General features: G+C 72.3%; 45 protein-coding genes (1 of these 45 running past the window's edge). 30 read left to right on the top strand and 15 right to left on the bottom strand.

Features of this window, described 5'->3' with window-relative positions:
* Together ACIQOU_RS05145 and ACIQOU_RS05140 are read left to right on the top strand one after the other, a co-directional pair.
* Nucleotides 1–1,029, top strand: the 3' portion of a protein-coding gene (locus ACIQOU_RS05145; RefSeq protein WP_401533973.1) for a sensor histidine kinase. It extends 423 nt beyond the left edge of the window; 1,029 of the gene's 1,452 nt are visible here — the last part of the coding sequence; its start codon lies beyond the left edge, outside the window; the stop codon is at nucleotides 1,027–1,029.
* Between the two features lie 400 nt (nucleotides 1,030–1,429).
* Nucleotides 1,430–4,555, top strand: coding sequence for a beta-N-acetylglucosaminidase domain-containing protein (locus ACIQOU_RS05140; protein ID WP_401533971.1), 3,126 nt, complete (start codon nucleotides 1,430–1,432; stop codon nucleotides 4,553–4,555).
* 3 nt (nucleotides 4,556–4,558) lie between these two features.
* On the opposite strand, the gene ACIQOU_RS05135 is transcribed toward ACIQOU_RS05140, so the two are convergent.
* Nucleotides 4,559–5,323, bottom strand: a complete 765-nt coding sequence (locus tag ACIQOU_RS05135) for a sugar isomerase domain-containing protein (RefSeq protein ID WP_401533969.1) — start codon at nucleotides 5,321–5,323, stop codon at nucleotides 4,559–4,561.
* A gap of 172 nt (nucleotides 5,324–5,495) precedes the next feature.
* On the opposite strand from ACIQOU_RS05135, the gene ACIQOU_RS05130 reads away from it, so the two are divergent.
* From ACIQOU_RS05130 to ACIQOU_RS05105, 6 genes are all read left to right on the top strand, one after another.
* Complete coding sequence (locus tag ACIQOU_RS05130; protein ID WP_401533967.1) at nucleotides 5,496–6,380, top strand: MurR/RpiR family transcriptional regulator; 885 nt, start codon at nucleotides 5,496–5,498, stop codon at nucleotides 6,378–6,380.
* A 131-nt stretch (nucleotides 6,381–6,511) separates the two neighbouring features.
* Nucleotides 6,512–10,738, top strand: coding sequence for an NEW3 domain-containing protein (locus ACIQOU_RS05125; RefSeq protein ID WP_401533965.1), 4,227 nt, complete (start codon nucleotides 6,512–6,514; stop codon nucleotides 10,736–10,738).
* Nucleotides 10,735–11,466, top strand: coding sequence for a peptidyl-prolyl cis-trans isomerase (locus tag ACIQOU_RS05120; RefSeq protein WP_401533963.1), 732 nt, complete (start codon nucleotides 10,735–10,737; stop codon nucleotides 11,464–11,466). The genes ACIQOU_RS05125 and ACIQOU_RS05120 overlap by 4 nt, the downstream gene beginning before the upstream one ends.
* Nucleotides 11,467–11,630: 164 nt before the next feature.
* The gene (locus ACIQOU_RS05115; protein ID WP_401533961.1) at nucleotides 11,631–13,001 is read left to right on the top strand and encodes an extracellular solute-binding protein; all 1,371 of its coding nucleotides are present in this window, start codon (nucleotides 11,631–11,633) and stop codon (nucleotides 12,999–13,001) included.
* Nucleotides 13,002–13,003: 2 nt separating this feature from the next.
* The gene (locus ACIQOU_RS05110) at nucleotides 13,004–14,038 is read left to right on the top strand and encodes a carbohydrate ABC transporter permease (protein ID WP_401533960.1); all 1,035 of its coding nucleotides are present in this window, start codon (nucleotides 13,004–13,006) and stop codon (nucleotides 14,036–14,038) included.
* Nucleotides 14,035–14,916 (top strand): carbohydrate ABC transporter permease, encoded by an 882-nt coding sequence (locus ACIQOU_RS05105; RefSeq protein WP_401533958.1) that lies wholly within the window; start codon nucleotides 14,035–14,037, stop codon nucleotides 14,914–14,916. The genes ACIQOU_RS05110 and ACIQOU_RS05105 overlap by 4 nt, the downstream gene beginning before the upstream one ends.
* On the opposite strand, the gene ACIQOU_RS05100 is transcribed toward ACIQOU_RS05105, so the two are convergent.
* Together ACIQOU_RS05100 and ACIQOU_RS05095 are read right to left on the bottom strand one after the other, a co-directional pair.
* On the bottom strand, nucleotides 14,880–17,084 hold the full coding sequence (locus ACIQOU_RS05100) for a glycoside hydrolase family 3 N-terminal domain-containing protein (protein WP_401534664.1): 2,205 nt from the start codon (nucleotides 17,082–17,084) through the stop codon (nucleotides 14,880–14,882). The genes ACIQOU_RS05105 and ACIQOU_RS05100 overlap by 37 nt on opposite strands.
* A 62-nt stretch (nucleotides 17,085–17,146) precedes the next feature.
* Nucleotides 17,147–18,553, bottom strand: coding sequence for a BadF/BadG/BcrA/BcrD ATPase family protein (locus tag ACIQOU_RS05095; protein ID WP_401533957.1), 1,407 nt, complete (start codon nucleotides 18,551–18,553; stop codon nucleotides 17,147–17,149).
* 15 nt (nucleotides 18,554–18,568) lie between these two features.
* On the opposite strand from ACIQOU_RS05095, the gene ACIQOU_RS05090 reads away from it, so the two are divergent.
* On the top strand, nucleotides 18,569–19,849 hold the full coding sequence (locus ACIQOU_RS05090) for a glycosyl hydrolase (RefSeq protein ID WP_401533955.1): 1,281 nt from the start codon (nucleotides 18,569–18,571) through the stop codon (nucleotides 19,847–19,849).
* Between the two features lie 56 nt (nucleotides 19,850–19,905).
* Here ACIQOU_RS05090 and nagZ read toward each other — a convergent pair whose 3' ends face one another.
* A complete protein-coding gene (gene nagZ, locus ACIQOU_RS05085) occupies nucleotides 19,906–21,378 on the bottom strand; it encodes a beta-N-acetylhexosaminidase (RefSeq protein ID WP_401534662.1) in 1,473 nt (490 codons plus the stop codon).
* Between the two features lie 322 nt (nucleotides 21,379–21,700).
* Between nagZ and ACIQOU_RS05080 the strand changes: the two genes are divergently transcribed.
* Nucleotides 21,701–22,801 (top strand): YbhN family protein, encoded by a 1,101-nt coding sequence (locus tag ACIQOU_RS05080; RefSeq protein WP_401533954.1) that lies wholly within the window; start codon nucleotides 21,701–21,703, stop codon nucleotides 22,799–22,801.
* 2 nt (nucleotides 22,802–22,803) lie between these two features.
* Here the strand turns inward: ACIQOU_RS05080 and msrB are convergent, their stop codons facing one another.
* The 4 genes from msrB to ACIQOU_RS05060 all read right to left on the bottom strand — a co-directional run bounded on the left by msrB (nucleotide 22,804) and on the right by ACIQOU_RS05060 (nucleotide 26,443).
* The gene (msrB, locus tag ACIQOU_RS05075; RefSeq protein WP_401533953.1) at nucleotides 22,804–23,211 is read right to left on the bottom strand and encodes a peptide-methionine (R)-S-oxide reductase MsrB; all 408 of its coding nucleotides are present in this window, start codon (nucleotides 23,209–23,211) and stop codon (nucleotides 22,804–22,806) included.
* A 14-nt stretch (nucleotides 23,212–23,225) separates the two neighbouring features.
* Nucleotides 23,226–24,620 (bottom strand): UDP-N-acetylmuramate--L-alanine ligase, encoded by a 1,395-nt coding sequence (gene murC / locus ACIQOU_RS05070; RefSeq protein WP_401533952.1) that lies wholly within the window; start codon nucleotides 24,618–24,620, stop codon nucleotides 23,226–23,228.
* 405 nt (nucleotides 24,621–25,025) lie between these two features.
* Nucleotides 25,026–25,496 (bottom strand): indole-3-glycerol phosphate synthase, encoded by a 471-nt coding sequence (locus ACIQOU_RS05065; protein ID WP_401533951.1) that lies wholly within the window; start codon nucleotides 25,494–25,496, stop codon nucleotides 25,026–25,028.
* A gap of 146 nt (nucleotides 25,497–25,642) precedes the next feature.
* Nucleotides 25,643–26,443, bottom strand: coding sequence for a pyrimidine reductase family protein (locus ACIQOU_RS05060; RefSeq protein WP_401533950.1), 801 nt, complete (start codon nucleotides 26,441–26,443; stop codon nucleotides 25,643–25,645).
* Between the two features lie 172 nt (nucleotides 26,444–26,615).
* On the opposite strand from ACIQOU_RS05060, the gene zapE reads away from it, so the two are divergent.
* The 12 genes from zapE to ACIQOU_RS05000 all read left to right on the top strand — a co-directional run bounded on the left by zapE (nucleotide 26,616) and on the right by ACIQOU_RS05000 (nucleotide 39,794).
* Nucleotides 26,616–27,728 carry a cell division protein ZapE gene (gene zapE / locus ACIQOU_RS05055; RefSeq protein ID WP_401533949.1) on the top strand — a complete coding sequence of 371 codons (1,113 nt, stop codon included), beginning with the start codon at nucleotides 26,616–26,618 and terminating at the stop codon, nucleotides 27,726–27,728.
* Between the two features lie 633 nt (nucleotides 27,729–28,361).
* The gene (locus tag ACIQOU_RS05050) at nucleotides 28,362–28,940 is read left to right on the top strand and encodes a carbonic anhydrase (RefSeq protein WP_401533948.1); all 579 of its coding nucleotides are present in this window, start codon (nucleotides 28,362–28,364) and stop codon (nucleotides 28,938–28,940) included.
* Nucleotides 28,941–28,948: 8 nt separating this feature from the next.
* Entirely contained in the window at nucleotides 28,949–30,433 is a 1,485-nt protein-coding gene (locus ACIQOU_RS05045; RefSeq protein ID WP_401533947.1) for a SulP family inorganic anion transporter, read from the top strand.
* A gap of 125 nt (nucleotides 30,434–30,558) precedes the next feature.
* Nucleotides 30,559–31,419, top strand: coding sequence for a slipin family protein (locus ACIQOU_RS05040; RefSeq protein ID WP_401533946.1), 861 nt, complete (start codon nucleotides 30,559–30,561; stop codon nucleotides 31,417–31,419).
* A 102-nt stretch (nucleotides 31,420–31,521) separates the two neighbouring features.
* The gene (locus tag ACIQOU_RS05035) at nucleotides 31,522–32,889 is read left to right on the top strand and encodes an alkaline phosphatase PhoX (protein WP_401533945.1); all 1,368 of its coding nucleotides are present in this window, start codon (nucleotides 31,522–31,524) and stop codon (nucleotides 32,887–32,889) included.
* 245 nt (nucleotides 32,890–33,134) lie between these two features.
* Nucleotides 33,135–33,965, top strand: a complete 831-nt coding sequence (locus tag ACIQOU_RS05030; RefSeq protein ID WP_401533944.1) for a polysaccharide deacetylase family protein — start codon at nucleotides 33,135–33,137, stop codon at nucleotides 33,963–33,965.
* Nucleotides 33,966–33,984: 19 nt separating this feature from the next.
* A complete protein-coding gene (locus ACIQOU_RS05025; RefSeq protein WP_401533943.1) occupies nucleotides 33,985–34,143 on the top strand; it encodes a hypothetical protein in 159 nt (52 codons plus the stop codon).
* A gap of 34 nt (nucleotides 34,144–34,177) precedes the next feature.
* Complete coding sequence (locus ACIQOU_RS05020) at nucleotides 34,178–34,894, top strand: aminoacyl-tRNA hydrolase (RefSeq protein ID WP_401533942.1); 717 nt, start codon at nucleotides 34,178–34,180, stop codon at nucleotides 34,892–34,894.
* A 202-nt stretch (nucleotides 34,895–35,096) separates the two neighbouring features.
* A complete protein-coding gene (locus ACIQOU_RS05015) occupies nucleotides 35,097–36,383 on the top strand; it encodes a DUF692 domain-containing protein (RefSeq protein WP_401534660.1) in 1,287 nt (428 codons plus the stop codon).
* Nucleotides 36,384–36,485: 102 nt separating this feature from the next.
* Nucleotides 36,486–37,220, top strand: a complete 735-nt coding sequence (locus ACIQOU_RS05010) for a DUF4142 domain-containing protein (protein ID WP_401533941.1) — start codon at nucleotides 36,486–36,488, stop codon at nucleotides 37,218–37,220.
* Nucleotides 37,221–37,312: 92 nt separating this feature from the next.
* A complete protein-coding gene (locus tag ACIQOU_RS05005) occupies nucleotides 37,313–38,113 on the top strand; it encodes a TIGR04222 domain-containing membrane protein (RefSeq protein ID WP_401533939.1) in 801 nt (266 codons plus the stop codon).
* Nucleotides 38,114–38,210: 97 nt separating this feature from the next.
* Nucleotides 38,211–39,794, top strand: coding sequence for an alpha/beta hydrolase (locus ACIQOU_RS05000; RefSeq protein WP_401533938.1), 1,584 nt, complete (start codon nucleotides 38,211–38,213; stop codon nucleotides 39,792–39,794).
* 56 nt (nucleotides 39,795–39,850) lie between these two features.
* Here the strand turns inward: ACIQOU_RS05000 and hemQ are convergent, their stop codons facing one another.
* Both hemQ and hemG read right to left on the bottom strand, forming a co-directional pair.
* A complete protein-coding gene (hemQ, locus tag ACIQOU_RS04995; RefSeq protein WP_401533937.1) occupies nucleotides 39,851–40,582 on the bottom strand; it encodes a hydrogen peroxide-dependent heme synthase in 732 nt (243 codons plus the stop codon).
* A gap of 4 nt (nucleotides 40,583–40,586) precedes the next feature.
* Entirely contained in the window at nucleotides 40,587–42,047 is a 1,461-nt protein-coding gene (hemG, locus tag ACIQOU_RS04990) for a protoporphyrinogen oxidase (RefSeq protein WP_401533936.1), read from the bottom strand.
* A gap of 174 nt (nucleotides 42,048–42,221) precedes the next feature.
* Here hemG and ACIQOU_RS04985 point away from each other — a divergent pair, with 174 nt between their 5' ends.
* A complete protein-coding gene (locus ACIQOU_RS04985; protein ID WP_401533934.1) occupies nucleotides 42,222–42,968 on the top strand; it encodes a DUF4349 domain-containing protein in 747 nt (248 codons plus the stop codon).
* A gap of 401 nt (nucleotides 42,969–43,369) precedes the next feature.
* The gene (locus ACIQOU_RS04980; protein WP_401533933.1) at nucleotides 43,370–44,755 is read left to right on the top strand and encodes an FAD-dependent oxidoreductase; all 1,386 of its coding nucleotides are present in this window, start codon (nucleotides 43,370–43,372) and stop codon (nucleotides 44,753–44,755) included.
* Between the two features lie 11 nt (nucleotides 44,756–44,766).
* On the opposite strand, the gene ACIQOU_RS04975 is transcribed toward ACIQOU_RS04980, so the two are convergent.
* Nucleotides 44,767–45,090 carry a hypothetical protein gene (locus ACIQOU_RS04975; RefSeq protein ID WP_401533932.1) on the bottom strand — a complete coding sequence of 108 codons (324 nt, stop codon included), beginning with the start codon at nucleotides 45,088–45,090 and terminating at the stop codon, nucleotides 44,767–44,769.
* A 125-nt stretch (nucleotides 45,091–45,215) separates the two neighbouring features.
* Between ACIQOU_RS04975 and ACIQOU_RS04970 the strand changes: the two genes are divergently transcribed.
* Complete coding sequence (locus ACIQOU_RS04970; RefSeq protein ID WP_401533931.1) at nucleotides 45,216–46,043, top strand: rhomboid family intramembrane serine protease; 828 nt, start codon at nucleotides 45,216–45,218, stop codon at nucleotides 46,041–46,043.
* A 10-nt stretch (nucleotides 46,044–46,053) separates the two neighbouring features.
* Here the strand turns inward: ACIQOU_RS04970 and hemE are convergent, their stop codons facing one another.
* The gene (gene hemE / locus ACIQOU_RS04965; RefSeq protein ID WP_401533930.1) at nucleotides 46,054–47,124 is read right to left on the bottom strand and encodes a uroporphyrinogen decarboxylase; all 1,071 of its coding nucleotides are present in this window, start codon (nucleotides 47,122–47,124) and stop codon (nucleotides 46,054–46,056) included.
* A 125-nt stretch (nucleotides 47,125–47,249) separates the two neighbouring features.
* Here hemE and ACIQOU_RS04960 point away from each other — a divergent pair, with 125 nt between their 5' ends.
* From ACIQOU_RS04960 to ACIQOU_RS04950, 3 genes are all read left to right on the top strand, one after another.
* Nucleotides 47,250–47,918 carry a DUF3000 domain-containing protein gene (locus ACIQOU_RS04960; protein WP_401533928.1) on the top strand — a complete coding sequence of 223 codons (669 nt, stop codon included), beginning with the start codon at nucleotides 47,250–47,252 and terminating at the stop codon, nucleotides 47,916–47,918.
* Nucleotides 47,919–48,127: 209 nt separating this feature from the next.
* Nucleotides 48,128–48,787 carry a LuxR C-terminal-related transcriptional regulator gene (locus ACIQOU_RS04955; RefSeq protein WP_401533926.1) on the top strand — a complete coding sequence of 220 codons (660 nt, stop codon included), beginning with the start codon at nucleotides 48,128–48,130 and terminating at the stop codon, nucleotides 48,785–48,787.
* Between the two features lie 167 nt (nucleotides 48,788–48,954).
* Entirely contained in the window at nucleotides 48,955–50,265 is a 1,311-nt protein-coding gene (locus ACIQOU_RS04950; protein WP_401533925.1) for a ribonuclease D, read from the top strand.
* Between the two features lie 371 nt (nucleotides 50,266–50,636).
* Here the strand turns inward: ACIQOU_RS04950 and ACIQOU_RS04945 are convergent, their stop codons facing one another.
* Genes ACIQOU_RS04945 through ACIQOU_RS04935 form a run of 3 tightly spaced genes read right to left on the bottom strand, consistent with a single transcriptional unit; the run spans nucleotide 50,637 to nucleotide 53,706 of the window.
* Nucleotides 50,637–51,467, bottom strand: a complete 831-nt coding sequence (locus tag ACIQOU_RS04945; RefSeq protein WP_401533924.1) for a carbohydrate ABC transporter permease — start codon at nucleotides 51,465–51,467, stop codon at nucleotides 50,637–50,639.
* Nucleotides 51,464–52,393, bottom strand: coding sequence for a carbohydrate ABC transporter permease (locus tag ACIQOU_RS04940; RefSeq protein WP_401533922.1), 930 nt, complete (start codon nucleotides 52,391–52,393; stop codon nucleotides 51,464–51,466). The genes ACIQOU_RS04945 and ACIQOU_RS04940 overlap by 4 nt, the downstream gene beginning before the upstream one ends.
* Nucleotides 52,390–53,706 (bottom strand): ABC transporter substrate-binding protein, encoded by a 1,317-nt coding sequence (locus ACIQOU_RS04935; RefSeq protein WP_401533921.1) that lies wholly within the window; start codon nucleotides 53,704–53,706, stop codon nucleotides 52,390–52,392. The genes ACIQOU_RS04940 and ACIQOU_RS04935 overlap by 4 nt, the downstream gene beginning before the upstream one ends.
* A gap of 151 nt (nucleotides 53,707–53,857) precedes the next feature.
* Here ACIQOU_RS04935 and ACIQOU_RS04930 point away from each other — a divergent pair, with 151 nt between their 5' ends.
* Nucleotides 53,858–56,230 (top strand): glycoside hydrolase family 2 protein, encoded by a 2,373-nt coding sequence (locus ACIQOU_RS04930; protein WP_401533920.1) that lies wholly within the window; start codon nucleotides 53,858–53,860, stop codon nucleotides 56,228–56,230.
* The gene (locus ACIQOU_RS04925) at nucleotides 56,227–57,258 is read left to right on the top strand and encodes a LacI family DNA-binding transcriptional regulator (protein WP_401533919.1); all 1,032 of its coding nucleotides are present in this window, start codon (nucleotides 56,227–56,229) and stop codon (nucleotides 57,256–57,258) included. Before ACIQOU_RS04930 ends, ACIQOU_RS04925 begins: the two co-directional genes overlap by 4 nt.
* The last annotated feature ends 413 nt before the right edge of the window (nucleotides 57,259–57,671 follow it).

Raw genomic sequence — 57,671 nt, 5'->3', positions numbered from 1 at the left:
CCGGGCGTGGTGCTGGTCAGCGGGGCGCCGCTGGCGGACATCGACGCGACGATGCGGCGGCTGATCACCGTGCAGCTGGTGGCGTTCGGGCTCGCGCTGCTGGCGCTGGTGGTGTTCGGGCGGCGGATGCTGCGGCGGGGCCTGACGCCGCTGAGCGACATGGCGCACACCGCGCACGGCATCACCTCGCACGACCTGACCGAGTCGGCGGCCCGGCTGCCGCTGCGCGCGGACGGCCGGGACGGCGGGCAGGAGGTCGACGAGCTGCGTACCGCGTTCAACACGATGCTGGAGCACATCGACGCCTCGCTCGCGGTCCGCGCGGAGGCCGAACAGCGGCTGCGCCGGTTCGTCGCGGACGCCTCGCACGAGCTGCGCACCCCGCTGATGTCGGTACGGGGGTACGCGGACCTGTTCCAGTACGCCGCCGCCAACGCGCCCGAGGAACGGGACAAGCATCTGGCCCGGCTGCGTCAGGAGGCGGCCCGGATGGGGGTCCTCCTCGACGACCTGCTGCTCCTCGCCCGCCTCGACGCGGCGGAGGTGGAGGCGCCGATGCGCCTCGCGGACACGGACCTGGTGGCCCTGGCCGAGGAGGCGGGGGACGCGTTCCGGGCGAGCCATCCGGACCGCCCCCTGACGAGGACCAGCACCCCGGCGGCCCTGCACCTCCGGGTCGACCCGCACCGGGTCCGCCAGATCCTGGACAACCTCCTCACCAACGCGGCCGTCCACACCCCACCGGGCACCCCGGTCACCCTCACCGTCACGGCCACGCCCGACACCGCCACCGTCCAGGTGACCGACGCGGGCCCGGGCATCCCGCCGGCCGACCAGGAACGCGTCTTCGACCGCTTCTACCGCGTGGACAAGGCCCGCACCAGGGACCGGGGCGGCAGCGGCCTGGGCCTCTCGGTGGCCACAGCCCTGGCAACAGCCCACGCGGGCACCATCACCCTCACCACAACCCCCACCACCACAACCTTCACCCTGACCCTCCCCTTGACCCACCCCACACGGCTGCTCTAGCAACCAACGGACTCGGCAACGCCCTTAAGGGAACGCGGGGTTGCTACCCATCGACGGCTCGGCAACGCCGCTAAGGGGCGCGGGACCGTATCCATATGCGGCTCCGCCGCGCGGGCGCGCCCAACTGGCCGAGCCATGCAACCGACGGCTCGGCAACGCCGCTAAGGGGCGCGGGACCGTATCCATATGCGGCTCCGCCGCGCGGGCGCGCCCAACTGGCCGAGCCATGCAACCGATGGCTCGGCAACGCCGCTAAGGGGCGCGGGGAACTGCGCGACCAGCCCCCACGGCGCCGCACCCGACAAACAACCTCGCAGCCCCCCACCCCCCCTGTACAGAACCGGAGGTTTCATTCACCATTCCCTAAAACTACCGGTGGCTCACTGAGCCAAGGAGAGACATGCCCCCACCCGAACCCCGCATCACCGCACTGGCCACCGCCGCCCTCCTCCTCACCACCGCCTTCACACCCCTCACCACCCCCACCCCCACCGCGGCGACCCCCACCCCGCCCCTCCCCCAGATCTGGCCAACTCCCCACCAGATCAAGGCATCCAGGAACCCCACCCGCATCCAGATCCCCCACCACGTGGTGGAAGTACTGGGCGCGCACACCGACCCCGCCGCCCGCCGCGCGACGGAGTCCACCCTCAGACAGGCCGGCGCGACCCACATCACCACGGTGACGTCGACGGACCGCACCCGCACGCCCCCACCCCCGGCGGGCCTCACCGTCTACCTGGGCGGCCCCACCGAAAACCCCGCCACCGCCCCCGTGTTGAGCCGCCTGGGCGTCACCTCCCCCGCAGGCCTGCCCTCGGGCGGCTACGCCCTGGCGACCGGCACGCCAGGCGGCCACGCCGTACTGGCCCTGTCCGGCACGGACAAGACCGGCACCTTCTACGCCGCCCAGACCCTGCGTCAACTCCTCGCCGGCCAGCGCGGCTTGCCCGAGGTCACCGTGCGGGACTGGCCGTCGGCCACCGCGCGGGGCGTGATCGAGGGCTTCTACGGCACCCCGTGGACCCACGCGGAACGCCTGCGCCAACTGGACTTCTACGGCCGCACCAAGCAGAACGTGTACGTGTACTCCCCGAAGGACGACGACTATCTGCGCGCCCGCTGGCGGGACGAGTACCCGACGGCCGAGCTGAACTCGCTGCGCGAACTGGTCGACCGTGCGGACAGCAACCACGTGCGCTTCACCTACGCCCTCTCCCCCGGCCTGTCGGTCTGCTACTCGTCCGCGTCCGAAGTCGCCGCGCTGACGAAGAAGTTCGACTCGCTGTACGCGATCGGCGTGCGCTCGTTCGCGATCCCGCTGGACGACATCAGCTACACCAAGTGGAACTGCGCCGCCGACGCGAGCGCGTTCGGCACCGGCGGCGGCGCGGCGGGCACCGCACAGGCCGCGTTCCTGAACCGCGTCTGGCAGGAGTTCTCGGCGACGCACTCCGGGCTCCAGCCGCTGGAGATGGTCCCGACCGAGTACTCCGACCTCGCCGACTCCCCGTACAAGACGGCGTTGCGGGAACGGCTCGACCCGTCCGTGGTGGTCGAGTGGACCGGCGTCGGGGTGATCGCCCCGACCATCACCGCCGCCCAAGTGGCCCAGGCCCGCACGGTGTTCGGGCATCCGATCCTGGTCTGGGACAACTACCCGGTGAACGACTACGCCACCAGCCGTCTCCTGCTCGGCCCCTACACCGGCCGGGAACCCGGCGTCGCGACAGCCGCGACCGGTGTGACCGCCAACCCGATGATCCAGGCCGAGGCGAGCAGGCTCGCGCTGTTCACGTCCGCCGCCTATCTGTGGAACCCGGACGCCTACGACCCGCGTGCCGCGTTCCTCGCCTCGGTGCGCGACCTCGCGGGCCCCGGCACCGGCGCGGCGAAGTGGCTGCGGATCTTCGCCGAGAACAACTACTCCTCGCAGCTGGACGCGACCGAGTCCCCGACGCTCACCCGGCTGATCGCGAACTTCCGTACCGCGTACGCGAAGAACAAGGGGCTGGAGCGGGCCGCCGCCGCGCTCACGGCGTACTTCACCGATATGGCCGCCACCCCGGCCGAGTTGCGGGCCCGGCTCGCCAACCCCGGCTTCCTGAAGGAGACGTCGGCCTGGCTGGACAAGCTGGGCCGGTACGGCAGCGCGGGGCGGACCGCCGTCGCGCTTCTGCTCGCGGACAAGAAGGGCGACACGGACGCCGTCAGCACGTACTGGAACCGGCTGCGGGACGAGCGCAAGGGCCTCGACGCGATTCCGCAGCAGGTGTCGCCCGGCGTCCTCGACGCGTTCCTCTACCGGGCGGTCCTCGACACCGCCCCCGACCCGGGCGCCGACGCCACCTTCACCCCGGCCCAACTCACCCTGAAACCAGGCGCGTCGGAGAAGGTGACGCTCACCCTGTCGGACCGGCGTTCCACCGCCGCGCGCACCCTGTCCTGGAAGCTCACCGCCCCCGACGGCGTCACCGTGACGCCCGCCGAGGGCAGCGTCACGGTCCCGGCCGGGGGCAGCGCGACGGCGACCGTGGAGGTCACCGGCACGGCCACCGGCGTCCACGCGCCGGTGCTGTCCGGCACCGGGGTCCTCACCCGCGCGCTGCCGGTCCGGGTCACCGACGGCACCGGCACCGAGCGCGCGCTGACCGCCGACTTCAGTGCGGCGGCGGTGAGTTCGGTCGACCTCGCCTCCGGGAAGCGGACCGACATCGCCGTCGGCGCCAACCCGGGCGAGGTGGTCGTCAGCGCCGACGGCCGCACCGCGTACGTGGCGAACCAGGGCGCGAACACGGTCAGCGTGATCGACGTGGCGCACGGCACGGTGACCGCCACGGTCGCCGTCGGCACGGTGCCCTCCGGGCTCGCGCTCACGCCGGACGGCCGCACCCTGTGGGTCGCCGCCTACACCGACGGCACCGTCCAGCCCGTCGACACCTCAACCCTCAAGGCCGGTAAGGCGGTTGAGGTCGGTTCGGGTCCGGAGAACATGGCGATCACGCCGGACGGCACGACCCTCTACGTGGCGAACATCCACGACGGCACGGTGTCGCCGGTGGACCTCGCGACCGGGAAGGCCGGGGCCGCGATCGCGGTCGGCCCGAACCCGTTCAACGTCGTGGCCGCACCGGACGGGAAGACGGTGTACGTCTCCGACTCCGGTGGTTCCACGGTCACTCCGATCGACACGGCGACGGCGTCCGTCGAACCGACGCTGCTGGTGGCCGGGCAAGCCTACGGGCTCGCGCTGTCGCCGGACGGCCGCACGCTGTGGGTCACCGCGAGCAACGGGGACAAGGCGACCCCGGTCGACACGGTCACCGGGGCGTCCGGGACGCCGGTGACGGTGGGGAAGTCGGCGTTCGATGTCGCCCTGGACTGGGACGGCGCCACCGCCTACGTCACCACCGCCGACTCCAACTCCCTGGTGCCGGTGGACACGTCGACCGGGAAGGCCAGGTCGGCGCTGGCGACCGGCGCGTATCCGCTGGCGGTCGCGCTGACGCCGGTCCCCGTGGGCTGACCGTCAGCTGGCGGTGCGCCGGATGCGTCCGGCGTACCGCCGCTCCAGCTCCAGGTTGCCTTCGAAGCCGCCGGGCACGTTGGCGGAGACGTAGACGGGCGGCCGGTCGCCGGAGGCGAGGAGCTGCCGGGACGCCTCGGCCACCGTCATCTGCACCAGGAGGACGCCGGTGAGCGTGGACAGGGCGGCGACCGCCCCGCCGTCGGGGAGCGGGAGGAGGGCGTCGCCGGTCGGCGCGCGGTTGTCGAGGACGACGTCGGCGAGGTCGGCGAGCTTCTTGCCGCTGGCGTGTCCGGCCGGCACCGAGCGGGTGTGGGCGAGGGAGGTGACGGCGAGCAGCCGGTGCCCCTGCTCCTTGACCTTGAGGGCCATCTCGACGACGACGCTGTTGACGCCGGAGTTGGAGATGACGACGAACAGGTCCTGCGGGCGGGGCTCGGCGAGGGTGTAGATCCGCTCGGCGATCCCGGGCCTGCGCTCCAGGAGCGGGTCGTCGAGGACGCTCGGGGCGTCGGCGCCGTAGAGGACGACGTCGGCGATGCTGAGGCGGTTGGTGGGGACCAACCCGCCCGCGCGGCCCGCGAGTTCGAGGACGATCGCCTGGGAGTGCCCGGTGCCGAACGCGTGGATCACGCCGTCCGTGCGCACGCACTCGGCGATCAACTCGGCGGCGCGCGCCACCTCGTCGCCCGCGGACTCGGTGATGTCCTTCAGGACGGCCAGACTTGCGCGCGCGTAGCCTTCGGCGCTCACAGACTCGACGGTCACGCGACACTCCCCACTGGTGGATTGAACCCACGTTTGTAATAGCCACTCGATGAATCAATAAATCACACGGCTCGGAGTGCGAGCAATGGACGGCGGCGGGTCCGTGCCCTCTCTGGGCGGTTGGTCCTGGTATTCAATCCACGCATGAAACGGTGGCTGCTACATTCTTCTCATGCCCTCCACGGACGTCACCACACTGATCCGCACCGAACTGCCCCGGCTGGCCGGCTCGCTCAAGAAGGTCGGTGAGCTGATCCTGGAGGACCCGGCCGCCGTCACCCACTGCTCGGCCGCCGAGCTGGGCCGCCGCACCGGTACCTCGCAGGCGACGGTGACCCGTTTCTGCCGTGCGATCGGCCTCGACTCCTATCAGCATCTGCTGATCGAGCTGGCCCAGGAGCGGGGTCGCGGCGAGGCCTCCGACTGGGGTTCCGCGGAGATCGGGCCGGACATCACGCCGGACGACGATCTGGAGCGGGTCGTGCAGGTGGTGGGCACCGCGGATCTGCGCGCCATCCAGCAGACCATCGACCGGATCGACCTGGACGCGATCGAGCGCACGGCGCAGGCCGTGGTCCGGGCCCGCCGGATCGACGTGTACGGCGTCGGCGGCAGCGGTGCGGTGGCGCAGGAGACGGAGACCCGGCTGTTCCGGATCGGCTGCTCGGTGCGCGGCTGGACCGAGGTACACGCGGCGGCGACCTCGGCGGCGCTGCTCACCCCGGCGGACGTGGCCATCGGCATCTCGCACTCGGGGTCGACCCGGGAGACCCTGGAGCCGTTCGAGATGGCCAAGGAGCGCGGCGCCACCACCGTCGCCCTGACCACCGACCCGCGCTCGCCGCTGGCCCGCGCCGCCGACATCCGGCTGGTGTCATCGACGTCGGAGACCAGTTTCCGCACCGGCAGCATCGGCGGCCGGCACTCCGTCCTGATGCTCATCGACTGCCTGTACGTGCGGGTCGCGCAACTCTCCTACCAGCGGGCGAGCGCCTCGCTCGCGCTGACCGACCACATCACCCCGCAGCACGCCGTGAAGGGCCGTCGCGCGAGGTGAACCCGGGGGCGACCCGGCGGCTCGGGTGGCTCACTTTGCATGGATGAACCACCCACGAAACGTGAAGATGGTTGTTTGAACCATCCCGGCGGTGCCAGGATGGGGCCCCGCCGAGCACTCGTAGGAGCCCCATGCGCGTCACCTCTGCCGAGTCGACCGAGCTGTTCACCGGGACCGTCGAGGCCCCGCAGCAGGTCGTGGCCGCCGAGATCGGGCACGAACCCGGCCGTCAGGTCCGGCTGACCGCCACCGGCCGGGGCGTGCACGGGACCGCCGTCGCCACCGTCGGCGAGGACGGCACGGTCGCCGCCGAGATACCCGTGACCTGCACGCTCACCCCCGGCGAGACCGTCGACGTGACCGTGAGCGCCGAGGACGGCGACGCGGCCGCCGCGCTCACCGTGCCGTTCACGGCGGCCGAGCCCGGCTGGACCATGTTCATGGTCAGCCACTTCCACTACGACCCCGTCTGGTGGAACACGCAGGCCGCCTACACCGAGACCTGGGACGTCGCCGACGATCCGGCCGGCACCGGACTGCCCGCCCGCACCTTCGACTCGCGCGGCCAGTCCGGGATGAGCCTGGTGCGCGCCCACTGCGACCTGGCCCGGCGCGACCCCGCGTACACCTTCGTGCTCGCCGAGGTCGACTATCTGAAGCCGTACTGGGACTCCTTCCCCGAAGAGCGGGCGTTCCTGCGGGAGTTGATGCGCACCGGCCGCGTCGAGATCATGGGCGGCACCTACAACGAACCCAACACCAACCTCACCGGCGCCGAGGCGACCATCCGCAACGCCGTGTACGGGGACGGGTTCCAGCGGGCCGTGATGGGCGGATCACCGGAAACGGCCTGGCAGTTGGACGCGTTCGGGCACGACCCGCAGTTCCCCGGGCTGATGGCGGACGCCGGGATCAGCTCCAGTTCGTGGGCGCGCGGGCCGTTCCACCAGTGGGGGCCGACGCTCTCGGTGTTCGGTGAGGAGCCGCGCGACCCCCGACGCATGCAGTTCCCGGCCGAGTTCGACTGGATCGCCCCCTCCGGGCGGGGCCTGCTGACCGCGTACATGGTCAACCACTACGGCGCCGGCTTCGTCATCGACAACGCGCGCGCCCTGCCCGAGGCGGAGGCCGCCGCGTTCAAGCTGTTCCGGGGCCTGAAGAAGATGGCGCTCACCCGCAATGTGCTGCTGCCGGTCGGCGGTGACTACGCGCCGCCGTGCCGCTGGGTGATGGACATCCACCGGGACTGGAACGCCCGTTACGTCTGGCCGCGCTTCATCAGCGGTGTGCCGAGGGACTTCTTCGCCGCCGTACGCGCCGAGTTGGCGGCCGAGGGGCGCCGGGCGTCGCCGCAGACGCGGGACATGAACCCGGTCTACACCGGCAAGGACGTCTCCTACATCGACACCAAGCAGGCCCAGCGGTACGGCGAGAGCCTGCTCACCGACGCGGAGGCGTGGGCGACGCTCGCCTCGCTGGTCGCCGGGCACCCCTACCCGGACGCGGCACTCGACAAGGCGTGGCGGCAACTGATCTACGGCGCCCACCACGACGCCATCACCGGCTCGGAGTCCGATCAGGTCTACATCGACCTGATGACCGGCTGGCGCGAACTCGCGGACCTCGCCGAGACCGTGCACGCCGACGCCACCCAGGCCCTGGCCGACCGGGTCGCCCCGGGCACCGGAGCGGATCTCGTCGTCTTCAACTCCGCGACCTGGCAACGGCGGGACGTGCTCACCGTCGACGACCCGGGGCTCGTGCCGGTCGACGACGCGGGCGCCCCGTTGCCCGCCGTGCGCGAGGACGGCCGCCTCCAGGTCGTCGTCGCCGACCTGCCGGGCCTGGGCCTCAAGGCCGTCCCGCTCGCCGAGGGCACCGCCCCCGAGTGGCGCGTCGGTGACGGCACCACCATCCGCAACGAGTTCTACGAGGTGACCGTCGACCCGGCGCGCGGCGGCGGCGTCAGCGGTCTGCGCGCGCTCACCGAGGGCGGGCGTGAGCTGCTGCGCCCCGGTGACATCGGCAACGAACTCGTCGTGCAGGAGGAGTACCCGAGGCACCCCCGGTTCGGTGAGGGCCCCTGGCACCTCACCCCGACCGGCACCACGGCCGCCCGCAGCGGTGACGTCCCGGCGGACGTCACCGTCGAACACTCCCCCGCCGGCTCCCGCATCACGGTCCGCGCCGACCTCGGCCTGTTCCGTTACACCCAGCGCCTGACCCTGTGGGCGGGCGTGCCGCGCGTCGACGCCACCACCACGATCGACGGCTACGACGGCGCCGACCGGCTGATCCGGGTCCGCTGGCCGTCCGACGTGCGCGGCGGGCTGCCGGTGCACGAGGTCGCGGACGCGGTGATCGGACGCGGCTTCGGCTTCGTCGACGTGGACAGCGAGCAGTTCCCGTGGACGCTGGACAACCCGGCCAACACCTGGTTCGGGCTCGGCTCCACGGCCCGGGTCGAACTCCGTGACGAGAGCGGCGCGTTGCTCGGCCACCGGGCCATCGGCGTCGCCGAGCTGATCCACTCCTGCTGGGACACCGCCGGTGAACTCGGCGCCGATCTCGCGGCGGCCCTGGTGCGGGTCGGGGTCACCGCCACGTCGACGATCGCGGGCGGCCCGCGCTACGGCGACCTGGAGGTCGACTCCAACCTGCCCGACATCCGGATCGCCGTCGGCGGCCCCGAGCGCAACTCCGTGGTCGCCGAGGCCCTCGGCTGGGACCCGGCGGCCGGACGGGAACTGCGCCGCCAACTCGCCGAGGGCGGGGTCGCGGCGGTGTGGGTGGCGCCGCGCGCCGGGCTGCGCGAGGAGTGGGTGCCCGGCGCCGACCTGCGCGACCTGGAGCGGCTGCCGCTCCTGGTGGTGGCGGGCGCGAGCGCCGAGGACGACGCGCGGGCGGTCGGCGCGCTGGTGGCCGACCTCGCGGACGCGGTCGTGCGGGCCACGGCGGCCGGGGGCGGCGAGGCGCTGCCCCCGGGGGACGCCTGGGACGGGCGCGGGTTCGCGGTCCTGAACCGGGGCACGCCCGGCTGTGTGGTCACCTCCTCGGGGGACCTGTACATGTCGTTGATGCGCTCCTGCACGGGCTGGCCGTCCGGGATCTGGGTCGATCCGCCTCGCAGGACCGCGCCGGACGGCTCGGGGTTCCAGCTGCAACGCTGGTCGCACACCTTCGCGTACGCGGTGGTGGCGGGCGAGGGTGACTGGCGTGAGCAGCAACTGCCTCGCGTGGGCCATGAGTTCAACCATCCGCTGACGGCACGGCTGCGCGGCTCGGCACCGGGGACGCCGCTGTCCCGCTCGACGACGCTGCTCGCCCTGGAGCCCGCAGGTGAGGTGATCCTGGACGCCCTCAAGCCGGCCGGTTCGCCGCTGGCCCGGGGCAGTGTGGCCGCCGCCGACCCGGGGCGCGGGGTGGTCGTGCGGATGCACGAGGTGAACGGACGTCCGGTGCGGGCCCGGGTGCGCAGCCCGCGGACCTGGGTGCGCGGCGCCCGCGCGGACGTCCTGGAGACGCCGGGCGAGCCCCTGGCCCCCGACGAACAGGGCACGCTGGCCGTGGAGTTGGGCGGCTTCGAGGTGGCCACCGTGCTGGCCACGCCCGCCGACGCGCCCGCTCTGCCGCGCGATCCCGGAGTGGCCGCCCAGGAACCCGCGCAGCCGGTCCACACCCGTTACTGGCTGCACAACTCGGGCCCCGCACCGCGCGGCAACCTCCCGCTGACCGTGTATGTCTCGCCGGCCGGGCTCACCGCGTCGGGCCCGGTCACCGCGACGCTCCGGATCGCCTCGGAGCTGACCGACACGGCCGTCTCCGGCATCGTGAGCGTCGTCGTGCCGCCCGGCTGGTCGGCCCAACCCGCCGACGTGCCCTACGCGTTGGGCCCCGGCGGCTTCACCGTCGCCGAGGTCACCGTCCTGCCGCCGCCGGACGCCGCACCCGGCCGCCACTGGCTCGCCGCCCGCCTGACCTACGAGGGGCAGGTGTACGAGGACGTCGTCGCCCTCGATGTACCGGGAGCGCCACCCGGCCCCACCCTCTCCGCCGAGCTGGGAGTTGACCGGGTGAGCGTCCGCCGGGGTGAGCGGGTCGCGGTGCCCGTGGCGCTGCGCAACGCGACCCTCGGCCCGATCGACGGCACCCTCTGGGCCGTCTCCTCCTGGGGCACCTGGTCCGGCGTCGGCCCCGGCGTCCAGGGCTTCACCGTGCCCACCGGGACAGAGGCCCAGGCCGCGATCGACGTCAACGGCGCCGCCCTGGAGCCCGGTTCGTACTGGCTGATGGCCAAGGTCGCCTGGAACGGCCGCGTCGCCTACACAGAGGCGATCACCCTGGAGGTGACCCCGTGAGCCACCCGACGGACCGAACGACCCCTCCGGCAACGGCGGGACACCCACCCCCGCCTCCCCACCCGGCCCCGCATCCGCATCCGCACTCCGAGCCCGACGCCCCCGCGCACGCGGCCGTCGTCGCGGGCAGGGCCGTTGCCCGGGAGCGGGTGGACGCGCTGCTGGCGGCCGTTCCGGCCCGGGACCCGGAGTCGGGGCGCCCGGAGTCGCTGGCGCGCGCCGAGCGGCAGCGTCGGCGGTGGGCCACCCAGGTGGTGGTCGCCGACGAACTGGCCCGACGGGCCTGCCGGGAACGGGGGTTGGCGCCCCCGGCGCGGGACGCACCGGCGCGGCTGCTCGCGGTGGCCGGGAGCGAGGTCGCCGACCTCGGCTCGATCGTCGCGGCGGCGCTGGCCCACTCCCCGTCCGCCCGGGCCCTGTTGGCGGCTCTGGAGGCCGCCGAGGAGGTGCCGGAGGCGGACGTGGCGGACTACTACGCGCGCAACCGGGACCGGTATCTCACGCCGGACGCGCTGCGGCGCGGGGTCGACCCGTTCGGGCGGGCGGCGCCGGACGACTTCCTGCCGTTGGCGAGTGTCCGGGAGGCGCTCGCGGGCGAGTTGCGGCGGGCGGCGGGCCGGCGCGCGTTCTTCGCCTGGTTCGACCGGGCGCGCGCCGACGTCACGTACACGCCGGGGCATGAGCACCCGGGCGACCCCGGACACCCGGACCATGAACACCGGCACTGAATCAGCGAGTCGACGATGTGCGCGATCCCGCCTTGATCGTCGACGGAACCAAAACGCAACACGTCAAACCATTGACCTCCGATGAATTCTGGTCCACCTTTTCATCAATCGGAGTGGAAATTGGTTGAATGAACCAGCCCTCGGCTGGTCCCAGGAGGGTGGACATGCGCGCTGGAAGACTGACCGCGTCCGTGGCGGGGATCATCGCCCTGACGTTCACCGCGGCCGGCTGCGGCCTGTCCGGCGGTTCCGGTGACTCCGGCAGCACCGCCGGCGGTTGCAAGGTCGACAAGGGGAACGTCGGTTCGGGGAAGCTGACCGGCGACGTCAAGGGCACCATCACCTTCCAGACCACCAATCTGAAGAAGGACTTCGGGAGTTACTTCAACGGCATCATCAGCGCCTTCGAGAAGGCGCACCCCGGCACCAAGGTCAAGTGGATCGACGACCCCGGCGACTCCACCTTCACCCAGCGCCTGGTCGCGGACGCCCAGGGCTGCACGCTCCCGGACGTGGTGAACCTGAACGTCAACACGTCGATCGCGCTCACCAAGAACGGCTATCTGCTCGATCTCGACAAGAAGGCGCCGGGCGCGGGCAAGCCGTTCTCGTCGGCGATGTGGAAGTCGAGCGCCTACGCGGACGCCTCCGGGACCGCCGTGCACAGCGTGCTGCCGTGGTACTCGGGCGGCATCGTGCAGACCTTCAACACCGAGCTGCTGAAGAAGGCGGGCCTGAGCCCGTCCGAGCCGCCGACGTCGATACTCGGACTGTTCGCGGACGCCGAGAAGATCGCCAAGGTCTCCGGCGGCAAGTACTACGCCTTCCTCGCCAACCCGCAGCTGCGCATCCCGGCCGACTGGCAGCAGATGGGCATCAAGATCCTGGCGTCCGACGGCAAGTCGTTCACGTTCGCCGACGACCCCAAGACCCTCCAGTGGGTCAAGGGGATGACCAAGCTGTACCAGGCCGGGGCGATGCCCAGGGACTCGATCTCCTCCACCCAGGACGCGTCCACGGTCTACGGCCAGGGCAAGCTGGTGTACGGCTCGACCAACCCCAACTCCCTGCGGTTCATCCAGCAGAACAACCCGACGATCTACAAGAAGACCGGCGTCGCCCGCTACATGCTGGACGCCCTCGGCCACACCGTCGGCGCCCCGCAGTACATCGGGGTGGCGGCCACCAGCAAGCACGCGGCGACCGCCCTGTCGTTCGCGCAGTTCCTGACGAACGCGCAGAACCAGCTGGCCTGGGCGAAGGACCCGAACGTCGTCATCTTCCCTTCCACCACCGCCTCGTTGGACGATCCGTTCTTCCAGTCGGTCAAGGGCAGCGACCCGTTCGCCGAGGCCCGCAAGATAGTCGCCGGTGACCGCAAGACCGCGACGGCCGACGAAATCACCCTGACGCCGGGCGAGTTGAACGCCATCTCCGCCCAGATCCAGCTGGCCATGCAGGGCAAGAAGAGCGCGGCCGACGCGCTCAAGGAAGCCCAGTCGAAGGCCGACGAGCTGATCAAGCAGGGCAGTTGACGATGGCCGAGCGGACTCTCCAGCAGGCGCCCGCCACCGCCCCCACGGCGGCGGGCGCCAGCCCCGACGGCCCCGCCACCGGCGGGGCGCCGGGCGCACTGCGCCGCGCCCTGCGTTCCGTGACCCCCGGCCGGACCGCGGACGCGGGGGGCGCGGCGCTCCACCGCCGCTGGTGGCTGCCGTGGCTGTGGCTGTCCCCGGCGATCATCGGGACGACCGTCTTCGGCATCTTCCCGTTCCTGAACACGCTCCTGGTGTCCTTCACCGACGCCAAGCCGCTCGGCGGTGCCTTCCAGATCGTCGGGCTCGCCAACTACCGCCGGATGCTGGGGGATTCGGACTTCTGGCTGGCGACCCGCAACAGCCTGCTGTACGCGCTGATCGTGGTCCCGCTGATGGTGCTGCTGCCGCTGCTGCTCGCGCTGCTCGTGGAGAAGAACCTGCCGGGCATCGGCTTCTTCCGCTCCGCGTTCTACACGCCCGTGCTCGCCTCCAGCGTGGTCGTCGGCCTGAGCTGGCAGTGGCTGCTGAGCGACCAGGGGCTGGTCAACACCTGGCTGGAGAAGGCCCATCTGATCCACGCGGCCATCCCGTTCCTCTCCGATTCCTGGCTGCTCCTGCTGTCGGCGATGGGGCTGACCGTGTGGAAGGGGCTCGGCTGGTACATGATCTTCTACCTGGCCGCGCTGGGGAACGTTCCCAAAGAGCTGCACGAGGCGGCCTCGGTGGACGGCGCCGGTGCGGCCCGCCGCTTCTGGCACATCACCGTGCCGGGCGTGCGCACCTCGATGATGCTGGTCGGCACCCTCACCGGCATCGGCTCGCTGCGGGTGTTCACGGAGATCTACATGCTGGGCGGCTCCACCGGCGGCCCCGGCGGCGCCGACCGCACCCTGCCCTTCTACATCCGGGACGTCGGTCTCGACCCGCTCACCGGCAACGCCGGTTACGGCGCCGCGGTCAGCGTCGCGCTGTTCGCCCTGACCCTGGGCCTCACGCTGCTGGCCCAGCGCCTGACCAAGGAGGACGAGGCATGACGACCGCCGTCGAGACCGGCCGCCGGCGCCTGCTGCCCCGCTGGCGCGACTACGGCCGCCCGGGTGAACTCGCCTTCCGTTACCTGCTGTTGGTGTTCGTCCTGTTCATCACCGTCGGCCCGCTGGTGTGGCAGGTGCTCTCCTCGCTCAAGGGCGACGGCGAGGACGTGTTCGGCTCGGGCGCCTCGCTGATCCCGCACCATCCGTCGCTGCGGGCCTACCGGGAGGTCTTCTCGCAGGTCCCGATCTGGACGTACATCAGGAACAGCCTGCTCGTGGCGCTGCTGTCGATCGCCAGCCAGCTCGCCTTCTCCACCACCGCCGGGTACATGCTCTCCAAACCCGGCTGGAAGGGCCGCAAGCTGGTCTGGGTGATCCTGATGGCGTCCATGATGTTCCCCTTCGAGTCGATCATGGTGTCGCTGTTCCTCAGCATCCGTGACCTCGGCCTGGTGGACAACCTGGTCGGCGTCTGGCTGCCCGGGTTCGTGGCCGCGATCAACGTCCTCATCATGCGCGCCGCGTTCCTCGCCGTCCCGCGCGAGATCGAGGACGCGGCGATGCTCGACGGGGCGAGCGAATGGAAGCGGTTCCGGTATCTGTACCTGCCGTCGGCGTACGGGGCGATCCTGGTCGTCACCATCAACACGTTCATCAGCGCCTGGGACGACTTCCTGTGGCCGCTGATCGTGCTGCGCACCGACGCCCACTTCACGCTGACGCTGGGCCTGGCCCGCCTCCAGACCTCGTCGTTCGGCTACGACCAGCGGCTGGTGATGGCGGGTTCGGTGATCTCCGTGGTGCCGGTCCTGGTCCTGTTCGTCATCACCCAACGGTGGTTCTACCGGGGCGTGTCCTCGGGCGCCGTCAAGCTCTGATCGAGCACGACGGGGGTGGCGTCGAGGGCCTCCCGCGAGGACCCGGCGACCCGGACCTCCACGGTGCCGGGCAGCACCCCCGTCCCCATATCGGCGCCGACCTGCGCGAGTTGGTCGGCGCCGAGGCGTATGCGGACCGTGCGGGTCTCGCCGGGCGCCAACGCGACGGCCTGGAACGCCCGTAGCTCCAGCACGCGCGGCCACACCGGCGTCCGCAGCCGCCGCAGATAGACCTGCACGACCGAACGGCCGTGCCGGGCACCGGTGTTGGTGACGTCGACGACGACGGTGGTCCCGGCGAGGCGGGGCGGCCCGTAGCCGAAGGTGGTGTACGCGAGGCCGTGCCCGAAGGCGTAGTGCGCCCCGGCGTCCGCGTCGACGTAGCCGCCGTACTCGATGTCCTTGTGGTTGTAGTGGACGGGGAGCCCGGCCGCCGAACGGGGCACCGAGAGCGGCAGTCGGCCGGTGGGTTCGGTGAGCCCGAGCAGGATCTCGGCGACGGCCTCACCGCCCCAGGGGCCGGGGTACCAGGCGGTGAGCAGCGCCCCCGGGGTGTCCGGCAGGACGTGCGGGCGGCCCTGGACCAGGACGACGGCGGTGGGCGTGCCGGTCGCGACGACGGCGTCGAGCAGCGCGTACTGCGCCTGCCCGAGCCGCAGTCCGGCGAGGTCGGCCCCTTCGCCGCAGGTCATCTGGTCGACGGCGGCGAGGGCGGCGCCGTTGGCGGCGAACCCGGTGTCGGGGGTGCGCGCGCTGCTGCCGCCCAGCACCAGGACGGCGAGGTCGGAGGCGGCCGCGGCGGCGACCGCCTCGGGTATCCCGCTTCGGTCGTCGCCGGTCAGCGCGCAGCCCCGGGCGTACCGCACGTCGACGCCGGGCGGCGCGAGCCGTCGCAGTCCGTCCAGGACGCTGCTGCCGGTGCCGGGGCGCTGCGGGGCGGTGTAGTCGCCCAACTGGTGGGCGGTGGTGGCGGCTTGGGGCCCGAGGACGGCGATGCGGGTGACGCCGGGGGCGACGGGGAGGATGCCGTCGTCGTTGCGCAGGAGGGTGACGCAGGCCCGGGCGAGGTCGGTGCTCAGGGCGCGTCCGCGCGCGGGGTCGGGCAACGGGCCCCCGCCGTAGGGCCGTTCGAAGAGGCCGAGCCGGAACTTCAGGCGCAGCACCCGGGCGACGGCGGTGTCGACGGCGCTCTCCTTGACGAGGCCGCGCTCGACAGCCTCCTCCAGATGCGTGAACCCCTCGTCCCAGAGGCTGAGGTCGATCCCGGCGTCCAGGGCGAGCGCACCGGCGGAGACCGGGTCGCCGGTGATCCGGGCGAGCCGGTCGACCGCGAGGCCGTCCGCCATCACCAGCCCGTCGAACTCCCACTCCTCGCGCAGGAGTTGGGTGAGCAGGGCGCGGTTGCCGCAGCAGGGCAGGCCGTCGACCTCGTTGTAGGCGGCCATGACGGCGGCGGCACCGGCGCGGATTCCGGCGCGGGCGGCGGGCAGGTGGATCTCGTGGAGTTCCCGGAGGCCGAGTTCGGACTCGGCGGAGTTGCGGCCGCCGACGGTGGCGCCCTGTCCGGCGAAGTGCTTGAGGACGACGGGCGCCTTGTCGGCGGCGAACATCCCGGCGGGCGTGCCCTGCATGCCGTGCACCAGGGCCTCGGTGAGCCGGGCCGCGAGGTGCGGGTCCTCGCCGAAGCACTCCTCGGTGCGGCCCCAGCGGGGGTCGCGGGCGATGTCGAGGGCGGAGACCAGGGCGACATGGCCGCCCCGGGCGCGCAGTTCGGCGGCGGCGTGCGCGGCGGCCCGGGCGTACAGGTCGGGGTCCCAGGTGGCGCCGACGGCGAGGTTCACCGGCAGGACGGTGCCGTCGAGCGCCATGTGCCCGTGCGGGACCTCCTCGACGAACAGGGCGGGGATGCCGAGCCGGCTGCTGTCGAGGACATGGCGCTGGACGAGGTCGGCGAGGGCCGAACTGTCCTCGGCGCCGGGCCCGTTGTCGTGGTCGACGCCGGACCAGGCGTCGGCGCGCAGCAGCCCGTAGAGCGCGCCGAGTCCGGCGAAGCGGTCGGTCTCGGCGCGCAGGGCGTCGGTGAGTTCGTAGCCGTCGGGGGTGCGCCGGTAGGCGTCCCAGCCGTACATCCGCTGGTTGAGCTGGCCGACCTTCTCGCGCAGGGTCATCCGGGCCAGCAGGTCGGCGACGCGGGCCTCGACCGGGGTGGCGGGGTCGCGGTAGGGGGCGGTCACGGGGTGCCTCCGTGGTCGAGACGGGCGAGGGCGACGGCGCCGCGACAGCCGTCGGCGACCCAGTCGAGGGGCAGCCCGAGGGCGCCAAGCCGCTCGGTGAGCGGTGCGGTCAACGGCCCGTCGGGCCCGAGCAACCCACCGGTGGCGACGACCCGTTCGCCGGGCCCTGGCGCCAACGCCATTACAGCGGCCGCGAGTTGATCGGCGGCCTCCTCCAACAGCCCCAGGGCGACGGGGTCCCCGCCCTGAGCGGCCTCGGCGACCAAGGGCGCGAACCGGGCCAGCCGGATGGGAGCGTCGGCCATGACCACGGGCAACAACAGCATCCGATAGGCCTCCCGACTGGGCCGGGTCCAGCCAGCCGCGCCGACCTCACCGGCAGCGCTAGCCGCGTCGGGCCCACCAGACCCACCAGACCCACCAGACCCACCAGCAGCATTAGCGGCTTTAGACCCACGAGGCCCACTGGCCCCACCAGGCTGATCCGAACCATGGGCACCACCCGAGACACTGGCACCACCAGCACCACCGGCCGCACCCGGCACACCCGGCACACCCGAACCATCCACACCACCGGCACCACCGGCACCACCGACACCACCGACACCACCGACACCACCGACACCACCGACACCACCGGCACCACCGGCACCACCGGCCGCACCCGCACCGCCTGCCGTGCCCGCAGCGCCCCACCCCGCCGGCCATCCCACCGGGCTTCCCGGCAGTACCTCCTCCGGCAGGCCCAGTGCGCGGCCCACCGTCACCGTCAGGGTCGTGGCGGGGCCGCGCCCGTCGGCCATTCTGAGCGCCGCTCGGACCGCCGCCCGGCCCAGCCAGAAGCCGCTGCCGTCGTCGCCGAGAAGCCAGCCGCCGCCGTCCACGGTGACCGTGCGGCGGCGCCCGGTGATCCGCATGGCGACCGCGCCGGTACCCGCGACCAGCGCGAGCCCGTCGGCGGGGGTGCCCGGCGCGGCGGCGAAGGCGGCCTCGATGTCGCTGCACACGCCGAGGGAGGCGGCGTGGATGCCGAGGCGGCGCAGCGCGATGGTGAGCGCGGTCAGGGCGTGCCGGCGCCCCGGATCGTCCGCCGACGCCCCCGTGGCGCCCGCGAAACCCCCGGTCACGGCGGTCACCCGGGCCCGCGCGGACTCCGGCACCGCGCCGGCGAGGGCCTCGGCGAGGTGGTCGGTGAGTTCGGCGACCGGCACGGTCAGGGCGTTGCCGGGGCCGCCGGTGCCCTCGCCGAGGGTGCGTCCGTCGGACGCGGCGGCGAGGACGGCACGGGTGCGGGTGCCGCCGGCGTCCAGGCCGACGACGAGGGCGTCGGTGCCGTCGCCGGAGGCCGTGGCCCCCGGAGCAGCGTCCGCACCCTTCCCCTTCTGGTTCAAATCGTTACTCATTACCGACCATGGTGGTTGATACATTCAGCGAGGACAAGCCCCCGACCCGTCCGAGGTCGGCGACCCGAGGAGAATCCCATTCCCCCGCTCCGCTTCGGCGTCAACTACACGCCCCGCCGCGGCTGGTTCCACTCCTGGCAGGATTTCGACCCGGCCGAGGCCTATGAGGACCTCGCCCAGATCGCCGGTCTTGGCCTCGACCACGTCCGCGTCTTCCATCTGTGGCCGCTGCTCCAGCCCAACCGCGGCCTGGTCCGCACCACCGCCGTCGACCAGTTGGCCCGGCTCGTCGACCTGGCGGCCGAGGTCGGTCTCGACGTCATGGTGGACGGCGTCCAGGGCCATCTGTCCAGCTTCGACTTCTACCCGGAGTGGACCCGCAGCTGGCACCACCGCAACGTCTTCACCGACCCCGACGCCCTCACCGCCCAGGCCGAGCTGCTGCGCACCCTGTCGCACGCGCTGGCGGACCGCCCGAACCTGATCGGCCTCCAGCTGGGCAACGAACTGAACAACCTGGTCGAGCACAACCCGGTGACGGTGGCCGAGGTCGACCACTACCTCGACACCCTGCTGGCGGCGGCCCGGGAGGGACTGCGCCCCGGTCAGCTCGCGACGCACTCGGCGTACGACGCCGCCTGGTACGGCGACGACCATCCGTTCACGCCGGAGGCCTCGGCCCGCAAGGGCGATGTGACGAGCGTGCACCCGTGGGTGTTCTCCGCCGACTGTGCCCGCCGTTACGGCCCCGCCTCCCTCCAGGTGCGCCATCTCGCCGAGTACGGAACGGAGTTGGCCACCGCGTACGCTGTCGACGTGGACCGCCTGGTCTGGGTCCAGGAGACCGGCGCGCCGGAGCCGCACATACCGGCGGCCGAGGCTCCGGAGTTCGCGCGCGCCACGCTGCTCAACGCGGCGGACTGCACGAGCCTTTGGGGGGTGACCTGGTGGTGCTCCCACGACGTGGACCGGTCGCTGCTCGACTTCCCTGAACTGGAGTACACCTTGGGCCTGTTCGACGCGGCGGGCCGCGCCAAGCCGATCGCGCACACGCTCGCGGCGACGGTGGCCGAGCTGCGGGCCGTCCCCGCCGCGCCCCAAACCCGGGACACGGCACTGGTGTTGGAGTGCACGCCCGGTACCCGTTCGGTCTCCGGTCCGGGCGGGGCGTTCTTCGAGGCGTGGATGCGGCTGCGCGCGGAGGGCGGCCGCCCGGCGGTGGTGCTGGCCGAACGGGCCGAGGACGCGGGGTACTTGGCGGCCCGGGGCATCACCCGGACCGTTCGCCCCGTCTGAGACGGCGGTGGGGAGGGGACCGACCTGAAACGGCCTCCTCCTCACCGTCCTTCGCCTCACACCCCCGCCAACACCTCGGCCACCGCACGCAGGTTGGCCCGCCCGCGCCCGTAGGAGCACAGGTCGCCGCCCTCCGGGAGCCCGGTGTCGACCCGGACCGCGTCCGGACGCCGGGCGAGCAGGGCGTCCCGCAGCCGCGCCTGCCACGGGTGCAGACCGGCGTCGGAGGTGGCCACGACCAGCGGGACGGCGTCGGAGACGCGCAGCAGACAGTCGACGAGGGCGTCCGGGTCGGCGGGCTCCCCGGTGATCGCCGTGCCCCCGGCCCTGGGGTCCAGGGCGCGCAGTGCGGTGAGGAGGTCCTCGCCGCCCCAGTTGAGCGCGGGGTGCGGCGGCGGGAACAGGTCGACGAGGTGGGCGCCGGGCACCGGCGGCGGCACCGCGCGGGACCGCACGGCCCGGCGGGCGGCCGCCAGACCCGCGCCGGAGTCCCAGGCGGCGACGGCCCCGGCCGGGGTGGCGTACCGCTGGGCGAGCCGTCGCACGCGTCCGGCGGCCTCGGTCAGCCGTTCCTCGGTGAGCCGTCCGGTGCGCAGCGCGTCCAGGACCTCGTCCCGGCAGGCCAGCGTGGTCTCCAACTCGGGTACGGCGACGATGACTTGGTCGGCGCCTGCGGCGAGCGCGATCCGGGCGCCGGCCGCCTCGCCGTACCGGTCGGCGATCGCCTTCATCTCCAGGGCGTCGGTGACCAGGACGCCGTCGAAGCCGACCTCGCCGCGGAGCAGGTCGCCGAGGATGCGGCGGCTGAGGGTGGCGGGGCGGTGGGCGTCCAGGGCCGGGAAGACGACGTGGGCGCTCATCAGCATCGGCACCCCGGCGGCGACGGCCGCGCGGAACGGTTCGAGGTCGACGCGGAGTTCGGCCTCCGTGCGCGGGTCGACGGCGAGGTCGTGGTGGCTGTCGGTCTCGGTGCCGCCGTGCCCGGGGAAGTGCTTGGCGCAGGAGGCGATACCGCGCGCCTCGGTGGCGGTGATCCAGGCGTGCAGATGGCGGGCGGCCAGGGCGGGGTCGGCGCCGAAGGCCCGGGTGCGCACGATCGGGTTGCGCGACTGGTGCTGGAGGTCGGCGACCGGCGCGTAGGACGCGGTGATGCCGAGGGTGGCGAGGTGACCGGCGAGCGCGTCGGCGCACCGGGCGGTCAGCGCCGGGTCGTCGGCGACGCCGAGGGCGTAGGAGCCGGGTATCTCGGGGGCACCGGCCGCCACCAGGTGTCCGATGCCGCCGCCCTCGTTGTCGATGGCGATGAGCAGGTCGGGGCGTATCGCGCGCAGGGCGTCGGTGAGTTCGCGGACCTGGTCGGCGTCGCGGATGTTGCGGGTGAACAGGATGACGCCGCCGAGGCCCCGGTCGATCAGCCTCTTGAGGGGGTCGGGGAACGCCGTGGTGCCCTCGAAGCCGGCGACCAGACAGCGGTGCACGGCCTCGTCCAGCTCGGCGGGGACGGCGGACAGGGCCGAAGCGGCGGTCATGCTCTCGGAGGTCACCCTCGGAATGGTGCTGGCTCAGTCATCCGGAAGTCAACAAAGCATTGGATTGTTTGATTCACCTGTCAGCCCCTGATGACCCATGAACCTCGCCCCGCAGGCATGAGGGCGGGAGCCGGACGGGAAAGAAGAGGGGGGAACGACTCAGAACGACGTGTGACGGCCCACGCGGCTTCGGCTCCCGGCCACCGCGGTGTCACACCGAGCGGGAACGGTCCTGCCGTCCCCTGTCCTGCCTCGCCCCGTGTCCGCTCGCCCGTGCCGCCACCTGGCGGCGCGCGCGTGACGTGGAAGGACGACGTGCACCGTGACCCTGCTCCCGCTCGACGAGACCCCGGCCCCGCTCCCCGCCGTGGCCGCCCCCACCGCTCCCCCGCCGGTCCCCGACCCGGCCCCGCCGCTCGATGCCGCCGCCCTGCCCCCGTTGCCCCACCGCTTCTTCCGGCCGCCGGGCAGCGTCCCGGGCGCGGCGGCCCCGGCCCGGCTGGTGCGCCGACTGCTGGTGCTGCTGCCGTTGCTGCTGATCGTCGTGTGGGCGACGTTCGACTGGCGGACCGTGTACGACGGGACCGTGCGGCTCGGCTCGGCCGATCCCTGGTGGCTGCTCGGCGCGTTCGGCTTCACGTGTCTGGGCTGGCTGTCGTCGTCGTGCGTGCGGCAGGGCGCCCTGCCGGAACGGCTGCCGACCGGCCTGCTGATCGCCTCGCAGTTCGCCGCGGGCGCCGCCAACCACGTCCTCCCGGCGAGCCTCGGCGCCCACGCCGTCACCCTGCGGTTCCTGCTCGGGCGGGGCATCCCGCTGGCCCGCGCGACCGCGTCCCTCGCCCTGTACTCCCTGGTCAGACCGGTCGCGAAGACCCTGGTTCTGCTGGTCTTCCTGGTCACCTCACCCGACCTGCTGCGGCTGGGCGACCTCGCCCCGGACGCCCGGACGCTGACGCTGGCGGCGGGCGGTGCGACGGCGGCGCTCACCGTCGCCGGCGTGGTGGTGACGGCGGTCCGCCCGCTGCGCCGCCCCCTCCTGAACGCCCTGCGGACCGCGCTCACCGATGTCCGGGTGCTGCACAACCGGCCGTCGCGGATCGTGCTGCTGTGGGGCGGGGCCGCCGCCGCGCCGCTGCTCCAGGCGAGCGTGATCTACGCGGTCGGCGCCGCGCTCGGCCTCACGCTGTCCTGGGCGCAGGTCGCGTTCGCGTTCCTGGCCGCGAGCACCGCGGTGGGTGCGGTGCCCGCGCCGGGCGGGATCGGCCCGATCGACGCGGCCACGGTCTTCGCGCTCGCCTCGATGGGCGCCCCGCTGGACCTGGCCGCGACGGCCGTCATCGGCTACCGCGTCCTCACGGTGTGGCTGCCTCTGCTGCCGGGGGCGTTGGCCCTGTCGACGCTGGTGCAGCGGAAGGTGCTGTGAGGTCAGCCCGCGTCGGGCGTCAGCCGCAGCGAGATGCTGTTGATGCAGTACCGCTGGTCGGTGGGGTTGGCATACCCCTCCCCCTCGAACACGTGCCCGAGGTGCGAGCCGCACCGGGCACACCGCACCTCGGTGCGGACCATGCCGTGCGAGCGGTCCTCGATCAGCTCGACCGCGTCGGTGTCCTTCGGGTCGTAGAAGGACGGCCAGCCGCAGTGCGACTCGAACTTCGTGGTGGACGTGAACAGTTCGGCCCCGCAGGCCCGGCAGGAGTACACGCCGGTGGTCCTGGTGTTGGTGTACTCACCGGTGTGGGCGGGTTCGGTCCCGGCCTCCCGCAGCACCGCGTACTCGGCCGGGGTCAGCTCCGCACGCCACTGCTCGTCCGGCTTGTCGACGTCGTACGGCATGAAAGCTCAGCCCCTTACTTGGTGAGACGGTCCAGAATGCGCGGGCCGAGGTCCGTGACATCGCCCGCGCCCATGGTGAGAACGAGATCACCGGCCCTCGCCATTCCCGCGACCGCCTCGGGGACCTCCGCCTTGTCGTGGACGGCGCGCACGTCGGCGCCCGCCGCCCGGGCCGCCGCGATGATCAGCTCGCTGGTGACCCCGGGGATCGGGTCCTCGCGCGCCGGGTAGATGTCGAGAACGACGGAGGCGTCGGCCAGCGTCAGCGCCTGCCCCATCTCCTTGCCCAGCTCCTGGGTGCGGGAGAACAGGTGCGGCTGGAAGACGACGAGGATACGGGCGTCCCCGGCGGCGGCCCGCATGGCGTCGAGGTCGGCGCTCATCTCGGTCGGGTGGTGCGCGTAGGAGTCGATGACCTGGACCCCGGCGGCCTCGCCCTTGAGCTGAAGACGCCGCTTGACCCCGGTGTAGGCGGCCAGCGCGGGGGCCAGCTCGTCGGCCGGGACCCCGAGGGCGACCCCGGCGGCGAGGGCGGCGACGGCGTTGTGCGCGTAGTGCCGCCCGGGCACGGAGACCGCGAACGTCCGCTCCTGCCCGTCCAGCACCACGGTGACCTCGCTCTTCAGCCCCTGCGCGACGACCGACAGGACCCGCACATCGGCGTCCTCGGCCTCCCCGTAGGTGACCGTGCGCACGGCACCGCCCAGACGCCGGGTCAGCTCCCGCGCCCCCTCGTGATCGGCGGAGATCACCAGGGTGCCGCCGGGCACGATCCGCCCGGCGAACGTCTCGAAGGACGCGTAGATCTCTTCCATCGACGCGTAGTTGGCGTGGTGGTCCAGCTCCACGTTCAGCACGATCGCCACCTCGGGCGCGTACTTATGGAAGCTGCGGTCCGACTCGTCCGCCTCGGCGACGAAGATCTCCCCGTCCCCGTGCAGCGCGTTGGAGCCGGGCACGTCCAGGTCGCCGCCGATGGCGTACGAGGGGTTGAGACCCACCGCTCCGAGCGACACGGCCAGCATCGACGTCGTGGTGGTCTTGCCGTGCGTACCGGCCACCGCGATCGGCCGCAGCCCCTCCATCAGCCCGGCCAGCGCGTCCGACCGGTGCACCACCGGCACCCCCAGCTCGGCGGCGCGGGCCAGCTCGGGGTTGTCCTGCCGGATGGCCGACGACACCACGACACAGCTGGCGTCGTCGGCGAGGTGCCCGGCCGCGTGCCCGATGTGCACGGTGACCCCGAGCGCCCGCAGCGCCTCGGCCGTCTCCGACTCCCTGGCATCGCTGCCGGCCACCTTCGCGCCCCGCTGCGCGAGGATCTTCGCGATCCCCGACATCCCGGCGCCCCCGATCCCGATGAAGTGCGGTCGTTCCATGGCAAGGGGAAGGGAAAGGCCGGCAGCCATGCAATATCTCCCAGGAATACGGACGAACAACGTCCCCCCACCTTATTGGCCCCCACTGACACCCCACACCAGCCCACACCCCAGGGGCGCCCCTCCAGGGGCGCGGGGAACTGCGCAAAACGCGGCGCAGCCGCGTGCTCCACCCACGCAGGCGCACCCCTCCAGGGGCGCGGGGAACTGCGCAAAACGCGGCGCAGCCGCGTGCTCCACCCACGCAGGCGCACCCCTCCAGGGGCGCGGGGAACTGCGCGAAACGCGGCGCAGCCGCGTGCTCCACCCACGCAGGCGCGCTCCTTCAGGGGCGCGGGGAACTGCGCGAAACGCGGCGCAGCCGCGTGCTGCACCCACGCACCCGCACCATCACGCGGGCGCGCACACCACCCCGCCGCGCACGGCGAACGCCGCTTACTCGCTGTGCGAGAACAACTTCAACACCGGCACACCCACCTTGTGCCGCGCACGGGACGCCCAGTCCCGATGAAAGAACTCCTCCACGTAGTGGGGATCGGTCAACACGATCACCTCATCCGCCCCCACCTCCCCGACCAGCACCTTCAACGCATCCAGCGGATGATCCTCGACCAACCGCCCCTCCGCCTCGCTGCCGGCACCCCGCAACGCCTGCAACGACACATCGAGCGCCCGCTCCCCGAACCCCTTCGCGTCGTCCCCCTCCGGCGTGTCCCCTTCTCTCGCCGCCTCGTCCAGCTCCCCGAGGGCGACATCGTCGATCGCCCGCAGCAACCGGTCCGCCTGATCGCCGCGAGGCTGAAGCAGGACGCGGAAGCTCACCTCTTCGTCCCCGTGCAAGGTGGTGACGAACTCCACGTCGGCGGAGGTCAGCGCCTTCTCGATCATCAATACGCTCGTGAACACCGGGCGCTCCTTCTTGCAGAAACCATCCTGCCCCGTGATGTCACGGGGACTGCGAGTTTTAGTGTGCCCACGAGTGGGCCCCTCGGAAGCCAAGCGGAACCATAGATTCCGCCGATCTCGGGACCTACGGGACCACTGGACGATTTTCAGGCCCGCCGATAACGGCCGAACAGGAACCCGTCCTCCTCCATCAAGGACACCAGTGCGAACCGCAGCGGATCGGGGACCGCGGGCCCCCAGGCGATGCGCTGCGCGTCCCCCGCCGCGAGCGTCGGCGAGAACGTCACGCACATCTCGTCGAGCACATCGGACGCGACCATCTGGCCCAGCAGCCGGGGTCCGCCCTCGGCCAGCAGCCGGGTGAACCCGAGCCCGCCGAGGACGGCGACCACCCGCCCGGGGTCGACCGAGGCGCCGTCCCCGGCGAAGACGACCTTGACGCCGGCCTTCTCGGCGGCGGCGACCCCCTCGGCGGGCGCCCCGGCGCCGGTGACGACGAGCGTGGGCACGAGGGGCTCGGCGAACAGCGGCAGCGTGAAGTCCAGGTCGAGCCCGGCGCTCACGACCGCGATGACCGGCGCGACGCCCTGTCCGGCCGCTGCCCGCGCCGCCTCGAACCCGGTACCCGCGCGTGCGGGCCCGTAGCCCTCGTGGCGTACCGTTTCCGCACCGATCACGACCGCGTCCGCCAGCGCCCGCAGCGTGTGGAAGATCCGTTGGTCGGCCGGGCCGGACAGCGGGGCGGAACGTCCGTCGTGCTCGGCGGCGCCGTCGAGGCTGGAAACCATGTTGGCGCGCAGCCAGGGCACGGGGCGTACGCCGGCGGCGGACTCGGGATAGGCGTAGACGGCGGCCAGTTCGGCGGGCCCCCACGCGCCGTCGCCCCCGGTCGTCCCCCCGCGGGCGTCCACCACTGTCTCGTCGGTCACAGGTACCAGGCGTCGCATGACGTGCAGTGTGGCACGCCACCGGCGCTTTTTCCCGGGTACCGGCCCATCCCACCCCGCCCACCTGCGGCGATACCGGCGCCCCCGGCGAACTCCCCAGGCCGGCCGCGCCGGACGGCCGCTCCCGGTCGCCAGGACCGACGTCGCAGGCCAGGGCCTAGCATGGTGAACCGTGTCGTCCTCACCTGCCGCCTCCGGCCTCAGCCCGATAGCCGACGCGGCTCCGCACTCCCTGTGCGCCCGCGAGCCGCGTGTTCCCGCCGACCGGCTGGTGGCCGACATGGTGCCGCCGCCGCGTTTCGACTCGGTCCGCTTCAGCACCTACATCCCGGACCCGAACCAGCCGAGCCAGCCGGAGGCCGTACGGGTCCTGGAGGGGTTCGCCGGTGGTCTGGGCGGGGCGCACCCGGTCGGCGGCGCCCGGCGCGGGTTCTTCGGGCTCGGGAAGGCCAAGGCGTCCAAGGTGTCCGGCCCGCGCGGCGTCTACCTGGACGGCGGCTACGGCGTCGGCAAGACCCATCTGCTCGCCTCCCTGTGGCACGCGACCCCGGCCGAGCCCGCGCTGAAGGCGTTCGGCACCTTCGTCGAGCTGACCAACCTGGTCGGCGCCCTCGGCTTCCAGCAGACCGTGCGGACCCTTTCGGGCCACCGCCTGCTGTGCATCGACGAGTTCGAGCTGGACGACCCGGGCGACACCGTGCTGGTCTCCTCGCTGCTCGGGCGTCTGGTGGAGGCGGGGGTCGCGCTCGCCGCCACCTCCAACACGCTCCCCGGCAAGCTCGGTGAGGGCCGGTTCGCCTCGGCCGACTTCCTGCGCGAGATCCAGGGCCTGTCCGCCCACTTCAGGGCCGTGCGCATCGACGGCGAGGACTACCGCCACCGGGGTCTGCCGGAGGCGCCGGCGCCGTACAGCGACGAGCAGGTGACCCGGGCCGCGTACGCGCACCCGGGTTCCTCCCTGGACGCGTTCCCGCAGCTTCTCGACCACCTCGCCACGGTCCACCCGAGCCGCTACGGCGCGCTGACCGACGGGATCGAGGCCGTCTGCCTCACGGATGTCCGGCCGATTCCCGATCAGTCGACGGCGCTGCGGCTCGTCGTGCTCGCGGACCGGCTCTACGACCGTGAGGTGCCGGTCCTCGCCTCCGGGCTCCCCTTCGACCGCCTGTTCAGCGAGGAGATGCTCGCCGGCGGCTACCGCAAGAAGTACTTCCGTGCGATCTCGCGGCTGACGGCGCTCGCCCGGGACGGCAAAAGCCTCATCACCACAGCTCCGAGCGACTAGTTCAAGCCAAGCCACCCACACATTTCAGGCTCTCTTCAGCTTGAAACGTTAAGTTAACCCTGCAAACGACTTTGCAGGGTTACGGTGTTTCTTGACCAACCATTGACCTTGCTTTGGTCTGCGGTAGAGATGTGAACTAGTGGGAGGGGGGCGCATGTTCCTAGGTGTACCGGTACGGGCCGCGATCGCGGTCGCCGTCGCCCTTGTGATCGCCCTTCCCTTCTTCACAACTTCCCCATCCTTCGCATCCGCGCACACAGTCCGTCATGTAGAGGCCCACGCCCAGCCCGGAATCAAACCCCCAGGCACGGCTCTGCGCAACAACACGATGACGGACCGTCACTGCGATCTTTCCGGGGACCCCACGGGCCCCCTGCGCAACCGCGACCGCCACTACGCGGTCGACGTCGCACCGGAAGGCCCGGAACGACCGCTGCTGGCTCAGGACCCGGCGGCCGATCACCCTCCCGCGTCGCCGCGGGCTCCGCGCACGTCAAGACCCCTGACAGCGCACACTCCGGCAGCACTCCAGGTCTTCCGCTGCTGACAGGCAGCACAGCGGTCCCCTAGCGGTCCCCCCACCTGTCCTGCACGTCCGACGCGCCGCTGCGGCGCGCCAGGAGGAATCACCATATGCAGCCCCTCATCGACAACGCCCGTACGTTCGGACAGCGCCCTGAGGAGTTCGCCAAGCTGGCCGAAGGCCAGTCTCCGCAGGTCCTGTTCATCACCTGCTCCGACTCCAGGGTCGTTCCGGCCCTGATCACCGGTGCCCGTCCCGGCCAGCTCTTCGAGCTGCGCACCGCGGGCAACATCGTTCCCCCGTACGCCTCCGAACACCCCACCAGCGAGGCGGCGACCATCGAGTACGCCATCGAGGTGCTGGGCGTCAGCGACATCGTCGTCTGCGGCCACTCGCACTGCGGTGCCGTCGGCGCACTGGTGCGCGGTGACGACCTCACCGCCGTACCCGCCGTGCAGAGCTGGCTGGCGAGCGCGACGCCGCGCCCGACCGGCACGCCCGAGGACCCCGAGTGCAGCGAGGGCGTGCAGGGGCACGTCCTGGCGCAGGTGCTGCGGCTGCGCTCGTACCCCTACATCGACAAGAAGCTGAAGGAACGTCAACTGTCCCTGCACGCCTGGTACTACGAGGTCCACACGGGCGCCGTGCTGGCGCACGACTCGCAGTCCGACGCTTTCGTGGCCCTGTGAGCGCCCCCATGACCGCGATATCCAAGTTCCCTCATCTGCGGCAGGACTTCGCCGCCTCACTCGTCGTCTTCCTGGTCGCGCTCCCGCTCTGCGTGGGCGTGGCCGTCGCCTCCGGTGTCCCGGCCGAACTGGGCATGGTCACCGGCATCGTGGGCGGCATCGTCACCGGTCTGATGCGGGGCAGCAGCCTCCAGGTCTCCGGACCCGCGGCCGGTCTGACGGTGCTCGTGTTCGAGGCGGTGCAGGAGTTCGGGCTGCCCGCCCTCGGTGTGATCGTGCTCGTCAGCGGTGCCCTACAGATCCTGATGGGCGTCCTGAAGCTCGGGCGCTACTTCCGGGCGATCTCGGTCTCGGTGGTGGAGGGCATGCTGGCCGGAATCGGTCTCGTGCTGATCGCCGGACAGCTGTACGCCATGGCCGGCGCCAAGGCACCGGCCTCCGGTGTGGCGAAGATCGTCGAGCTGCCCGGCGCGCTGTTCGAGTCGCTCGGTACCACCCGGGCGCTGGCCTCGCTGGGACTCGGCGCCGCGACCATCGCCGTTCTGGTGCTGTGGAAGCGGATGCCGAAGTCGGTGCGCACGGTGCCGGGGCCGCTGGCCGCGGTGGGTCTGGCCACGCTGGTCACCCTGGTGTTCTCGCTGCCCGTGGCGACCGTCGAGGTCCAGGGTCTGCTGGGCTCCATCCAGCCGCCGCCGCTCAGCGCCTTCGGTGAGCTGGCCGGGTTCGGGCTGCTGGGCACCATCGTCGCGTTCACGCTGATCGCGTCCGCCGAGTCGTTGTTCAGCGCGGCGGCCGTGGACCGGCTGCACGACGGGCCGCGTACCGAGTACGACAAGGAACTGATCGCCCAGGGCGCGGGCAACGCGCTCTGCGGTGCGCTCGGCGCCCTGCCGATGACCGCGGTCATCGTGCGCAGCGCGGCGAACGTCCAGGCGGGCGCCCGCACCAAGGCGTCCCGGGTGCTGCACGGTGTGTGGCTGCTGCTGTTCGCGGCGCTGCTGCCGGGCGTCCTCGCCTACATACCGATCCCGGCCCTCGCGGGCATCCTGGTCTACTCCGGCGCCAAGCTGATCCCGGTCCGGGAGATCGTCTCGCTGTGGCGCGAGCACCGCGGTGAGGCCCTGATCCTGATGGTCACGGCGTTGTCGATCGTCGCGGTCAGCATGTTCGAGGGCGTGCTCATCGGCCTGGCGCTCGCCGTCGTCAAGACCGCGTGGGAGGCCTCGCACATCAAGCTGGAGGTCATCGACAAGGGCGCGGGCCCCGTCCAGGCGTACCTGTCGGGCAACGCGACCTTCCTGCGGCTGCCGAAGATCCTCGACAGCCTGGAGGCGCTGCCCCAGGACCGCCCGGTGGAGCTGGACCTCTCCGGTCTGCACCACCTGGACCACGCCTGCCGTACCGCCCTGGAGAACTGGGCGGAGCGGCACAGCGAGGCGGGGACCGAGCCGGTGCGGATGACCGCCGAACCGGCTCGGGCCACCGCGGCCTGACCCCTGCCCCACCCGCACACCTGACGGCCGATGGCCGGTCCGGGCCGATCGTGGCCCGGACCGGCCATCCGGCATATCGTGGCATAGGCAGATTTTTCTTCGGACCTCTGGCAGAGGAGGTCGTCATGCTGGCGGAACTGCTGACGGCTCTGGCCGCCCTGGTCGCCGCGGGTGCCGTCTACGCCTCCGCGGCAGCCCGGGTGGTCAAGCAGTACGAGCGCGGGGTGGTGTTCCGGCTCGGCCGGGTCACCGGCGACGCGCGCGGGCCCGGGTTCACCATGGTGACGCCGTTCGTCGACCGGATGCACAAGGTGAACATGCAGGTCGTGACGATGCCGATCCCGGCCCAGGAGGGCATCACCCGCGACAACGTCACCGTGCGGGTGGACGCGGTCGTCTACTTCCGGGTGGTCGATCCGACGAGCGCCCTGGTCACGGTGGAGGACTACAAGTTCGCCGTCTCGCAGATGGCCCAGACCTCGCTGCGGTCCATCATCGGCAAGAGCGATCTCGACGACCTGCTCTCCAGCCGCGAGAAGCTCAACCAGGGGCTGGAGCTGATGATCGACAGCCCGGCCATCGGGTGGGGCGTGCAGATCGACCGGGTCGAGATCAAGGACGTCTCCCTGCCGGACACGATGAAGCGCTCCATGGCCCGGCAGGCCGAGGCCGACCGGGAGCGGCGGGCCCGGATCATCAACGCCGACGCGGAGTTGCAGGCGTCGAAGAAGCTCGCCGAGGCGGCCCAGCAGATGGAGGCCACGCCCTCCGCGCTCCAACTGCGGCTGCTCCAGACCATCGTGGCCGTCGCCGCCGAGAAGAACTCCACCCTCGTCCTGCCGTTCCCGGTGGAACTGCTCCGCTTCCTGGAGCGCGCCCAGGACGGCGGCCACGACGGCGGACACGACGGCGGGTCGAACGACGGCCAGGACCAGCCCCGTCACATCCATCTGGAACGGACGCCGGAGCACCCGGCCGACGCATGACACGGGGCGCGGGCGGAACCGGCGTTGTTCCCGAGACCGCCGCCTGATGGTAGACACAGCCGGGTCACAGTCCCTGTCCGCCAGCAGGAAGGCTGCTCACGCATGTCCGCGACCCGACGTCAGATCCTCGCCCGCTCCGGTGTCATCGGAGCGGGCATCGCCTTCTCCGGCGCCCTGTCCGAACTGTTCGCAGGCCCCGCCGCAGCGCAGGGCCTGGGCCACACCGGCTACGGCCCGCTCGTCCCCGACCCCGAAGGACTGCTCGACCTGCCCCGGGGTTTCCGTTACCGGGTGCTGTCCCGCGAGGGTGACGCGCTGCGCTCCGGTGAGGGCCCGGTCCCCTCGAACCACGACGGCATGACCGCGCTGCCCGGCCGCTCCGGCCGCGTCCACCTGGTCCGCAACCACGAGAACCGCGCCACCGCGACCCACCCCGTCCCGGCCGTCCCCGGTCTCACCTACGACCCGGCGGGCAAGGGCGGCTGCACGGCCCTCACCCTGGACCGGCGCGGCCAGGTGCTCTCCGAGCGGGTCGCCGTCGCCGGGACCGCCGTCAACTGCGCGGGTGGGCCCACCCCTTGGCACACCTGGCTGACCTGCGAGGAGACCGAGGAGCAGGCCGGGAGCAGCGGGTACACCAAGGACCACGGGTTCATCTTCGAGGTGGACCCGGCCGACCCGTACCGCACCGGGGCGGTGCCGCTGACCGCGATGGGCCGCTTCCAGCACGAGGCCATCGCGATCGACCCGAGACACGGGGTGGTCTACGAGACCGAGGACGCCTTCCTCGCGCCGTTCGGCCTCTTCTACCGTTTCCTTCCCGAACGTCCGCTCGGCGGGGTCGGTTCGCTGCGCGCGGGCGGGCGGCTCCAGGCGATGCGGGTGCCGGGCGTGCCCGACCTCTCGCCGGTCCAGGAGGTCGGCGCGTCCTTCGACGGCGTCGAGTGGGTCGACGTCCCGGACCCGCTGGCCGGCACCACGCCGATCCGGCTCCAGGACTTCGGCCCGAGGGGCATCACGCACGCGCAGAAGCTGGAGGGCTGTTACTGGGGCGGCGACCACGTCTACTTCGTGTCGTCCTTCGCCCACAGCGCGGAGGGCTCGGCGGCGGATCACCGGGGCCAGATCTGGCGTTACGACCCGGCCCGGCGCCGCCTCACCCTGGTGATCGTCTTCGGCCCGGACACCGACGTCCAGCTCCCGGGCGAGTCCCCCGACAACATCTGCCTCGCGCCCGGCGGAGGCCTGATGGTCTGCGAGGACGGCGACGGCGCCCAGCACGTCTTCGGCGTCACCCGGCGTGGCGAGGTCTATCCGCTGGCCCGCGGCCGCCAGAACATCGGCACCCCCGAGGCCCCCGCCTGGGGCGAGTTCGCCGGGGTCACCTTCGCCCCGGACGGCCACACGATGTACGTCAACTGCTACACCCCCGGCACCACCTTCGCGGTGACGGGCCCCTGGAAGAGCTAGCCGAACGACGGTGCAGCGGCCGGGCAGGCGCCACGCCCGGCCGCTCCACCGGAACGGCTCCGGATGCGGGGGTGAGCGGGCGGGAGCCCGGCGAGGCAGGCGGGGCCCGTGAGCGGGCGGGCGACGTGAGCGGGCGGGCGGCGTGAGCGGGCGGGCGGCGTGAGCGGGCGGGCGGGCGGGCGGCGTGCGGGTGACGGGGCGCGGCGATGCTTAAATCATCCTATTTGTAGGCTTATGTTCATGGCGTGATCATTCGAGTACGCCATGTAGCCGCCGCCTGTGTACTCGGCGCCGCGCTCACCGCCTGCGCCTCGTCCGCGCCCCAGGCCGCCCGCCCGGCCCCGTCCAGCACCTCGTCCCGGCCGCCGACGCTGACGCCGGGACGCGGTGGCCTCACCCCGGTGTTCAAGCACGGGCCACGGGGCAAGGACAAGACCGTCGCCCTCACCTTCGACGCGGACATGACCGCCGATCAGGGTCCCCGCGCGGCGGCCGGCGAGCACTTCGACAATCCGCGGCTCATCGCGACGCTGCGGGCGCTGAAGGTACCGGCCACCGTGTTCATGACCGGCCGCTGGGCCGACGAGTACCCGGCCGAGGCCCGTGCCATCGGCGCCGACCCGCTCTTCGAGGTCGCCAACCACTCCTACAGCCACTACGCGTTCACCGGCGACTGCTACGGCCTGCCGAGGGTGGACGCCGGTCGGATGCGGTCCGACGTGGAGCGGGCGTACGCGTCCTTCCGCAAGGCCGGGGTGGAGAACCCGATGCCGTACTTCCGTTTCCCCGGCGGGTGTTACGACCAGCAGGTGCTGAAGACGCTGGCCCCGACCGGGGTCACCGCCGTGCAGTGGGACGTGGTGAGCGGGGACGCCTTCGCGACGGACTCCGACGCGGTGGCCCGGCAGGTCATGGAGGGCGTGAAGCCCGGCTCGGTGGTCGTCATGCACTGCACCCGCAGCGCCGCCCCGGCGACCGAACGCGCGGTGCGCGCCCTCGTGCCGCAGCTGCGCGCGAAGGGCTACCGGTTCGTGAAGGTCTCCCAGCAGATCGGCGCCGCCGAGGCCCATCACTGACCAGGCCTACGCTGGAGGCATGAGCGACGACGGGACCGACGTGACGCCCCCGGCCGAGGACCGCGCGGAGTGCGTGCTGTGCCGGGCGCCGACCGAGTACCCGCAGTCCCACCGGGGGATCACCCTGTGCCCGGTCTGCGCCTGGCAGGAGGCCCAGCGCACCGCCTGCTCGGGGTGATCGGCCCGGGGCGGCCCCCGTAGGGTGGACCGCTGTGAGCCCTGATTCCCCGCCTCCCGCCGAGAGCCCCTTCGCGTCCTCCCGCACCCCGCGCGACGAAGCCCCGCAGTTCGTGCTGCCGCTCGTCGTCCGGCTCGAACGGGACGCGCCGCCTGCCCGCACCGACGCCCTGGAGACCGCCGCCCGCGCCGTGCTGGTGATGCTCGCCGACGAACGGTCGACCGGCGACGGCGCCTGGGCCGAGGTGATCCGGGACTGGCAGGACGCGCGTATCCGCAAGGTCGTCCGGCGGGCCCGCGGCGCCGAGTGGCGGCGGGCCGAGGCGCTGCCCGGGATCACCGTGACCGGGAAGTCGGCCGAGGTGCGGGTGTTTCCGCCGGTGCCGTTGGACGGCTGGCCCAAGGATCTGGCCCGACTCCAGGTCTCCGGAACGGAGTTGGAGGACCCGGAGCCTCCCGCCCCCGCCGATCTGTCGGGGCCGGTGATCTGGTTCAGCCCCGAACTGGACATGTCCGCCGGGAAGTCCATGGCGCAGGCCGGGCACGGCGCCCAACTCGCCTGGTGGGAGCTGTCCCAGGAGGAACGGGACGCCTGGCGCGACGCCGGGTTCCCGCTCGCCGTACGGACCGCCGCACCCGCCCGCTGGGCCGAACTGACGCGCGGTGGGCTGCCGTTGGTGCGGGACGCCGGTTTCACCGAGATCGCCCCGGGCAGCTGCACGGTGGTGGCCGACCATCCGGCCCTGCGCTGACGGGAGATGTCCGCCGCCGCCAACCTCAAATGTTCCTCTGAACGTGCCGGGTGCGTGGTTCGGGCCCGGACGGCGGGGCCATAACCCCCGTCACTGAGGAAGCGGACGGCGCAGGGAAGCGGAGGTGGGTACGGTGCAGCGACCGGGGGAACTGGGCACGGGGATCGGCTGGCGGCCGGAGATCGCGGACGCCGTGGAACGGATGCCGGGCATCGACTGGGTCGAGGCGGTGGCCGAGAACGTGTGCCCGGGCCACCTCCCCGAGTCGCTGATCCGGCTGCGCGAGCGCGGGGTGACGGTCATCCCGCACGGCGTCTCGCTCGGGCTCGGCGGCGCCGACCGCCCCGACGGGCAGCGCCTCGCCGCCCTCGCGGAACGGGCCGAGATGCTGGGCTCGCCGCTGGTCACCGAGCACATCGCGTTCGTGCGGGCGGGCGGCCCGCTGACGGCGTCGCCCCGCCTGGAGGCCGGTCACCTGCTGCCGGTGCCCCGCACCCGGGACGCGCTCGACGTGCTCTGCGAGAACGTCCGGATCGCCCAGGACGCGCTGCCGGTGCCGCTCGCCGTCGAGAACATCGCCGCGCTGATCAACTGGCCGGGCGAGGAGATGACCGAGGGACAGTTCCTGTACGACCTGGCCGACCGGACCGGGGTCCGGCTCCTCATCGACGTGGCCAACCTGCACACCAACCACATCAACCGCGGCGAGGACCCGGCCAAGGCCCTCGACGAACTGCCCCTGGAGGCGCTGGCCTACGTCCATGTCGCGGGCGGCGTCGAGCGCGACGGCGTCTGGCACGACAGCCACGCCCACCCGGTCCCGGCCCCGGTGCTCGCCCTCCTGACCGACCTCGCCGCCCGGGTGTCCCCGCCGGGCGTCCTGCTGGAGCGCGACGAGAACTTCCCCGAACCGGCCGAGCTGGAAGGGGAGTTGGCGGCGATACGGGAGGCGGTCGAGCGGGGCAGGACGCTGCGGGAGCGGGCGGTCACCGTCACGGGCACCGCCGCCGACACCATCGTTCCCCCGGAGCGGGACTCCTCAACTCCCGCTGCCCTTGCGGCCGTTGTCCCGGACCCGGTGCGGCAGCGGCTCGCGCTCGCGCAGACCGCGTTGCTGTCGGCGCTCGTCGGGGGGACGCCGGTGCCCGAGGGGTTCGACGGGGTACGGCTCGGGGTGCAGGCGCGGGCGCTGGCCGCGAAGCGGGCGGACGTCGTGGCGAAGGTCGCGCCCGAACTGCCCCTGATCCTCGGGGCGTTGTACCGCTCGGAGTTCCTCGGGTACGCCCAGGGGCATCCGATGACCGGCGGCTACCGGCGGGACGCGCTGGACTTCGCCGAGCGCCTGTTGCGCACCGGGCGGCCCGAAGAGGCAGAGGCGCAAGGGGAGTTGAGGGAATGGTGGCTGGAGCGGTCGGGGCCCGCACCCCGGTCGGGCCGGCCCGCGGTGCGGCTGGCGCGGGCCACCCGCCGTGTCCTGCTGGGGCGTTGAGCGACAGGTGACCCTGCGTATCGGGTCCGGCACCGCACCTCGGTAATATGCCCCTCCGCGCCCCGAGTCCACCGGGGTGCGGTGCCGTACCTGGAGGCAGCCATGCGACCGCGACCCCCGATCACCGGCCGAGGCGTCTTCAGCGGCACCGGGCTGATCATCACCGGGCTGGCCGCGACCCTGCTCGCGCTGGTCTTCCCGATCTGGTCCTACGCCGACCGCTCGGGCACCGGCGCGGACCTCCTGAACGAGCAGACGGTGTCGACGCCGTACGGCCCGCTGTCCGCGCTCGACCGGGACTTCGTCACCAAGGTCAGGCTCGCCGGGCTGTGGGAACTTCCGGCCGGGCAGCAGGCCCAGCAGAAGGGCACCACACAGGCCGTGCGGACGGCGGGCCAGCATTTGGTGGAGGGGCACACCTTCCTGGACGCGCGGGTCCGTGACGTGGCCGGGCGGCTGAGCCTCGACCTGCCCAACCAGCCCAACGACCAGCAGAAGCAGTGGCTCTCCACCCTCGCGACAGCCCAAGGCACCGACTACGACCGCCAGTTCGCGAACATCCTGCGCCTCGCGCACGGCCGGGTCTTCGCCCTCGTCGCGGAGGTCCGCGCCGGGACCCGCAACTCGCTGGTGCGCGCCCTCGCCGACGACGCCAACGCCACCGTCCTCGACCACATCAAGATCCTGGAGGCCACCGGATACGTCGATTTCGACGCGCTGGCCGGGGAGTTGGCCGCCGACAGCGCTCCCCCGCTCACCCACGCGCCCGCTCCGCCGGGGCCGACCGCCGAGCCGGGTCAGGTCGTCCCGGTGACCCCGGCGGCGCCCACCCCCTGAGCCGGGAACGGAACATCACGTACCGGCAACACTCCGTCCCGGATAGTGAATAAGGGATGGCGTCGACCTGGCCGCTGGCATAGAACCACAGCATGTTCTGGGTCCCCCTTCTGCTGCTCGCGTGGATCGCCGCCGGTGCCGCCTGCACCCGGCTGTGCCTGGCCGCCGTCCGCGCGGCCGCCGTCGACCCCGGTGCCGAACCGGATGCCCGGGCACCCGGTCTGACCCTCTACGAAGCGGCGTTCCTGTCCGGCGGCCCCCGCCGGGTCGCCGACCTGACCATGGTGTCGATGGCCAGGCAACGGCGCCTGCTGCTGGCCGGCACCGGCTGGGTCACCGTCGTCGACCCGCACGGCCGGGACGCCATCGAGCGGTCGGTGATAGGGGCGATCGGCCCCGAGGGGCAGCGCAGGATCGCCCCGGCGCGGGACGCGGCGGCCTCGGCCGAGGCGGTCGGCAGCCTCGGCGAACGGCTGGTCGGCGCGGGCCTCGCGGTACCGGTCGACGGCCGGGACGGCATCGCGGCGGGCGTCCTCGGGGTGCGGTACGCGGCGTGCGCGGTCCTCGCGCTGGGCTCGACGGCGCTGCTGCTGCCGGGCGGTCCCGACCTGGCGCGCGGCCTGGTCGCCCTGTGGTTCACGCTGCCGCTGGTGCTGACGCTGGGCTGCCTGGCCATCGCCCGCGTCGAGATCCATCCGTACGCACGCTGGGCCTCCCCGGCGGGGCAACGGCTGCTGGGCTCGCTGGCCCGGCGGGCGCGGCCCTGCGACGACCGCACGTATCTCACCTCGGTCGCGGTGCGCGGGGTGCGTGCGGTGCGTGACCCGGAGCTGCGGGCGGCCTTCGGGCACCGGGAACCCGCCGGGCGTGAGCGGCACGCCGGGGGCGCATAGAGGTATTGGGGGCGACACCGGCGGGGCGGTGCTTGCCTTCGCCTGATGTCGAACGAACCATCCTTTCTGTTGCCACCGTGCACCGAAGGGACACGCGATGAGAGCCCCCGCCCTCTACTCGGCCGCCGGATCGTTGCTGCTGACCACCCTCGCCGCCGCTCCGGCAGGCGGCTCGACCGCCGTGGCCGGCGCGGTCGAACTGCGCGGGGTGTCGGTGGCGTCAGCCCGGGCCGCCGACGCGGGCATCACCTTCGGTGACTGCCCCGACGCCAAGGAGCTGCCGGGCAGCGTGAAGTGCGGCACGGTCTCCGTCCCGCTCGACTACGCCCACCCGACCGGCCGGCAGATCAAGCTGACGGTCAGCCGGGTCGCGGCCACCCACAAGGACCCGCACAACAGCAAGCGCCGGGTGCCCCGGCAGGGCGCCCTGGTCTACAACCCCGGCGGGCCCGGCGGCTCCGGCCTGTACTTCCCGATGATCGGCCTGCTGCCGGAGTGGAAGCGCATCGGCGCCGCCTACGACCTCGTCGGCTACGCCCCGCGCGGGGTGTCGCCGTCGGCGCCGCTGTCCTGCCAGGACCCCAAGCGCTTCCTCACGGCACCCTCACCGTCACCGACCCATCCCTCGGAGGCGTACAAGAAGGAGCGGATCGCGCAGGCCAAGGCGTACGCGCGGGGCTGCGCCCAGCGCGGCGGCGCGGGGCTGCGGTTCTACAACTCCCTCAACAACGCCCGTGACCTGGACGTCCTGCGGGCCGCGCTGGGTGAGACGCGGCTGACGTTCATGGGGGCGTCGTACGGCACCTACTTCGGGGCGCTGTACGCGACGATGTTCCCGACGCACGTGCGGCGCATGGTGTTCGACGCGGCGGTGGACCCGAGCCCGGAGCAGGTCTGGTACCGCAACAACCTCGATCAGTCGGCCGCGTTCGAGAGCCGCTGGGCGGACTTCCGGGAGTGGATCGCCGCCCACGACGACGTGTACCACCTGGGCGACACGGCCGAGAAGGTGCGGCTCAGCTACGAGAAGGCGAGCGCGCGGCTCGCGGCAAAACCGGCCGGCGGGAAGGTGGGGCCCGCGCAGTTGCAGGGGGCGTTCCTGAGCGCCGGGTACTACGACGACTACTGGCCGCACCGCGCGCAGGCCCTCTCCGACTATCTGAACGGGAAGCCGAAGCGGCTGATCGAACAGGCGGGTCCGCATCCGGAGGCGGCGGCCGAGGCGGAGAACTCCAGCGCCGTGTACACGGCCGTCGAGTGCAACGACGCGCCCTGGCCGACCGACTGGCGGGTCTGGGACCGGGACAACACGCGGCTCGCGCGCGTGGCGCCGTTCGAGACCTGGGACAACGTGTGGATGAACCTGCCGTGCGCCTACTGGTCGGCGCCCCGGCAGCGGCCGTTGGACGTGCGGACCGGGCCGGGTGAGCTGGTGCCGACGCTGATCCTGGCGGCCGAGCGGGATGCCGCCGCGCCCTACCAGGGGGCGCTGGAGCTGCAACGGCGGCTCGCGGACTCGGTGTTGGTGACCGAGCGGGACGCCGGGACCCACGGGATCGCGGGCGGCCCGAACCGGTGCGTCAACGACCATCTGAACGCGTATCTGCTGGAGGGGCGCCTGCCCGAGCGGCGGGCGGCGTGCGCGGGCCGTGCGGAGCCGAAGGCCAAGCTGGCCGAGTGACCTCAAGGACAGGCGTGTGCCCCGCCCTCCCTCGGGAGGCGCGGGGCACTCGGGTGTCAGGCCAGGCCAGCGACCAGGTCGCCGATCGCCTTGCGGCGGCCCGTGTAGAACGGGACCTCCTCGCGGACGTGCATACGGGCCTCGGAGGCACGCAGGTGACGCATGAGGTCGACGATGCGGTACAGCTCGTCCGCCTCGAACGCGAGCAGCCACTCGTAGTCGCCGAGCGAGAACGAGGCGACCGTGTTGGCGCGGACGTCCGGGAAGCCGCGGGCCATCTTGCCGTGGTCGGCGAGCATCCGGCGGCGGTCCTCGTCGGGCAGCAGGTACCAGTCGTAGGAGCGCACGAACGGGTACACGCTGACGTAGTCACGGGGCGACTCGTCGGCGAGGAACGCCGGGATGTGCGAGCGGTTGAACTCGGCGGGGCGGTGCAGCGCCATGTTCGACCAGACCGGCTCAAGCGCGCGGCCGAGCCGGGTGCGCCGGAAGAGGTTGTACGCCTCCTGGAGCTGGTCGCTGGTCTCCGCGTGCCACCAGATCATGAGGTCGGCGTCGGCGCGCAGGCCGGACACGTCGTACGTGCCGCGGACGGTGACGTCCTTGGCGGCGAGCTGGTCGAACAGCTCCTGGACCTCGTCGGCGTAGCCCGTACGGTCCTCGGGGAGCACGTCCTTCAGCTTGAAGACGGACCACAGGGTGTAGCGGATGGCCTCGTTGAGGTCCTTGGCCAGCTTGCCCTTGTTCGCGATCCGCTCGGGGGCGGGGGTGGGAGCGTCGTCACTCATGCGGCTATTCTCCCGCCCCTTCGCGCGCGTCCGGCACCGGGTCGGCGGTGAGCCCGGGCACACCCGGCAGGACGGCGCCGATCAGGTCGACGGCCGCGTGCGCGCCGGCGATGCAGGCCGGGATGCCGACGCCGTCGTAGGGGGCGCCGCAGACGGCGAGGCCGGGGAGCTTGGCGACGTGCTCGCGGATGCGGGCCACGCGCGCGTGGTGGCCGACCGGGTACTGGGGCAGGCCGTCGGTCCAGCGGGTGACGCGGGTGGCGACGGGGGTGGCGTCCAGGCCGGTGGCCTCGCGCAGGTCGTGACGGGAGATGTCGACCAGACCGGCGTCGTCCCGGCCGAGGATCTCCGTCTCGCCGTAGCGGCCGACGGAGGTGCGCAGGATGAGCAGGTCGGGGTTCTCGTCGTCGACCCAGCCCCACTTGCGGGAGGAGAAGGTGGACGCCTTGATGGTGCGTCCGTCGACGGGCGGCACGAGGAAGCCGCTGCCTTCGGGGAGGGCGGTGTCGGCGCGCCGGTAGGCGAGGGTGACCAGGGCCATGGACGCGTACTCGATCCCGGCCAGCTCGGCCGCGGCGGCGGGCGCCTCGGCCCGCAGCAGACCGGCGGCGGCCGGTGCGGGAACGGCGATGACGACCGCGTCGGCGTGCAGCACCCGCTCGCCGGTGATCACGCGCCAGGTCCCGTCGGTGGTCCTGCGCAGTTCGCTCACCGGGGTGCCGGTGAGGATCTCGCCGCCCCGCGCGCGTACCGCGTCGGCGACGGCGGGCGGGAGGGTGCCGATGCCGCCGCGCAGGCCCATGAAGACCGGGCCGGTCTGCTGGGCCGCCGCGGCCCTCGCCTGGATCTCGCGGACCGCCTCGGTCAGGGAGTCGTGCACGCGCGCGGCCTGGTAGAGCTGCGGGACGGCGGAGCGCAGCGAGATCCGGTAGGCGTCGCCCGCGTAGACCCCGCCGAGCAGCGGCTCCACGAGCCGGTCGACGACCTCGCGGCCGAGGCGCTCGGCGACGTACGCGCCGACCGCGACATCGTCACCGACCTCGGTGCGGGGCAGCTCGGCGTCGCGCTCGATGCGGGCGAGACCCTCGTCGGACAGAACGCCGGCCAGGGCGGCCGCCGTGCCGGGGACGCCCATGACGTGGCCCTTGGGCATGGGGCGCAGGGCGCCGCGCGTCCAGATGGAGGCGGTCGCGGTGGCCGGTGGGGTGAGGGCGTCGGCGAGGCCCACCTCACGGGCCAGGGCGACCCCTTCGGGCCTGCGGGCCAGCATCGATTCGGCGCCGAGGTCCACCCGGGCGCCGGCGATCTCGCCCGGCAGCAGCTTGCCGCCGACCCGGTCGGAGGCCTCCACGACGGTGACCCGCGCGCCGCGCTCCAGGAGCCTGTGGGCGGCGGCCAGACCCGCGATGCCCGCTCCCACGACGACGACCCGGCCCTGGCCCGTTCCACTCTCCACTTCGCGCATGCCACCAGCGTCTCAGACGGCACTGACAACCGGTCGGCGAGGCCCGTGTCCCGGACGGGTCCCGGACCGGTCCCGGCCGTGATCGCACCGGGACCGCAGGGGGCCAAACGTTTCGGCGGGTCCGGGCGTCGAAGAAGCGTCGGTCGGTCACCGGGCCCTCGGGGGTACTTCCAGATGCGCACACGCCGTTCCACCGGCCCTGTCCACGCCCTGTCGGGGCTGCTGTTGGCGGCCGCGCTCGCGCTGACGGGATGTTCGGGCGACTCCGACACAAGCGGCGGCTCCGCCTCCGGCACCTCCGCCGCGCAGGAGGACCTGGGCAGCGGCGACAAGGCGGCCCGGGGCGAGGCGGAGTCGTCCGCCTCGGAGTTGACGGAGGGTCACATCATCCGTACCGCCGAGCTGACCGTGCGGGTGGAGGACGTCGACAAGGCGCTGCGCGCGGCCCGCACGACCACGCGGGACGCGGGCGGGTACGTGGGCGAGGAGAGCACCGTCCGCGACGACGGCGGCCCCGCGTACACCACGGTCACCCTGCGCGTGCCGGTGGCTGAGTACGACGCGGTGCTCGCGGACCTCCAGGGCGCGGGCGTGCTCCTTGGGCGGTCCGCGCGGGCGCGGGACGTCACGGACAAGGTCGTCGACGTGGAGAGCCGGGTGACCTCGCGGCGGGCGAGCGTGACACGCGTGCGCGCGCTGATGGAACGGGCCACGAAGCTGAGCGATGTGGTGGCGCTGGAGGAGCAGTTGAGCGACCGGGAGGCGGACCTGGAGGCGCTGCTCGCCCGGCAGGCGTCCCTGAAGGACCGGGTCGAGCTGGCGACCGTCACGCTCGATCTGACGGCCGGTGAGGCGAAGGAGGCGCCGAGGAGCAGCCCGGCTTCCTGGACGCGCCGGCGGGCGGCTGGGGCGCCTTCCTGACGTTTCTGCGCTGGATCGCCCTGGGCCGTCGGCGCGGCCCTGCCGTTCGCCGCGCCGACGGCCCTCCTGGTGTGGGCCTGGCTCAAGCTGGCCCGCCCCCGCCTGCGCCGCCGCCCGCCGACGGAACCCACGAACCCGCCGGACGACGCCGAACGCCCTTGACCGTGCCGGACGCCGATGCCACTCCGGGCTCAACACCCCACCCGGCAACGGCACTCACCTCGCCCGCGCTCGGCCCCACCGCCCGCTGCACTCCCGTGGCGACAGGGGGTTACGGGCCTACAGGACGCCGATGACGGCCCCGGACAGCGGCTGGGCCCGATGCGCCGCTCGTCGGCACGTCGCTGGCGTCGGGGTGCGGGCCCGGTGGGGCAAGGGAGAGGGCGCCGTAGCGTGGGGCCATGAACATGAATGGCGCGCGTGAGCGGCTGGTGGTGGTCGGTGGGGATGCCGCGGGGATGTCCGCGGCGTCGCGGGCGCGCCGGCTCAAGGGGCCGGACGAGTTGGAGATCGTGGCGTTCGAGCGGGGCCGTTTCAGCTCCTACTCGGCGTGCGGCATCCCGTACTGGGTGGGCGGCGAGGTGGCGGGCCCGGACGCCCTGATCGCGCGGACGCCCGAGGAGCACCGGGCCCGGGACATCGACCTGCGGATGCGCACCGAGGTCACGGAGATCGACGTGTCCGGCGGGCGGGTACGCGCGCGTGACGTCGATTCCGGAGCGGAGTCCTGGACGTCGTTCGACAAACTCGTGATCGCGACCGGTGCCCGGCCGGTGCGGCCCGAGCTGCCGGGGATGGACGCGGCCGGGGTGCACGGGGTGCAGACCCTGGAGGACGGGCAGGCGCTGCTCGACTCGCTGGCACGCACGCGTGGCCGGCGTGCCGTGGTCGTCGGGGCGGGCTACATCGGCGTGGAGATGGCCGAGGCGCTCCTGCATCGCGGCTACGAGGTGACGGTCGTCAACCGGGGCAGCGAGCCGATGTCCACGCTCGACCCGGACATGGGCCGCCTGGTGCACACGGCGATGACCGGGCTCGGCATCACGATGGTCGACGACGCCGAGGTGACGCGCCTGGAGACCGGCGAGGACGGCCGGGTGCGGGCGGTGGTCACGCGGGACGCCACGTACCCGGCGGACGTGGTGGTCCTCGGGATCGGGGTGCGGCCGGAGACGACGTTGGCCAAGGCTGCCGGGCTGCCGTTGGGGACGCACGGCGGGCTGCTGACGGACCTGGCGATGCGGGTGCGCGGGCACGCGAACATCTGGGCGGGCGGCGACTGTGTCGAGGTGCTCGACCTGGTGTCGGGGCAGGAGCGGCACATCGCGCTGGGCACGCACGCCAACAAGCACGGCCAGGTCATCGGCAGCAACGTCGGCGGCGGTTACGCGACCTTCCCGGGCGTCGTCGGTACGGCGGTCAGCAAGGTGTGCGACCTGGAGATCGCCCGTACGGGACTGCGCGAGAAGGACGCCGACCGGGTGGGGCTGCGCTACGAGACGGTGACCGTCGAGTCGACGAACAGCGCGGGCTACTACCCGAACGCGTCCCCGATGACCGTCAAGATGCTCGCCGAACGGCGTACCGGGCGGCTCCTCGGTGTGCAGATCGTCGGCCGTGAGGGCGCCGCCAAGCGCGTGGACATCGCGGCGGTGGCCCTCACGGCCCGGATGACGGTGGAGCAGATGACGGCCCTCGACCTGGGGTACGCGCCGCCGTTCTCCCCGGTGTGGGACCCGGTGCTGGTGGCCGCCCGCAAGGCCGCGACAAAAGTGCGGGGAACCTGAGCGGGCGGGTCCTAGGCCGAGCCGTTGATCCTCTCGATGGCCTGGCGCGCCTGTTCGGCGGGCGGGCGGGGTGGCAGCGAGGAGACGGCCGCGGCGGGCGGCACCGCGCTCGGCTGCTCTCCTGCCGGTGTGGCGTGGCTGGCGGCGGGCCGGGTGGAGCGCAGCCGGTTGCTCACCGCCTCGTCGAGGGTGACCGGCCGGTGCAGCTGGGCGGCGAGCCGTCCGGCCTCCTGGCCCAGCCTGGCCACGTCCTCCCAGGGCAGCCGGAGCACGAGCGAGATCTCCGCCTCGCCGTCCGGCAGCGCCTGCATCATGGGGGTGCCTCGGTCGTTCATCGTCTGATCCTCACGTCGTCCCCGCGACGCGCCTTCCCCGTGCCGCGAGCGGTTGAGGAGACATACGCGGTGGCGGAGGGGCGCGTTCACCGGTTCGCCCGGCGCAGCGCGGGCACTACTTCTGTGTGGTCATCCCCGTCCATGACGTCAACCCCGTGCGCCGCACGCCGTATGTGACGTATGCGCTGATCTTCGCGAACGTCCTGGTCTTCCTCTATCTGCCCGGCCTCGCGGGGTCGGTGGCGGGCGACAGCACGTTGTCGCAGACCTGCCATCTCCAGGCGTTCATGGACCATTACGCGCTCATACCAAGAGAGTTGATCCACCATCAGTTCCCGCAGCTGGTGCCGAACGGCGAGATCGGCACGGGCGTGCACGGCGGCGGGTGCGTGGTGGCGCCGCCGACCTACGACAAGTCCCCGGCGCTGTCCGTGCTCACCTCGATGTTCCTGCACGGCGGCTGGCTGCACCTGCTGGGCAACATGCTGTTCCTGCTGATCTTCGGCAACAACGTCGAGGACCGGATGGGACACATCCGTTTCGCGCTCTTCTATGTCGTCTGCGGCTACGCGGCCTCCTACGGCTTCGCGCTGCTCAACTCCGACTCCGCCGACCCGCTGATCGGCGCCTCGGGGGCGATCGCGGGGGTCCTGGGCGCCTATCTGGTGCTGTATCCGAAGGCCAGGGTGTGGGTCCTGGTGCCGTTCCTGGTGTTCCTGCCGCTGCGGCTGCCGGCCTGGCTGGTGCTGGGCTTCTGGTTCGTGCTCCAGGCGTTCTACTCGTCCGGCGACGGAGTCTTGGACGCGGCCGGAACGGTGGCGTACGCGGCGCACGTCGTCGGGTTCCTCGTCGGCATGCTGATCGCCTGGCCGCTGCGCCGGGGCACCCCGCCCCCGCCGGAACCGCGCGGCCTGCTCTTCGGCAGACGCGCGCGGAACCGGCCCTCCTGGTGACCGCCTCCGACTACTTCGCCGTCAGCGTGTGGACGTGGTCCACGAGCCGGGTGAGGGAGTCGGGGTCGGTGGACGGCATCACGCCGTGGCCTAGGTTGAAGACGTGGCCTTCGAGGCCCGCCGCGCTGTCCAGCACCTCGCGCGTCTTGGCCTCGACCGCCTCGGTGCCGGCGAACAGGACCGTCGGGTCGAGGTTGCCCTGCAACGCCTTGCCGGGGCCGACCCGGCGGACGGCCTCGTCGAGCGGCACCCGCCAGTCGACGCCGACGACGTCCGCGCCGGCCTCGCCCATCAGCCCCAGCAGCTCACCGGTGCCGACGCCGAAGTGGATGCGCGGGACGCCGTATCCGGCGACGGCGTCGAACACCTTGGCGGAGGCGGGCATCACCGAGCGCCGGTAGTCGACGGGGGCCAGCGCGCCGGCCCACGAGTCGAAGAGCTGGACGGCGCTGGCCCCGGCCTCGATCTGCACCTGGAGGAAGACGGAGGTGATCGCCGCGAGCCGGTCGAGCAGGTCGGCCCAGAGCTGCGGGTCGCCGTACATCATGGCCTTGGCGTTCTCGTAGGTCCGCGACGGGCCGCCCTCGACGAGGTAGCTCGCCAGGGTGAACGGCGCCCCGGCGAAGCCGATCAGGGGGGTGGCGCCCAGCTCCCGGGTGAGCAGCCCGATCGCCTCGGTGACGTACGAGACGTCCTCGGGGGTGAGGTCGCGCAGCCGCTCCAGGTCGGCGCGGGTGCGCACGGGCTGCTCGACGACGGGTCCGACGCCCGGCTTGATGTCGAGGTCGATCCCGATGGCCTTGAGCGGGACGACGATGTCGCTGAAGTAGATCGCCGCGTCCACGTGGTGCCGGCGCACGGGCTGGAGCGTGATCTCGGTGACCAGCTCGGGCCGCATGCAGGACTCCAGCATCGGGATGCCCTGGCGCACCTTGCGGTACTCAGGCAACGAGCGTCCCGCCTGTCGCATGAACCAGACGGGAGTGTGCGGCACAGGTTCCCGCCGACAGGCCTTCAGGAAGGCGGAGTCATAGGTGGCGGACGGCGGCTGGCCCGTGGTGGGGCTGTCGTTGACACTCACGCAGAGAGTCTCCCACGAGGCCGGTGCCGGGTTTCGACGGGTTCGGCGCCGGTGACCTCGCCCACGGCGCCCGCGAGCCGGGGTGTCTGGCCCGCGCCGGGGCGCGGGTCCCCTAATCTTCCGGCATGGCTGCGGCTCAGGGACGACTCTCGGACGGCGCTGACGGAAAGAACGGCATGGGGGAGGGAGAAGGACATGCGGGCAGTACGGCCCCACCCGCGTTCCGGACCGCTGTCGAGGCGCTGCGCGCCGCGCGGCTGCGGCCCCAGATCGAGATCGAGCCCACCCGGGCCCCGCAGCGCCTGGCGCCCTTCGCGTACGCGCTGGAGGCGACCGTCGTCGACGACGACGACGATCTGGCCGACGGGCGTCTGGTGCTGTTGCACGACCCGGCCGGGCACGACGCCTGGCGGGGTTCCTTCCGGCTGGTGACGCTGGTGCGCGCGGAGCTGGAGGCGGAGATGGCCGCCGATCCGCTGCTGCCCGAGGTGTGCTGGTCGTGGCTGACCGGCGCGCTCCAGGGGCGCGGGCTGTCCTGCGGGGAGCCGAGCGGGACGGTGACGCGGGCGAGTTCGCACTACTTCGGCGGGCTGTCGGAGCGGCCGGCCACCTCACAGATCGAGATCCGGGCCTCCTGGACGCCGCGCGAGGGCCTGGGCGGGGTGCCGGACACGGCGGCGCACCTGGCGTCCTGGTGCGATCTGCTGGCCCAGGTCGGCGGGCTGCCGCCGGCCGGTCCCGGTGACGCGTCGGTGGTGGCGCTGCCCCAACGTCGGGGTCCTCAGTCGCACTGACCCGAGTGTTGACCGTCTCTTTGTCGATACGGCCACTTTCAGTCAGACCGAGATCTCGAACGAACCGATTCGCGCGCCGAACGATCGATCGCGTGTCCGAATTGCACTAATTGTTACTCACTAGATCGTGATCTTTCTCTAAAGGACTCCGGGTTCGGTGCCGAAGACGTCTGTGACCTTCAAAGCCGTCCCGCACCCCAGGAGGCCTGGTGTCCGTTCTCCTTGAGCAGCCCGCAAGCCTGGTCGCCTACCGCCCGAACAAGCCGACCGCCATGGTGGTCGTGGCCGACCCCCGCGTCCGCTCCACCGTCACCCGCCACCTGTGGGCGCTCGGTGTTCGCGACGTCATCGAGGCCTCGTCCGTCGCGGAGGCTCGTCCCCGCATCGGCAACCCCCGCGACATCTGTGTCGCCGACGTCCACCTCCCCGACGGCTCCGGCCTCACGCTCCTCTCGGAGACCCGCGCCGCGGGCTGGCCCAACGGCCTCGCCCTCTCCGCCGCCGACGACATCGGCGCCGTCCGCAACGCTCTCGCCGGCGGCGTCAAGGGATACGTCGTCACCGGCACCCGTACCAACGTCGGACTCCCCAGCCGACCCGGCGCCGCCCCCATCGGCGCCGGACCCCGGATGCACCGCCGCCCCCCGGGCGCCCCGAGCCACCCGGGCGGCTACCGCGAACTCTCCGGCCGTGAGGTCGAGGTGCTGCGCCTGGTCGCCGAGGGACAGTCCAACAAGGCCATCGGCGTCTCGATGGGCCTGTCCGCGCTGACCGTCAAGAGCCACCTCGCCCGCATCGCGCGCAAGCTCGGCACGGGTGACCGGGCCGGCATGGTCGCGGTGGCCCTGCGCACCGGCATCATCCACTGACCGACACCCCGTTCACGGAGATGAACGGCCTCCGCCCCTGACCCCGCCCCCTCCCCCACCTCCGTGAACCCCGCGGTTCATCGAGCTGACTGGTTTGCGACCCCTTGGCGCCCGTCGACGGAACGTTACGTCGACGGGCGCCGTCCATACACAGATAGTCTTGACAGGTGACCGACGCCCAAGAGACCGCAGCAGACAGCTCACTGCGAACCGCCGGAGGCGCTCCTCCGGACGGCGGGACCTCTGATTCGGGTACCCCGGGCTCCGCGCCCGGCCCGGAGCCCACGCCCCTGCTCGAACCCCGTGAGGGGGTACCGCCGGTCGTCACCGACGCGGACGCCCTCGCCGAGGTGATCGCCGCCTTCGCCGCCGGCACCGGCCCCGTCGCCGTGGACGCCGAGCGCGCCTCCGGCTACCGCTACGGGCAGCGCGCGTATCTGGTGCAGCTGCGCCGCGAAGGCGCCGGAACGGCCCTCATCGACCCCGTCGGCTGCCCCGACCTGTCCGGGCTCGACGCGGCCCTGGACGGCGTCGAGTGGGTGCTGCACGCGGCCACCCAGGACCTGCCGTGCCTGCGCGAGATAGGCATGGTGCCCACCCGGCTCTTCGACACCGAGCTGGCCGGACGGCTCGCCGGGTTCCCCCGGGTCGGCCTCGGCGCGATGGTCGAGGGCGTCCTCGGTTATGTGCTGGAGAAGGGCCACTCCGCCGTCGACTGGTCGACCCGCCCGCTGCCCGAACCCTGGCTGCGGTACGCGGCGCTCGACGTGGAGCTGCTGGTCGATCTGCGCGACGCGCTGGAGAAGGAACTGGACCGGCAGGGCAAGCTGGAGTGGGCCCGGCAGGAGTTCGACGCGATCGCGTCCGCGCCGCCGCCCGAGCCGCGCAAGGACCCCTGGCGGCGCACGTCCGGCATGCACAAGGTGCGGCGCAGGCGGCAGTTGGCCGTGGTGCGGGAGCTGTGGGAGACCCGGGACCGGATCGCGCAGCGGCGCGATGTGTCGCCGGGCAAGGTGCTCGGGGACGCGGCGATCGTGGAGGCGGCGCTCGCCGTTCCCGCCACCGTGCACGCGCTGTCCGCGCTGAACGGGTTCGGGCATCGGATGGGGCGGCGGCAGCTGGAGCAGTGGCAGGCCGCGGTGGATCGGGCCAAGGCGTTGCCCGACGGCGCCTTGCCGCAGCCCGGGCAGCCCGTGACGGGGCCGCCGCCGCCGCGCGCCTGGGCGGACAAGGACCCGGCCGCCGCGGCTCGGCTGTCCGCCGCGCGCGCGGGGGTCTCCGCTCTTGCCGAGCGGCTCAATCTGCCGCAGGAGAATCTGATCACGCCGGATACCGTGCGGCGGGTGTGCTGGGAGCCGCCTCAGCTCGTCGACGCCGGGGCCATCGGGGAGGCGCTGGCCGGGCACGGGGCGCGGGCGTGGCAGGTCGAGCTGGTCACTCCGGTGCTGGTGGAGGCGCTCACCACGTCCGCGCCGTGAGGCGGGGCGGGGGTGCCTTGGCCGTGCGGGTGCGCTGAGGGTGCGGGTGCGGGTGCGGGTGCGGGTGTGCTGGAGAGTGCGGGTCCGTTGTGGGTTTTGCGCAGTTCCCCGCGCCCCTGAGATGGGGGGGTGCACGCCCGTGCGGATGTGCCGGCCCGGTGGGGGCTGGTCGCGGCCGCGCGGCGGAGCCGCACATTGATACAGCCCCGCGCCCCTGGGATGGAGGGTGCACGCCCGTGCGGATGCGCGGGCCGGTGGGGGCTGGTCGCGGCCGCGCGGCGGAGCCGCACATTGATACAGCCCCGCGCCCCTTTTCGGCGTCGGTCCTGGCGTCCTTTGGAAGGGGCCGTGCGTCCCCTTGAGGTGGCGTGTCATCTTGTCGCGCCGGTGGTGAAGCCGTTGTAGATGTAGCGCTGTAGGGCCAGGAAGACGATCAGGGTGGGGAGGATGACCAGGATGGTTCCCGCCGAGATGATCTCCCAGTGGGCTCCGAAGGGGCCTCGGAAGCGGAAGAGGGACGTCGAGATCACGCCAAGGTCGTCGGACGGCATGTACAGGAACGGGATGTAGAAGTCGTTGTAGACGGCTATGCCCTTGACGATCACCACCGTCGCCACCGCCGGTTTCAGGAGCGGGAAGATGATCTTGCGGTAGATGGTGAACGCGTTGGCGCCGTCCAGGCGGGCCGCCTCGTCCAGGGACGTGGGGATGGACCGGACGAACTGGAGAAAGATGTAGATCGAGACGATGTCCGTGCCCATGTAGAGGGCGATCGGGGCCCAGCGGGTGTCGAACATGCCGAAGCTGTTGACGATCTGGAAGGTCGCCACCTGCGTGGTGACGCCAGGGACCAGGGCCGCCAGCAGGAAGAGCGCCACCACCAGTTTCTTCAGGCGGAACGCGAAACGGTCGATGGCATACGCGGCCATCGAGCCGATCAGGACCGTGCCTCCCACCGAGAACACCAGGATGAACGCCGTGTTCACGAAGGACAGAAGCATACGGCCGTCCTGAAAAGCCGTCATGTAGTTGTGGAGGTCGAACGGATCGTCCGGGAGCGTCAGGGCGCCGCTGTCGTTGGCCACCTCTCTCGCCGACTTGAGGGAGGTCATCAGGACCACGCCCAGGGGGAGGAGGACCACCAGTGCCGCTGCGATCAGGGACGCGTAGACCAGGGTGCGGGCCAGTGCGCGGCGGGTCATACGAGGTCCACCCTGTCGTCGGGGACGAGACGCCGTTGCAGCCAGGTCACCGCCAGGATGATCAGCAGCAGCACCACGGCGGCGGCCGAGGCGAGGCCCGTCTTGTTGAACTGGAAGGCCAGCTTCACGGTCTGGATCACGAAGGTCTCGGTGCCGGTCGCCCCGCCGGTCATGATGTACGGGATGTCGAACGCCGACAGCGACCCGGAGATCGACAGGATCACCGCGAGGGTCAGCACGGGCTTGATGCCGGGGGCGATGATGTGGCGGAACTGCTGCCAGCGGCTCGCCCCGTCCAGTTCGGCGGCCTCGTACAGCTCGCCCGGGATGGACTGGATGGCGCCGAGGAACAGCACGAAGGTGAGGCCCGTGTAGCGCCACACGGAGACACCGGCGAGCGAGAGGTTCGCGGAGACCGGGTCGCCGAGCCAGGCGTGGTCGCTGTGGTGGCCGAAGAGCGCGAGGACCGAGTCGAGGGTGCCGCCGTCCTGGAAGAAGTAGAGGAAGACGAAGCCGATCGCCACACCGTTGATCAGGTACGGGAAGAACAGCAGGCCCTTGAAGAAGTTCCGGAAGCGGACGTCGAAGCTCAGGATCGTCGCGAAGTAGAGGGCGACGACGATCTGTACCGCCGAGGCGGCCAGGTAGTAGCCGCTGACGAAGAACACCTCGAACAGCTCGGGGCGGGTGAAGAGTTCGGTGTAGTTGCCGGTGCCCGTGTAGTGCAGTTCGGGGCTGACGCCGTCCCAGTCGGTGAAGCTGTACGCGACCATGTTGATGATCGGCGCATACGTGAAGACCACCAGAAGCGTCAGAGGGATGAGGAGAAAGAGCCAGGGCGTGAGGGCCCGCCAGGTGCGGGGGCGACGGGAGGTGACCGGGGGTGTCGTGGATGCGGCAGGGGGCGTGCGGACGGTGTCCGTCATCGGGAGTCCACCGTGCGGCGGGCCTGGGACCACTTCTCGCTCAGGCCGGTGAGGAAGCCGTTCAGGTCTCCCTCGCGGGCGCCGCGGGCCAGGTCGACCAGGTCCTGGCGGTAGTCGGGCTTGTAGAGGCCGATCTCGGACTGGTCGTCGATCTCCTTGACGGCGGCGCCCTCGGAGTCGTCGAGTTCGATGAACTTCACGCCCTCGTCCTCGTACGGCTTGAGGACCGTGGGCAGGGGGGCGTCCTTGAGCGGGGAGATCGCGAGGTTGTCCTCGGCGTAGCCGGACTTGTCGGTGAACCAGTCGAGCCAGGCGCGGGCGGCCTCCTTGTGCGGGGAGTGGACATTGACGGCCTGGTTGTAGTCCGGGCCGACAACCGCGCAGTATTTCCCGTCCACTTGGGCCGGGAACGGCATGAAGCCGATGTCGTCGGGGTCCGTGCCGGCCTGTCGCGCGGCGTCCTGGAACTGGATGACCGCCCAGGTGCCCAGCCACTGGGTGGCGATCTGTCCCTTGGCGAGACGCGGCTTGGAGGCCTCCCAGTTGGTGGTGCTCGGGTCCTTCTCGGCCAGGCCCTGGTGAACGATGTCGTAGAGCAGGGTGTCGCCGACGCGCAGGTCGGCGCCCTCGGCCCAGGGGTCGCCGTCGGCGAGCCGGGTGGTGGCGCCCCGGTCGCAGCCGACCGAGCCGTCGACGTAGGTCCAGGAGGTCAGCGGCCACTGGGCGGCGAAGTTGGTGTAGTACGGCACCGCGTCGGTCTTCGCCTTGATCGCCTTGAGGTCGGCGAGGAACTGCGCCGGGGTGGTGGGCCAGCGCGTGACGCCGGCCTCGCGCCAGACCTTCTTGTTGTAGACGAAGCCCGGGGTCACGCCGATCGGGCTCTGGCCGTAGACCTTGCCGTCGACGGAGGTGAAGCCGGTGAAGCGGTAGGTCTCGGCGCGCTCGGCCGAACTGCCCAGGGAGGCGAAGAACTTGGGATAGTCGTTCTTCTTGATGACGGCCGGGATCAGCAGGACGTCACCGTAGTTCTCGGTGTTCATCCGGATCTTGACCTCGGCCTCGTAATTGGTGAGGGCCTCGAACTCGACCTTGACCTTCGGATAGGTCTTGTTGAACGCGGCGGCGTACTTCTTCATCGTGCCGTCCTGCACGAGGTCGGTGCGCACGGTGAGGACCTTGATGGTGCCGCTCACCTTGGCCGGGTCGTCGGGTGCCTTGGCGTCGGCGCCCCGGGTCGAGCCTCCGGCGCCGGTGCACCCCGAGGCCAGCAGGGCGGCTCCCACGGCGAGGGCGAGGACAGTACGGCGGAGCATGTGCGTCAACTCCGTTCAGGGGACGGACGAGCACCAGCGGGTTGGCTGATTCGGCACTCTGACAGCGCTTTCTTAACCGGTACAGTCCGAATTTCGCCAAGGTGGAGAAGAACTGACCGGTTGCTGGACTGGAACGGTTTAGGGAGTGCCCATGCTGGAGGCGACACCGCTCACCGAGGGTTGGGTCCTGCGCCACGAGGGGGCTGCCCTGCCGGCCGTGGTGCCGGGGTGCGTGCACACCGATCTGCTGGCCGCCGGGGTGATCCCGGACCCCTTTCTCGGACGCGCCGAGGCCGAGGTGGCGTGGGTGGGGCGGCGGGAGTGGGTCTACGAGACCGAGTTGCGGGCGAGTGCCGGGCCCGAGCAGAGCGACCTCGTCTTCGAGGGCCTGGACACGGCCGCCGAGATCCGGCTCGACGGGCGGCTGTTGGGCCGGACCAGGAACATGCACCGCTCCTACCGCTTCGACGTGACCGGTCTCGCGGGGCGGCTCTCCGTACGGTTCGCTTCCGCGTACACCGAGGCCGAGGCGGTCCGGGGCCGGCTCGGCGAACGCCCCGCCGCCTACGCCGAGCCCTACCCGTATCTGCGCAAGATGGCCTGCTCGTTCGGCTGGGACTGGGGGCCGACCCTGGTGACGGCCGGGATCTGGCGGCCGGTGCGGCTGGAGCACTGGTCGACGGCGCGGCTCGCCCGGGTGCGTCCGCTGGTGACCGTCCACGGCAGCGGGGGCGTCGTCGAGTTGAGGGTCGACGTCGAGCGGACGAGGGTCGAGGCCGGCCTGTCCGTGGAGGCGACGGTCGGCGGGGTGCGGGTGCGGGCCGGGGTCGACGGGACCAGCGGGACCGTACGTCTGGAGGTGCCGGACGTGCGGCTGTGGTGGCCGCGCGGGTACGGGGAACAGCCGCTGTACGACGTCGAGTTGACGTTGCTGCACGGGGACGAGGTGCTGGACGGGTGGCGGCGCCGGGTCGGGTTCCGGGACGTCGTCCTGGACACCTCCGCCGACGCGCACGGCACCGGGTTCACCCTCGTCGTCAACGGGGAGCGGCTGTTCGCGCGGGGGGTCAACTGGATTCCGGACGACGTGTTCCCCTCCCGCGTCACCCGCGAGCGCTACCGGACCCGGCTGCGGCAGGCCGCCGACGCGGGCGTGGACCTGGTGCGGGTGTGGGGCGGCGGGATCTATGAGAGTGCCGAGTTCTACGACGCCTGCGACGAGTTGGGGCTGCTGGTCTGGCAGGACTTCCCGTTCGCGTGCGCCGCGTATCCGGAGGAGCAGCCGTTGCGCGGGGAGGTGGAGGCCGAGGCGCGGGAGAACGTCGTCCGGCTGATGCCGCATCCCTCGCTGGTGCTGTGGAACGGCAACAACGAGAACCTGTGGGGGTTCCGGGACTGGGGGTGGGAGCCGGGGCTCGCCGGGGAGTCCTGGGGCGAGGGGTACTACCTGGGGGTGCTCCCGCGTGTGGTGGCCGAGTTGGACCCGACGCGGCCGTACACGGCGGGCAGTCCCTGGTCCGGTTCGTGGGAGCACCATCCGAACGATCCGGCGCACGGCACGCACCACTCCTGGGAGGTGTGGAACCGCACCGACTACGCCGACTATCTGCGGGATGTGCCGCGTTTTGTCGCGGAGTTCGGCTGGCAGGCACCGCCCGCGTACGCGACGCTGCGGCGGGCGCTGCCCGGTGAGGAACTGGCGCCCGACTCCCCCGGCATGCTGCACCACCAGAAGGCCGACGACGGCAACGGCAAGCTGGCGCGTGGGCTCGCCCGGCATTTCGCCCTGCCGGACGGGGACTTCGACCGCTGGCACTATCTGACGCAGGTCGTGCAGGCTCGGGCCGTCGCCGCCGGGATCGAGCACTGGCGGTCGCACTGGCCGGTGTGTGCGGGCACGGTGGTGTGGCAGCTCAACGACTGCTGGCCGGTGACCTCCTGGGCCGCGATCGACGGCGACGGGCGGGAGAAGCCGCTCTACCACGAGCTGCGGCGGCTGTACGCCGACCGGTTGCTCACCCTGCAACCACGGCCGCGCGGGCTGGTGCTGGCCCTGGTCAACCAGGCGGCCGGGGTGTGGAGCGGGAGGGTGCGGCTGCGGCGGATGTCCGTCGACGGCACGGTGCTCGGCGAGGAGGAGGTGGCCTTCCGGGCGGCGGGGCGTGCGGTCGGCGAGGTGCCTGTGGCGCGGGAGTTGGTGCCCGACGGGGCGAAGGAGTTCCTGGTCGCCGACGCGGGTGGGCTGCGGGCCGTGCGCTTCCCGGTCGCCGATCGTGACATCCCCTATCCGCGGCCGGAGTTCGACGTGGCGGTCGCGCCGGGCGGGGTCACGGTGACGGCCCACACCCTCGTTCGGGATCTGCTGCTCCAGGCGGACCGGCTGCACCCGGACGCGCGGGCCGACCGGGGTCTTGTCACGCTGCTGCCCGGGGAGCGGGTCACCATCGGGGTGCGGGGCTGGGACGCCGTCGCGGATACCGACGCGGTGCGGGCCGCGCTGTACTGCGTGCAGAGCCTGCGGTGACGAGCGCCCGCGTCACCATCAAGGAGGTCGCGGCGCGGGCCGGGGTGTCCAAGGGGGCCGTCTCTCTCGCCTTCAACCACAAGCCGGGGCTGTCCGAGGCGACCCGGGAACGGATCTTCCGGGCGGCGCGGGAGCTGGGGTGGGCGCCGAATCCGACGGCGCGGACGTTGGCGGGGTCGCGGGTGGACGTGGTGGGGCTCGCGATCTGCCGGCCGGCCCGGCTGCTCGGGCTCGAACCCTTCTACATGGAGTTCGTGTCCGGGGTGGAGAGTGTGCTGACGGAGCACTCCTGCTCGTTGCTGCTGCGGCTGGTGCGGAGCGTGAAGGAGGAGGCGGGGCTGCTGGAGACGTGGTGGCGGGCGCGGCAGATCGGCGGGGCGATCCTGGTCGACCTGCGGGCCGACGATCCGCGCGTGGCCGTTGCCGAGCGGCTCGGGCTGCCGGTGGTGGCGGTCGGGCATCCGTCGTTGGCCGGGGGGCTCACGGCGGTCTGGACGGACGACGCGACGGCGGTGCGGGAGGCTGTGCGGTACTTGGCCGCGCTCGGGCATCGGCGGATCGCCCGGGTGGGTGGGGCGGCGGGGCTGGGGCATACGGCGATCCGGGCGGCGGCGTTCGAGGAAGTGGCGGGAGCGGTGGGGCTCGCCGGGGCGTGGCAGGTCAGTACGGATTACTCCGGGGAGGCGGGGGCTCGGGCGACGCGGGGGTTGTTGATGGCGGGGGGTGTGGGGCGGCCCACGGCGATTGTGTACGACAACGACATCATGGCGGTGGCTGGGCTCTCCGTTGCCTCGGAGATGGGGCTTGCCGTGCCGGGGGATGTGTCGTTGTTGGCGTGGGACGACTCGCAGTTGTGCCGGCTCACTCATCCGACGTTGTCGGCGATGAGTCATGACGTGTATGGGTTTGGGGCGGAGGTTGCTCGAACGTTGTTCGGGAGGGCGGGCGGGGGCCCGGTGGAAGGGCGGTCACATCCTGTGGTGACGCCGGTTCTGGTGCCTCGGGGGTCCACGGCGCGGCCACGGTGACGGTCCGTGCGGGGGCGTGAGTGAGGCTGCGGGGCGGTGGAGATTTGCGCAGTTCCCCGCGCCCCTGGGGTGCGTCGTTGCCGTGCGCGCTGTGAGCAGTCTGCGGGTGCGTTGTGGAGTGCGGGTGCGTTGTGGAGTGCGGGTGCGTTGTGGAGTGCGGGTGCGTTGTGGCTGGTCGCGCCGTTCCCCGCGCCCCTTTTCGGCGATGCCCGGAGGCGGCTCGATAGGCTCGCGGACCTCGTCGCGCCCGCGCGGCGGAGCCGCATATCGAAACAGCCCCGCGCCCCTTAGCGGCGATGCCCGGAGGTCGCTTGATGGGCTCGCGGACCTCGTCGCGCCCGCGCGGCGGAGCCGCATATCGAAACAGCCCCGCGCCCCTTAGCGGCGATGCCCGGAGGTCGCTTGATGGGCTC

Origin of the sequence: Streptomyces sp. NPDC091279 (genome assembly GCF_044757465.1) — a bacterium.
Taxonomy (GTDB): domain Bacteria; phylum Actinomycetota; class Actinomycetes; order Streptomycetales; family Streptomycetaceae; genus Streptomyces.
Note: the sequence above shows the minus strand (reverse complement) of the source record. Positions and strands in the feature narration are given on the sequence as shown.

What these genes read in the sequence shown, in the direction of transcription:
- ACIQOU_RS05140 (WP_401533971.1), top strand. Translation starts at nt 1,430, where the DNA reads ATGCCCCCACCCGAACCCCGCATCACCGCACTGGCCACCGCCGCCCTC.
- ACIQOU_RS05130 (WP_401533967.1), top strand. Translation starts at nt 5,496, where the DNA reads ATGCCCTCCACGGACGTCACCACACTGATCCGCACCGAACTGCCCCGG.
- ACIQOU_RS05125 (WP_401533965.1), top strand. Translation starts at nt 6,512, where the DNA reads ATGCGCGTCACCTCTGCCGAGTCGACCGAGCTGTTCACCGGGACCGTC.
- ACIQOU_RS05115 (WP_401533961.1), top strand. Translation starts at nt 11,631, where the DNA reads ATGCGCGCTGGAAGACTGACCGCGTCCGTGGCGGGGATCATCGCCCTG.
- ACIQOU_RS05110 (WP_401533960.1), top strand. Translation starts at nt 13,004, where the DNA reads ATGGCCGAGCGGACTCTCCAGCAGGCGCCCGCCACCGCCCCCACGGCG.
- ACIQOU_RS05105 (WP_401533958.1), top strand. Translation starts at nt 14,035, where the DNA reads ATGACGACCGCCGTCGAGACCGGCCGCCGGCGCCTGCTGCCCCGCTGG.
- ACIQOU_RS05100 (WP_401534664.1), bottom strand. Translation starts at nt 17,084, where the DNA reads ATGACCCTGCGCGAGAAGGTCGGCCAGCTCAACCAGCGGATGTACGGC.
- ACIQOU_RS05095 (WP_401533957.1), bottom strand. Translation starts at nt 18,553, where the DNA reads ATGAGTAACGATTTGAACCAGAAGGGGAAGGGTGCGGACGCTGCTCCG.
- nagZ (WP_401534662.1), bottom strand. Translation starts at nt 21,378, where the DNA reads ATGACCGCCGCTTCGGCCCTGTCCGCCGTCCCCGCCGAGCTGGACGAG.
- msrB (WP_401533953.1), bottom strand. Translation starts at nt 23,211, where the DNA reads ATGCCGTACGACGTCGACAAGCCGGACGAGCAGTGGCGTGCGGAGCTG.
- murC (WP_401533952.1), bottom strand. Translation starts at nt 24,620, where the DNA reads ATGGCTGCCGGCCTTTCCCTTCCCCTTGCCATGGAACGACCGCACTTC.
- ACIQOU_RS05060 (WP_401533950.1), bottom strand. Translation starts at nt 26,443, where the DNA reads ATGCGACGCCTGGTACCTGTGACCGACGAGACAGTGGTGGACGCCCGC.
- ACIQOU_RS05050 (WP_401533948.1), top strand. Translation starts at nt 28,362, where the DNA reads ATGCAGCCCCTCATCGACAACGCCCGTACGTTCGGACAGCGCCCTGAG.
- ACIQOU_RS05045 (WP_401533947.1), top strand. Translation starts at nt 28,949, where the DNA reads ATGACCGCGATATCCAAGTTCCCTCATCTGCGGCAGGACTTCGCCGCC.
- ACIQOU_RS05040 (WP_401533946.1), top strand. Translation starts at nt 30,559, where the DNA reads ATGCTGGCGGAACTGCTGACGGCTCTGGCCGCCCTGGTCGCCGCGGGT.
- ACIQOU_RS05035 (WP_401533945.1), top strand. Translation starts at nt 31,522, where the DNA reads ATGTCCGCGACCCGACGTCAGATCCTCGCCCGCTCCGGTGTCATCGGA.
- ACIQOU_RS05025 (WP_401533943.1), top strand. Translation starts at nt 33,985, where the DNA reads ATGAGCGACGACGGGACCGACGTGACGCCCCCGGCCGAGGACCGCGCG.
- ACIQOU_RS05015 (WP_401534660.1), top strand. Translation starts at nt 35,097, where the DNA reads ATGCCGGGCATCGACTGGGTCGAGGCGGTGGCCGAGAACGTGTGCCCG.
- ACIQOU_RS05010 (WP_401533941.1), top strand. Translation starts at nt 36,486, where the DNA reads ATGCGACCGCGACCCCCGATCACCGGCCGAGGCGTCTTCAGCGGCACC.
- ACIQOU_RS05005 (WP_401533939.1), top strand. Translation starts at nt 37,313, where the DNA reads ATGTTCTGGGTCCCCCTTCTGCTGCTCGCGTGGATCGCCGCCGGTGCC.
- ACIQOU_RS05000 (WP_401533938.1), top strand. Translation starts at nt 38,211, where the DNA reads ATGAGAGCCCCCGCCCTCTACTCGGCCGCCGGATCGTTGCTGCTGACC.
- hemQ (WP_401533937.1), bottom strand. Translation starts at nt 40,582, where the DNA reads ATGAGTGACGACGCTCCCACCCCCGCCCCCGAGCGGATCGCGAACAAG.
- hemG (WP_401533936.1), bottom strand. Translation starts at nt 42,047, where the DNA reads ATGCGCGAAGTGGAGAGTGGAACGGGCCAGGGCCGGGTCGTCGTCGTG.
- ACIQOU_RS04985 (WP_401533934.1), top strand. Translation starts at nt 42,222, where the DNA reads ATGCGCACACGCCGTTCCACCGGCCCTGTCCACGCCCTGTCGGGGCTG.
- ACIQOU_RS04980 (WP_401533933.1), top strand. Translation starts at nt 43,370, where the DNA reads ATGAACATGAATGGCGCGCGTGAGCGGCTGGTGGTGGTCGGTGGGGAT.
- ACIQOU_RS04975 (WP_401533932.1), bottom strand. Translation starts at nt 45,090, where the DNA reads ATGAACGACCGAGGCACCCCCATGATGCAGGCGCTGCCGGACGGCGAG.
- ACIQOU_RS04960 (WP_401533928.1), top strand. Translation starts at nt 47,250, where the DNA reads ATGGCTGCGGCTCAGGGACGACTCTCGGACGGCGCTGACGGAAAGAAC.
- ACIQOU_RS04945 (WP_401533924.1), bottom strand. Translation starts at nt 51,467, where the DNA reads ATGACCCGCCGCGCACTGGCCCGCACCCTGGTCTACGCGTCCCTGATC.
- ACIQOU_RS04940 (WP_401533922.1), bottom strand. Translation starts at nt 52,393, where the DNA reads ATGACGGACACCGTCCGCACGCCCCCTGCCGCATCCACGACACCCCCG.
- ACIQOU_RS04935 (WP_401533921.1), bottom strand. Translation starts at nt 53,706, where the DNA reads ATGCTCCGCCGTACTGTCCTCGCCCTCGCCGTGGGAGCCGCCCTGCTG.
- ACIQOU_RS04930 (WP_401533920.1), top strand. Translation starts at nt 53,858, where the DNA reads ATGCTGGAGGCGACACCGCTCACCGAGGGTTGGGTCCTGCGCCACGAG.